This is a genomic window from Dickeya oryzae, from assembly GCF_009372235.1.
GTDB lineage: Bacteria > Pseudomonadota > Gammaproteobacteria > Enterobacterales > Enterobacteriaceae > Dickeya > Dickeya oryzae.
The window spans coordinates 57,672-115,342 of sequence record NZ_SULL01000017.1; the positions used below are offsets into that span (position 1 = coordinate 57,672).

The 57,671-nt window shown below is 53.1% G+C and carries 45 protein-coding genes, 1 other RNA gene and 1 other annotated feature; of the genes, 23 read left to right on the forward strand and 23 right to left on the reverse strand.

Annotated elements, in window-relative coordinates; translation table 11 throughout:
- The first annotated feature begins 126 nt into the window (after positions 1–126).
- The gene (locus FAZ14_RS18135) at positions 127–687 is read left to right on the forward strand and encodes a YbaY family lipoprotein (RefSeq protein WP_016942063.1); all 561 of its coding nucleotides are present in this window, start codon (positions 127–129) and stop codon (positions 685–687) included.
- A gap of 39 nt (positions 688–726) precedes the next feature.
- Here the strand turns inward: FAZ14_RS18135 and FAZ14_RS18140 are convergent, their stop codons facing one another.
- A complete protein-coding gene (locus FAZ14_RS18140) occupies positions 727–1,053 on the reverse strand; it encodes an MGMT family protein (protein ID WP_016942062.1) in 327 nt (108 codons plus the stop codon).
- 167 nt (positions 1,054–1,220) lie between these two features.
- On the opposite strand from FAZ14_RS18140, the gene ffs reads away from it, so the two are divergent.
- Positions 1,221–1,317: signal recognition particle sRNA small type (gene ffs / locus FAZ14_RS18145), an RNA gene on the forward strand.
- A gap of 306 nt (positions 1,318–1,623) precedes the next feature.
- Here the strand turns inward: ffs and FAZ14_RS18150 are convergent.
- The 6 genes from FAZ14_RS18150 to FAZ14_RS18175 form a co-directional block, all read right to left on the reverse strand.
- A complete protein-coding gene (locus FAZ14_RS18150; protein WP_009114000.1) occupies positions 1,624–1,827 on the reverse strand; it encodes an HHA domain-containing protein in 204 nt (67 codons plus the stop codon).
- A gap of 53 nt (positions 1,828–1,880) precedes the next feature.
- Positions 1,881–2,249: an Hha toxicity modulator TomB gene (gene tomB / locus FAZ14_RS18155; protein ID WP_016942061.1), complete on the reverse strand. Its 369-nt coding sequence runs from the start codon at positions 2,247–2,249 to the stop codon at positions 1,881–1,883.
- 509 nt (positions 2,250–2,758) lie between these two features.
- The gene (ykgO, locus tag FAZ14_RS18160) at positions 2,759–2,902 is read right to left on the reverse strand and encodes a type B 50S ribosomal protein L36 (protein ID WP_012770724.1); all 144 of its coding nucleotides are present in this window, start codon (positions 2,900–2,902) and stop codon (positions 2,759–2,761) included.
- Between the two features lie 15 nt (positions 2,903–2,917).
- Complete coding sequence (locus FAZ14_RS18165; RefSeq protein ID WP_029456417.1) at positions 2,918–3,169, reverse strand: type B 50S ribosomal protein L31; 252 nt, start codon at positions 3,167–3,169, stop codon at positions 2,918–2,920.
- Between the two features lie 172 nt (positions 3,170–3,341).
- Positions 3,342–6,488: an efflux RND transporter permease subunit gene (locus tag FAZ14_RS18170; protein WP_016942059.1), complete on the reverse strand. Its 3,147-nt coding sequence runs from the start codon at positions 6,486–6,488 to the stop codon at positions 3,342–3,344.
- Between the two features lie 16 nt (positions 6,489–6,504).
- Entirely contained in the window at positions 6,505–7,695 is a 1,191-nt protein-coding gene (locus FAZ14_RS18175; protein ID WP_153508977.1) for an efflux RND transporter periplasmic adaptor subunit, read from the reverse strand.
- A 142-nt stretch (positions 7,696–7,837) separates the two neighbouring features.
- Between FAZ14_RS18175 and acrR the strand changes: the two genes are divergently transcribed.
- On the forward strand, positions 7,838–8,488 hold the full coding sequence (gene acrR, locus FAZ14_RS18180) for a multidrug efflux transporter transcriptional repressor AcrR (RefSeq protein ID WP_016942057.1): 651 nt from the start codon (positions 7,838–7,840) through the stop codon (positions 8,486–8,488).
- Positions 8,489–8,613: 125 nt separating this feature from the next.
- The gene (gene mscK / locus FAZ14_RS18185; protein WP_016942056.1) at positions 8,614–12,027 is read left to right on the forward strand and encodes a mechanosensitive channel MscK; all 3,414 of its coding nucleotides are present in this window, start codon (positions 8,614–8,616) and stop codon (positions 12,025–12,027) included.
- 65 nt (positions 12,028–12,092) lie between these two features.
- Here the strand turns inward: mscK and rsmS are convergent, their stop codons facing one another.
- The 3 genes from rsmS to miaE form a co-directional block, all read right to left on the reverse strand.
- A complete protein-coding gene (rsmS, locus tag FAZ14_RS18190) occupies positions 12,093–12,254 on the reverse strand; it encodes a pleiotropic regulatory protein RsmS (RefSeq protein ID WP_016942055.1) in 162 nt (53 codons plus the stop codon).
- A 68-nt stretch (positions 12,255–12,322) separates the two neighbouring features.
- Positions 12,323–12,874 carry a primosomal replication protein PriC gene (priC, locus tag FAZ14_RS18195; protein ID WP_016942054.1) on the reverse strand — a complete coding sequence of 184 codons (552 nt, stop codon included), beginning with the start codon at positions 12,872–12,874 and terminating at the stop codon, positions 12,323–12,325.
- Positions 12,875–12,937: 63 nt separating this feature from the next.
- Positions 12,938–13,708, reverse strand: coding sequence for a tRNA isopentenyl-2-thiomethyl-A-37 hydroxylase MiaE (gene miaE, locus FAZ14_RS18200; RefSeq protein ID WP_016942053.1), 771 nt, complete (start codon positions 13,706–13,708; stop codon positions 12,938–12,940).
- A gap of 119 nt (positions 13,709–13,827) precedes the next feature.
- On the opposite strand from miaE, the gene FAZ14_RS18205 reads away from it, so the two are divergent.
- The 8 genes from FAZ14_RS18205 (at position 13,828) to hemH (ending at position 22,232) form a co-directional block, all read left to right on the forward strand.
- Complete coding sequence (locus FAZ14_RS18205; RefSeq protein ID WP_016942052.1) at positions 13,828–14,196, forward strand: DUF454 family protein; 369 nt, start codon at positions 13,828–13,830, stop codon at positions 14,194–14,196.
- Between the two features lie 180 nt (positions 14,197–14,376).
- Complete coding sequence (apt, locus tag FAZ14_RS18210; RefSeq protein ID WP_012883784.1) at positions 14,377–14,925, forward strand: adenine phosphoribosyltransferase; 549 nt, start codon at positions 14,377–14,379, stop codon at positions 14,923–14,925.
- Between the two features lie 74 nt (positions 14,926–14,999).
- Complete coding sequence (dnaX, locus tag FAZ14_RS18215) at positions 15,000–17,021, forward strand: DNA polymerase III subunit gamma/tau (RefSeq protein WP_153508978.1); 2,022 nt, start codon at positions 15,000–15,002, stop codon at positions 17,019–17,021.
- Positions 16,348–16,412: a sequence feature (DnaX frameshifting element), on the forward strand. (Overlaps the previous gene by 65 nt.)
- Positions 17,022–17,064: 43 nt before the next feature.
- On the forward strand, positions 17,065–17,394 hold the full coding sequence (locus tag FAZ14_RS18220) for a YbaB/EbfC family nucleoid-associated protein (RefSeq protein WP_016942050.1): 330 nt from the start codon (positions 17,065–17,067) through the stop codon (positions 17,392–17,394).
- Positions 17,394–17,999 (forward strand): recombination mediator RecR, encoded by a 606-nt coding sequence (recR, locus tag FAZ14_RS18225; RefSeq protein ID WP_016942049.1) that lies wholly within the window; start codon positions 17,394–17,396, stop codon positions 17,997–17,999. The genes FAZ14_RS18220 and recR overlap by 1 nt, the downstream gene beginning before the upstream one ends.
- Before the next feature lie 176 nt (positions 18,000–18,175).
- Positions 18,176–20,059 (forward strand): molecular chaperone HtpG, encoded by a 1,884-nt coding sequence (gene htpG / locus FAZ14_RS18230; protein ID WP_167334797.1) that lies wholly within the window; start codon positions 18,176–18,178, stop codon positions 20,057–20,059.
- Between the two features lie 285 nt (positions 20,060–20,344).
- A complete protein-coding gene (adk, locus tag FAZ14_RS18235) occupies positions 20,345–20,989 on the forward strand; it encodes an adenylate kinase (protein ID WP_016942047.1) in 645 nt (214 codons plus the stop codon).
- A 280-nt stretch (positions 20,990–21,269) separates the two neighbouring features.
- Positions 21,270–22,232, forward strand: coding sequence for a ferrochelatase (hemH, locus tag FAZ14_RS18240; RefSeq protein WP_153508979.1), 963 nt, complete (start codon positions 21,270–21,272; stop codon positions 22,230–22,232).
- A 21-nt stretch (positions 22,233–22,253) separates the two neighbouring features.
- Here the strand turns inward: hemH and ybaL are convergent, their stop codons facing one another.
- Positions 22,254–23,972 carry a YbaL family putative K(+) efflux transporter gene (ybaL, locus tag FAZ14_RS18245; RefSeq protein ID WP_016942045.1) on the reverse strand — a complete coding sequence of 573 codons (1,719 nt, stop codon included), beginning with the start codon at positions 23,970–23,972 and terminating at the stop codon, positions 22,254–22,256.
- A gap of 600 nt (positions 23,973–24,572) precedes the next feature.
- On the opposite strand from ybaL, the gene ushA reads away from it, so the two are divergent.
- Positions 24,573–26,240: a bifunctional UDP-sugar hydrolase/5'-nucleotidase UshA gene (ushA, locus tag FAZ14_RS18250; RefSeq protein WP_016942044.1), complete on the forward strand. Its 1,668-nt coding sequence runs from the start codon at positions 24,573–24,575 to the stop codon at positions 26,238–26,240.
- A gap of 706 nt (positions 26,241–26,946) precedes the next feature.
- Entirely contained in the window at positions 26,947–28,539 is a 1,593-nt protein-coding gene (locus tag FAZ14_RS18255) for a methyl-accepting chemotaxis protein (protein WP_153508980.1), read from the forward strand.
- 349 nt (positions 28,540–28,888) lie between these two features.
- Here FAZ14_RS18255 and ybaK read toward each other — a convergent pair whose 3' ends face one another.
- From ybaK to copA, 3 genes are all read right to left on the reverse strand, one after another.
- Positions 28,889–29,368 carry a Cys-tRNA(Pro)/Cys-tRNA(Cys) deacylase YbaK gene (gene ybaK / locus FAZ14_RS18260; RefSeq protein WP_016942042.1) on the reverse strand — a complete coding sequence of 160 codons (480 nt, stop codon included), beginning with the start codon at positions 29,366–29,368 and terminating at the stop codon, positions 28,889–28,891.
- A gap of 17 nt (positions 29,369–29,385) precedes the next feature.
- Complete coding sequence (locus tag FAZ14_RS18265; RefSeq protein ID WP_153508981.1) at positions 29,386–30,198, reverse strand: TraB/GumN family protein; 813 nt, start codon at positions 30,196–30,198, stop codon at positions 29,386–29,388.
- Between the two features lie 238 nt (positions 30,199–30,436).
- The gene (copA, locus tag FAZ14_RS18270; RefSeq protein ID WP_153508982.1) at positions 30,437–33,265 is read right to left on the reverse strand and encodes a copper-exporting P-type ATPase CopA; all 2,829 of its coding nucleotides are present in this window, start codon (positions 33,263–33,265) and stop codon (positions 30,437–30,439) included.
- A 123-nt stretch (positions 33,266–33,388) separates the two neighbouring features.
- Between copA and cueR the strand changes: the two genes are divergently transcribed.
- Positions 33,389–33,814, forward strand: coding sequence for a Cu(I)-responsive transcriptional regulator (gene cueR / locus FAZ14_RS18275; RefSeq protein ID WP_016942039.1), 426 nt, complete (start codon positions 33,389–33,391; stop codon positions 33,812–33,814).
- Between the two features lie 16 nt (positions 33,815–33,830).
- On the opposite strand, the gene FAZ14_RS18280 is transcribed toward cueR, so the two are convergent.
- The 6 genes from FAZ14_RS18280 to ubiG all read right to left on the reverse strand — a co-directional run bounded on the left by FAZ14_RS18280 (position 33,831) and on the right by ubiG (position 40,478).
- Complete coding sequence (locus FAZ14_RS18280; RefSeq protein WP_016942038.1) at positions 33,831–34,280, reverse strand: NfeD family protein; 450 nt, start codon at positions 34,278–34,280, stop codon at positions 33,831–33,833.
- Positions 34,281–34,282: 2 nt separating this feature from the next.
- Positions 34,283–35,197: an SPFH domain-containing protein gene (locus FAZ14_RS18285; protein WP_016942037.1), complete on the reverse strand. Its 915-nt coding sequence runs from the start codon at positions 35,195–35,197 to the stop codon at positions 34,283–34,285.
- Positions 35,198–35,330: 133 nt separating this feature from the next.
- The gene (gene yfaE / locus FAZ14_RS18290) at positions 35,331–35,591 is read right to left on the reverse strand and encodes a class I ribonucleotide reductase maintenance protein YfaE (RefSeq protein WP_016942036.1); all 261 of its coding nucleotides are present in this window, start codon (positions 35,589–35,591) and stop codon (positions 35,331–35,333) included.
- 5 nt (positions 35,592–35,596) lie between these two features.
- Positions 35,597–36,727 carry a class Ia ribonucleoside-diphosphate reductase subunit beta gene (gene nrdB / locus FAZ14_RS18295; RefSeq protein WP_016942035.1) on the reverse strand — a complete coding sequence of 377 codons (1,131 nt, stop codon included), beginning with the start codon at positions 36,725–36,727 and terminating at the stop codon, positions 35,597–35,599.
- Positions 36,728–36,886: 159 nt separating this feature from the next.
- Positions 36,887–39,175 (reverse strand): class 1a ribonucleoside-diphosphate reductase subunit alpha, encoded by a 2,289-nt coding sequence (gene nrdA / locus FAZ14_RS18300; protein ID WP_016942034.1) that lies wholly within the window; start codon positions 39,173–39,175, stop codon positions 36,887–36,889.
- 544 nt (positions 39,176–39,719) lie between these two features.
- The gene (ubiG, locus tag FAZ14_RS18305; RefSeq protein ID WP_016942032.1) at positions 39,720–40,478 is read right to left on the reverse strand and encodes a bifunctional 2-polyprenyl-6-hydroxyphenol methylase/3-demethylubiquinol 3-O-methyltransferase UbiG; all 759 of its coding nucleotides are present in this window, start codon (positions 40,476–40,478) and stop codon (positions 39,720–39,722) included.
- A 254-nt stretch (positions 40,479–40,732) separates the two neighbouring features.
- Between ubiG and gyrA the strand changes: the two genes are divergently transcribed.
- Both gyrA and rcsC read left to right on the forward strand, forming a co-directional pair.
- Positions 40,733–43,366, forward strand: coding sequence for a DNA topoisomerase (ATP-hydrolyzing) subunit A (gyrA, locus tag FAZ14_RS18310; protein ID WP_153508983.1), 2,634 nt, complete (start codon positions 40,733–40,735; stop codon positions 43,364–43,366).
- A gap of 139 nt (positions 43,367–43,505) precedes the next feature.
- Positions 43,506–46,397: a two-component system sensor histidine kinase RcsC gene (rcsC, locus tag FAZ14_RS18315; protein ID WP_153508984.1), complete on the forward strand. Its 2,892-nt coding sequence runs from the start codon at positions 43,506–43,508 to the stop codon at positions 46,395–46,397.
- 84 nt (positions 46,398–46,481) lie between these two features.
- Here rcsC and rcsB read toward each other — a convergent pair whose 3' ends face one another.
- The 3 genes from rcsB to FAZ14_RS18330 are packed head-to-tail and all read right to left on the reverse strand — an operon-like array spanning position 46,482 to position 50,031.
- Complete coding sequence (rcsB, locus tag FAZ14_RS18320) at positions 46,482–47,132, reverse strand: response regulator transcription factor RcsB (protein ID WP_016942029.1); 651 nt, start codon at positions 47,130–47,132, stop codon at positions 46,482–46,484.
- Between the two features lie 6 nt (positions 47,133–47,138).
- Positions 47,139–49,808, reverse strand: a complete 2,670-nt coding sequence (gene rcsD, locus FAZ14_RS18325) for a phosphotransferase RcsD (RefSeq protein ID WP_038925164.1) — start codon at positions 49,806–49,808, stop codon at positions 47,139–47,141.
- 4 nt (positions 49,809–49,812) lie between these two features.
- On the reverse strand, positions 49,813–50,031 hold the full coding sequence (locus FAZ14_RS18330; protein WP_153508985.1) for a hypothetical protein: 219 nt from the start codon (positions 50,029–50,031) through the stop codon (positions 49,813–49,815).
- 553 nt (positions 50,032–50,584) lie between these two features.
- Here FAZ14_RS18330 and menF point away from each other — a divergent pair.
- The 6 genes from menF (at position 50,585) to menE (ending at position 57,664) form a co-directional block, all read left to right on the forward strand.
- On the forward strand, positions 50,585–51,910 hold the full coding sequence (gene menF / locus FAZ14_RS18335; RefSeq protein ID WP_153508986.1) for an isochorismate synthase MenF: 1,326 nt from the start codon (positions 50,585–50,587) through the stop codon (positions 51,908–51,910).
- A 98-nt stretch (positions 51,911–52,008) separates the two neighbouring features.
- The gene (gene menD / locus FAZ14_RS18340; protein ID WP_153508987.1) at positions 52,009–53,685 is read left to right on the forward strand and encodes a 2-succinyl-5-enolpyruvyl-6-hydroxy-3-cyclohexene-1-carboxylic-acid synthase; all 1,677 of its coding nucleotides are present in this window, start codon (positions 52,009–52,011) and stop codon (positions 53,683–53,685) included.
- Entirely contained in the window at positions 53,685–54,476 is a 792-nt protein-coding gene (menH, locus tag FAZ14_RS18345) for a 2-succinyl-6-hydroxy-2,4-cyclohexadiene-1-carboxylate synthase (RefSeq protein ID WP_153508998.1), read from the forward strand. The genes menD and menH overlap by 1 nt, the downstream gene beginning before the upstream one ends.
- Positions 54,460–55,317: a 1,4-dihydroxy-2-naphthoyl-CoA synthase gene (menB, locus tag FAZ14_RS18350; RefSeq protein WP_012883812.1), complete on the forward strand. Its 858-nt coding sequence runs from the start codon at positions 54,460–54,462 to the stop codon at positions 55,315–55,317. The genes menH and menB overlap by 17 nt, the downstream gene beginning before the upstream one ends.
- Positions 55,317–56,285, forward strand: coding sequence for an o-succinylbenzoate synthase (gene menC / locus FAZ14_RS18355; RefSeq protein WP_016942024.1), 969 nt, complete (start codon positions 55,317–55,319; stop codon positions 56,283–56,285). Before menB ends, menC begins: the two co-directional genes overlap by 1 nt.
- Positions 56,273–57,664 carry an o-succinylbenzoate--CoA ligase gene (gene menE, locus FAZ14_RS18360; RefSeq protein WP_038925171.1) on the forward strand — a complete coding sequence of 464 codons (1,392 nt, stop codon included), beginning with the start codon at positions 56,273–56,275 and terminating at the stop codon, positions 57,662–57,664. Before menC ends, menE begins: the two co-directional genes overlap by 13 nt.
- Positions 57,665–57,671: the final 7 nt, after the last annotated feature.

The following is a 57,671-nucleotide window of genomic DNA, read 5'->3' on the forward strand; positions in this document are numbered from 1 at the left end:
GCGATAGGCTTTGCCATAACTATCGGAATTTTCCACCATAATTGTCATGCAGGTTGGTTCATACTTCTTAACGGATGCAGTCAACAGACGGCCATCCTGAATAGAATAATTAAGGAGGCTTAGCCTATGAGATTATGGCATATCTTTAGCGGTATTACGGTATCGATCGCGCTCAGTGGGTGTGTTAACAACCATGGTGTTGCTCCTGAAACAACTGCACCGGCAATGCGGCAGACCCAGATGCTTTCTCAACCTGTTAGCGGCATGCCTGCTGTTACCGGCACAGTGAACATTCGCCAAAAAATCGCGTTGCCGCCTGATTCGGTACTGACGGTGACAGTCTCTGATGCAACGGTCCCGGATGCGCCTTCAAAAGTGATTTCCCAGCGCGTAATCCGTACAGAAGGTCAGCAGGCACCGTTCCGATTTGTATTACCCTATAACCCATCAGAAATTCGGCCGGATGCGCGTATCCTGCTTAGCGCTGCTGTCGCAATAAATAACCGGGTCACACTGATTACTGAGCATGTCATGCCTGTGGTCACGAATGGTGCGAATAATGCCGATCTGAACCTGATACCGGTTCAGGCGGTGCCTGTTCCAGCGAAACCCGCCGGGTTTCTGACACCGAACACAGAAACGACAACACCAGATGACGCTTCAGGCTCGTCACCGCAGTTGTATTAATCTCATTACCGTTATTTTTCGCTGGCGGTGCATTGTCTGCTAAATGCCTTGCAGGTACCGCCAGCGAAATCTATCCAGGTCTATTTTCCCCTCTGAATTCAGCATAACGCCTTCAGCCTGAAGAGCAGATTTTTGGCGCTGAAAATCTGGTCCAGTCAGTGAGATCTCACCTTTTCTGTTAATCACTCGATACCAGGGTAATTGGCTGCCTGTGGGCAGCCCGCGTAATATGCTGCCAACCTGGCGGGCTGCGCGGGCTGAACCGGCAAGATGCGCGACATCACCATAAGTAGCGACACACCCGTAAGGAATCGCGGCGATAACGTGGATGACACGCTGGCGGAAATTATCCAATTCAATAGTCATGGACTGGCTCAGAAGGTGTTAGAACGGGTAAGGGGGCACATAATATTGAGTATAAAAGCTGGTGATGCGTAAGAAAACAGCGGTTAAGCGCTGTTTTCTTGCAATTGCTTAGTCCATCACCGATAATGCCCTCCGCTTCGCAACTGCGGAGCTGTCAATGGAGGCCCCGTTGGTTCTCCCGCAACACTAACCTGTGGACCCGGTCAGGTCCGGAAGGAAGCAGCCGCAGCAGGCGACGTGTGTGCCGGGATGTAGCTGGCGGGGCCTCCACCATTTTATACCTTCCCCGATATCATCACCGTTCTCTTCTCTACGCCGGTTTAACTATTAGTAAAGAAAATTGATAGTAAAAAAATTGAATGTTTAACCTGCATGGTAAAACAATAAAAACTGATAAGGCGATAGTTCAATTAATTTCGAGGGTGGAGGCGAATAATGAATAATAAAGAAAGTTTTAAGTAAAAATGCACACTTTTTGTTACAAAAGCGGTGGTTTTCTGGCGCTAAAAAACAAAGGCCGATAACATATCGGCACAGTGTATTTATGTATTAAGCTGCTGTTTTTAGTGCTTATCGAACGTATTTCCATACGGCAGTTGGCACTTTGTCGTAAAGTTTATTCATCGTTAGCTCAGCCAGACGATGGTCGGCAGCTGAATAGAACATTTCAAGTTCGTCGTTAGAAAGTTCGTACTTGTTTTTTTCTATAACACGCTCAAGCGTGTCGATGGTTGTACATTTACGCAAACGCATTAAATAGTCGATTTTTTTCATAGTGACCTTGTTAATTTTCCTGGATTTAAATTAAGTATGAAACAAATTATTGCTTAAGTTTTTACTACCGTACAGACGCTCTTTTCTGAGAACATTCTGAATAATTGCGACTTGGATTTTTTCCATTTCTGCAACTCTGAATCATTTATACCGTAGTTGCTGAAAAGAATATAAGTATCGTCCAGGTATTTTTCAACCCGCTCACACAGCGCCGCTTCATGCGGATATTTTATTTTGTAGGTAACAACAAATGCCGCAATGTGTTCGATAAGTTCGTTTAGTTGAAGATTGACCGCAGAGGTCGGATCATTCACCCAGCCACGACGGCTGTCACCTAATGTTGCGATACTTTCGTCGTGCAGATTTTCACACAAGAATCTGAGTTGGGCAATATCATAATGTTGAGGTGTGTACTCATCCATTTCTATCCCTCCGTAAGCTACGATTCAATGTCACTTAGGGCTACCACTTGGCCAGACAGGTGGTGTGATGAAGTGCAGAAGATAGAATGCCCCTCAGTATGCCTCAATGTCCCTTAATCTTAAGACGAACAGGGGTAACACGGTGAATGCCGGAGAATGATGCAACGTCACTGTCAACAATCATTCTGAATTCATTATAGCAAAAAAGCTAACAGTTATGATGTGGTCGAACCATCTTTATGACGATGGCTGTCATCGGTGTAGGCAGCTTCCGGTGTGCCGTGATATATTTATCGGCCACTACAGCAAGTATATTTAATTTTTTTCGGCGTTAGCAAGAATCACTGTGTTAATTATTCTTTCTGGCTTGTCTTTATTTGTAAAGATTTTGAAGGTGTGAAAGCGCTCTTATTTTATCCTTTTGTTTTTAAACGAAATTGGAAAATTGGTCTGATGTGATGGTCGGTGCGACGATGCGCACCTTCCGATAAGTTTTTAGCTAATAATAATTAGCGTTTTTTCTTTTTCCTACCCTGTACTGCGTTGAAGCGTGGGTTTGTTTTACAGATGACATAGACGCGCCCGCGCCGTTTGACCACGATACAGTCTTTGTGGCGAGTTTTGGCACTGCGAAGAGAACTTAATACCTGCATGGATAATTCCCCCTATTACGATTTGAGAAAGCGGCCGAAGCGCTGTTGAAAGCGCGCTGCGCTGCCTTCTTTGGCGTATTCTTTCTGTTTGCCGGTGTAATACGGGTGAGACGCGGAGGAGACGTCGATAGTAACGTATGGGTAGGTTTCCCCATCGTATTCGTAAGTCCGGTCGGTTTTGATGGTGGAGCCGATTTTATAGAACACATTCTCACTGGTGTCGTGGAACAGCACAGTACGGTAGTTAGGGTGGATACCCGCTTTCATAATGACCTCAAATGATATGTTATAACATATCATTATTTTTGCGCCTTTCAGGAACAATGATCAACGCTATGGTTTGTAGGGATTGGTGAGGTGGGCAGTGTAGGGTGATGTTCGCTGTGATCGCGCATTAAAAAAGGCCGCATAGCGGCCTTTTGAGAAGAGATATCACGGTTTAGTGACTGGCTTGTGAGTGCTCATGGTGAGGCTCGTTGTCGTCTTTCTTCTTGCCGAAGCGTCGACGAACGACCACAAAGAATACGGGTACGAAGTAGATAGCCAATACGGTGGCGGTGATCATCCCACCCATTACGCCGGTACCGACCGCGTTCTGTGCGCCGGAACCCGCACCGGTACTGATTACCAGCGGGACCACACCCAAAATGAAGGCCAGCGATGTCATCAGAATGGGGCGAAGACGCATACGCACCGCCTCCAGCGTAGCTTCTACCAGGCCTTTTCCTTCTTTATCCATCAGGTCTTTGGCAAACTCGACGATCAGGATGGCGTTCTTGGCGGACAAACCGATAGTGGTCAACAGACCCACCTTGAAGTAGACGTCGTTTTCCATTCCACGCAAGCCCGCTGCCATGACAGCACCGAACACGCCTAATGGAACCACCAGCATAACCGAGAAAGGTATTGACCAGCTTTCATACAATGCCGCCAGGCACAGGAAGACCACGATGGCGGAGATGATGATCAGTGCCGGTGCCTGGTTACCTGCCAGTCGTTCCTGATAGGACATACCTGTCCAGTCGAAACCAATACCTGGCGGTAATTGCGAAGCCAGCTCTTCCATCAGTGCCATCGCTTCCCCTGTACTCTTACCTGGCGCCGCTTCGCCCACCAGTTCTACAGATGGCAGACCGTTATAACGCTCCAGACGTGGTGAACCGTATTCCCAGTGTGCGGAAGCAAATGCCGAGAACGGTACCATTTGATTGGACGTACCACGGACATACCATTTCTGGATATCGCTGGGAAGCATACGGTATTTAGCATCAGCCTGAACGTACACTTTTTTCACCCTGCCACGGTCAATAAAGTCGTTGACGTATGTACCCCCGAGTGCGGTGGACAGTGTGGCGTTGATGGTGGCAATCGATACGCCGAGCGATTGTGCTTTTTCCTGATCAATTTCCAGGCGGTATTGCGGTGTGTCTTCCATCCCGTTAGGACGAACTCGCACCAGCGTATCCGGATGTTGGGCAATCATACCCAGCAACTGGTTACGGGCTGCCATGAGCTTATCGTGACCGAGGTTATTTTGATCAATCAGCTCAAAGTCAAAACCGCTGGCGGTACCCAACTCGACGATAGCCGGTATGTTGAACGGGATAACAATCGCTTCTTTGATTTGCGAGAAAGTGCCAAAAGCACGACCGATAATGGCATCGACTTTGTTGGCTGCCCCTTTACGTTCATCCCAGTCTTTCAGGCTGGCGAAGGAGATCCCCATGTTCTGCCCACGACCAGCGAAGCCGAAGCCGTTAACGGTAAAGACCGATTTCACGTTGTCTTTTTCGTTGTGCAGGTAGTAGTCACTCACCTGGTCGAGCACCTTCTGGGTACTTTCCTGAGTGGCGCCTACCGGCAACTGAACCATCGTCAGCAATACGCCCTGATCTTCCTGCGGCAGGAAGGAGCTGGGGATACGGGTAAAGGCAAAGCCCAGGCTCGCGACCACGAGCAGATATACCACCACATAACGGCCCGTGCTGCGCAGAATATTCGCGACACTGCTGGTGTAGTGATGGGTACTCTTATCGAAAAGACGGTTAAACCAACCGAAGAAACCTTTTTTCTCACCGTGATTGGGCACGGGCTTCAGGATAGTCGCACACAACGCCGGTGTCAGAATCAATGCCACCAGTACTGACAGCACCATAGCGGACACGATGGTGATGGAGAACTGACGGTAGATAGCACCAGTCGAACCGCCCGAGAATGCCATTGGGATAAATACAGCGGACAGCACTAGCGCAATACCTACCAGTGCACCCTGAATTTGCCCCATGGATTTGCGGGTCGCTTCTTTGGGCGATAGCCCCTCTTCCGACATCACACGTTCTACGTTCTCGACCACGACGATAGCGTCATCCACCAACAGACCGATGGCGAGCACCATAGCGAACATGGTTAGCGTGTTAATCGAGTAGCCGAAAGCTGACAGGATGGCGAACGTCCCCAGCAATACCACCGGTACGGCAATGGTAGGAATCAGTGTGGCGCGGAAGTTCTGTAAGAACAGATACATCACCACGAACACCAATACGATGGCTTCAACCAGCGTTTTCACCACTTCATAAATAGAGATTTTTACGAACGGAGTGGTGTCATACGGGTAAACCACTTTCAGGCCGGCAGGGAAAGTCGGCTGCAATTTGGCGATTTCCGCTTTTACCGCTGAGGCAGTATCCAGCGCGTTAGCGCCAGTGGCGAGTTTAATCCCCAAACCTGAAGCAGGACGGCCATTGAAGCGTGCGACAACGCTATAGCTTTCACCGCCAAGTTCGATGCGGGCAACGTTATTCAGACGAACCTGTGAACCGTCCTTATTGACTTTAAGCAGAATGTCGCCGAACTGCTCCGGTGAATTAAGCCGGGTTTGTGCAATGATCGAGGCATTCAGCTTTTGGCCAGGCACAGGTGGGGTACCACCTAACTGACCTGCGGCTATCTGGTTATTTTGTACCTTAATCGCCGTAACGACATCATTGGTGGTGAGCTGGTAATTGTTCAGCTTGTCCGGATCCAGCCAGATACGCATGGCGTACTGTGCACCGAACAGCTGTGTATCACCCACACCGCGCACACGGCTAATCGGGTCTTTGATGCTGGCACCGACAAAGTCGGCGATATCCTGCTGGGTGACGCTATTGTCATCGCTGACAAAGCCTAACACCATCAGGAAGCTGCTGCTGGATTTCTGCACGCTCACGCCTTGCTGCTGTACTTCCTGTGGCAGCAAGGGCATGGCCAGTTGCAGTTTGTTCTGCACCTGAACCTGTGCAATATCTGGGTTGGCATCGGCATCAAATGTTAGTGTGATCTGAACAGTACCAGACGAATCACTGTTGGAAGACATATACAGTAATTTGTCGATGCCGTTCATGTTCTGCTCGATCACCTGCGTGACAGTATCCTGCAGAGTCTTCGCATCAGCCCCCGGATAGGTCGCTGTAATCTGAACCGCCGGTGGTGCGATGGTCGGGTACTGCGCGATAGGCAACTTCAGGATTGCCAGTGTCCCGGTCAACATCACCATGATGGCGATGACCCAGGCAAAAATCGGGCGATCTATGAAAAACTTGGCCATGGATTACCGGCTCCTGTTAAGACTTAGCGGGTTGAGACTGCGGTTGCTGCTGCGCATTGCCTGCGGTCACTTCCTGCGCTTTCACCTGCATACCCGGTCTGATTTTTTGCAGGCCTGTCACGATGATGCGATCACCCGGTTTGACGCCTGAGGTGATGAGCCATTTATCGCCAAACGCCTGACCGGTAGTCACAGGATGGACTTCCACTTTATCGCCTTCGCCGACTACCATCACCGTAGCTTCGCCACGAGGTGTACGGCTAACACCCTGCTGCGGCACCAGAATGGCACTCGGATTCACGCCAGCATCCATTTGTGCGCGAACGAACATACCAGGCAACAGGTTGTGATCCGGATTAGGGAACACCGCGCGTAGCGTGATAGAGCCAGTCGTCTCGTCGACAGTGACGTCAGAGAATTCCAGCGTACCAGTCTGGCTATAACGCATTCCGTTATCCAGGGTCAGATGAACGTTAGCTTTGCCGTTGGTCTGCTGTAACGCACCGCTTTCCAGCTCTTTTTTCAGATGCAGGAAATCGTTAGTGGATTGGGTGACATCCACATAAATCGGATCCAACTGTTGAATGGTTGTCAGCGCTGTCGTCTGGGCATTGGAAACCAGCGCACCTTCCGTGACGGTGGATTTTCCTACGCGGCCACTAATTGGGGCTGTTACGCGCGTATAGTTCAGGTTGATCTGGACGTTGTCGAGCGTCGCTTTGGCGGCAGCGACGGCGGCTTCATTCTGGCGCGCCGTTGCGACAGCCTGATCGTAAGCCTGTTTACTGACGTAATTGGTGCCGAGCAGCGGTTTGTAGCGCTTAACCGTCAACTCTGCAATTTCAGCATTCGCCTGAGCCTGAGACAGAGCAGCCTTGGCGTTGTTGTACTGGGCCTGGTAGGTCGCCGGATCAATCTGGTACAACGATGTACCTGCTTTGACATCGCTGCCTTCAACAAAGTTACGCTTGAGAATAATACCATTTACCTGAGGGCGTACTTCGGCAATACGATAGGCGCTGGTGCGTCCCGGCAGTTCCGTGGTGATATTCAGAGTTTGTGATTTTATCGTAACGATGCCGACTTCCGGTGCGCCCCCCTGATGAGCACCCCCTTTAGAGGCCTGATTGTCACATCCTGTGAGTACGAGGCCGCCAGAAAGCATCAGCATTGTTGCCAGAGGCGTAAGCCTTCTGTTTTTATTCATAGGTAAACCCCAAGTATCCGATTTTTAATTGACCAATGGATCACACGCTATTAAACCCATTGCTGCGATAAATTCAGGTTCGTGCTATGTTACATACATCCGTGAATGTATGTAAATCTCACTTCTCTTTAAAGTCAGCGCTATGGCACGAAAAACCAAACAACAGGCACATGAGACCAAACTCCAGATTATGGACGCGGCGATGCGTCTGTTTTCCGAGTATGGTGTTTCCTCAACATCATTGTCTGATATTGCGACCGCTGCTGGCGTGACACGTGGTGCTATTTACTGGCACTTCAAAAACAAAGCTGAACTGTTTGATGAGATATGGGCGCGGTCCGAATCGAAGATTTCTGACTTCGAAGCTGAGTATCAGGCAAAATTTCCCGACGATCCACTGCATGTGCTCAGAGAGTTGCTAATTTATATCTTGAGACTGACTGATTCCGATAGCGAGTGGCGTTCGATGATGGAAATTATCTTTCATAAGTGTGAGTTCGCCGACGAGTTACTGCCGACATCCAATGCCCGTAAAGATCTCTACTTCGATTGCTATAACAAAATAGAAGTCTCGCTAATAAAGTGCATTTTGCAAGGTATGTTGCCAGCGGATCTCAATTCCCGGCGTACAGCGGTGATCATACGGGCTTATCTGTCGGGCATTATGGAAAACTGGTTGTTCCTGCCGGAAAGTTTCGATTTGAAAAATGAAGCGCCTTATCTGGTGGATGGGCTGATTGATATGCTGCGTAGCAGTCCTGCACTGCGCCAGATAGGCAAGACTGCCATATAAGTGGCGTGATAAACGCAATCAGTATAAATAGAGACAGAATAGAACCTCATAAACACCACCTGACATACCTTGTCTTTCGGCAGACGTGATAAACTGCGTTATCTCTGTAAAACTGATGATGCATCATGAAGCGCTGTGCCGCCATTTCTGGTTTATTTCCTATTTTGCTCCGCTCTTTTTCCGATATCTGCTCCTTTATTCGTGCTATGAGTGCACGATGTGGTCGCCGCTGTTTGCCGGGTATCTGGGTCGGCTTATTTGGCATCCTCCTGCTGCAACCCGCATTAGCTGCGGGTAACGATTTGCCCAGTCGGGCTGAGATCCAAAACCGTCTTGATATGCTGAATAAGCAAAAAAGCCTGACCTCGGTAGACAAACTGAGCCAACAGGATCTGACCCAGACACTGGACGTGCTGGACTCTATCGATCGCGTCCGGCAGGAAACCAACCAACTGAAACAACAGGCGGCACAGGCACCGGCCAAACTTAAGCAGGTGAATGAGGATCTGGTGTCGCTGGGCAGCGCGGCACCGGTGCCCCAGCAATCGTTGGAGTCGCTGGCGTTAAAGCAACTGGAAGCACGCCTGAATGAAACGCTGGACGATTTGCAGTCAGCGCAGGAAAACCTCTCTACTTACAACAGTCAGTTGATCTCGCTGCAAACCCAACCTGAGCGGGTTCAAAGCGCATTGTATGCCGCTTCACAACGCAGTCAGCAGTTACGCACCCAACTCAGTGGACTGGACCCGTCACAGGAACCACTTCGGCCGAGTCAACAGGTTTTGCTACAGGCAGAGCAGGTGCTGGTCAGTCTGCAAATGGAGCAGCAGCGTAAAAGTTTGGAAGTGAATACCACGTTGCAAGACCTGCTGCAAAAGCAGCGGGATTATACCGCCGCACAGATAGGCCAACTGGAGCACATGGTGCAGACGTTGCAGGGCGTGATTAACAATAAGCGCCTGACGCTGTCGGAGAAAACCGCTAAAGAGGCACAGAATTCCGATGAGCTGCAACGTATTCAGGAAAATCCGCTGGTGAAAGCGGAAATGGAAACGAACCGTCAACTCAGTCAGCGTCTGATTAAAGCAACGGAAGCCGGAAATACGCTGGTTCAGGAGAGTATTCAGGTTAAAAACTGGCTGGATAGGGCCACGCAATCGGAGCGTAACCTGAAAGAGCAGATTACCGTGTTAAAAGGCAGCCTGTTGCTGTCGCGTATTCTTTACCAGCAACAGCAAAACCTGCCGTCGGCCGATGCAATGAGCGATATCAGCGCTCAGATAGCTGACCTGCGTCTGGAGCAGTTTGATATTAACCAGCAACGCGATGTGTTGTTTCGGGGGGATGAATATATCCAGCAACTGGTCGCGCACAGTAACACGGCGGTAGACGGCGAAGTGACGGATGCGCTGGAGCAGATTCTGGACATGCGCCGCGAGCTGCTCGATCAGCTCAATAAACAACTTGGTAATCAATTAATGCTGGCGATTAACCTACAAATCAGCCGCCAGCAGTTGATGAGTGTGAATAGTTCGCTGCAACGCACCCTGACCCAGCAAATTTTTTGGGTGAGCAGTAATAAGCCGATGGACTGGAGCTGGCTGAAGGATTTGCCGTCGGCACTGAAACAACAGGTCAAAAATCTGCATTTCACCCTCAAGAATGGGCAACTGCGTCAGGGATTCATGGATTCGCTGCTGCTGATTATCCCGGCAATAGTGATAGTGGGTTTGCTGTGGTGGCGGCGTAAAAGTATCGATGCCTATCTGGTGAAACTGGCAGACGACGTGGGGCAACTCAAGCGCGACAGCCAGTTGCATACACCGAAAGCCATTTTGCTGTTGATCTTGCGGACTTTGCCGGGTGTGCTGGTGATACTGTCGCTGGGGCTATGGCTGAAACGAAGCGATAACCAAATCAGTAGTTTTGCCTGGTTGCTAAGTGAACACCTGGCATTGTTTTGGGTGGTGTTTGCCACGGCTTGCCTCAGCCTGAAACCGGGGAATCTGAGCGAACGTCATTTTAATATCCCGGCGTCTCGCTGTGCGCATTACCGACGTCAGACGGTGCGGCTCGGCGGCGCACTACTGCCGTTGATGTTCTGGTCGGTGGTGGGTGAGAAAGCGCCACTGTATCTGGTGGATGATGTTATTGGGCAGAGCGTGATCGTCTGCAACCTGTTGTTGCTGACTATTCTGGTGTTCCCGGTATGCCGTGACTGCTGGCGTGAGAAAGAACGTCATACCGTGCAATTAATTGTCGTCACCATGATGGCCGCTATGCCGCTGTTCCTGATCGGATTAATGCTGAATGGGTTTTTCTATACCACATTGCGGCTGGCCAGCCGCTGGATTGACAGTCTGTATTTGTTGATCGTCTGGAATATTGTGTATTTCGCGACGATTCGTGGGTTAAGTGTGGCGGCTCGTCGTCTGGCTTATCGCCGCGCGGTGGCACGACGCCAGAACCTGGTCAAGGAAGGCGCGGAAGGCAGTGAACCGGTACCAGAAGCGCCGCTGGCGCTGGAGCAAATCAGCCAACAGTCTTTGCGTCTGACGACCATGGTGCTGTTTCTGGCATTCTCCGGCGCGTTTTACTGGATTTGGGCTGATCTGGTTACCGTTTTCTCTTATCTGGATAGCATTACGCTATGGCATTACAGCACGGCGAATGCCAGCGGTACGGTCTTGCAACCGGTCACCTTGGGTAACTTGCTGGTGGCACTGGTGATTGGTGGTGTGGCTTATGTGATGACGCGTAACCTGCCTGGTTTACTCGAAGTGCTGGTGCTCTCACGCATGCAGTTGCGGCAGGGTACGTCTTATGCCATCACAACGATATTGACCTATTTTATTACGGCGGTCGGTGCCATCACATCACTCAGCTCCCTCGGGGTCTCCTGGGACAAATTGCAATGGCTGGTGGCGGCGTTATCGGTGGGGTTAGGGTTTGGCTTGCAGGAAATTTTCGCCAACTTTGTCTCGGGTCTGATTATTCTGTTCGAACGACCAGTGCGTATTGGTGACACCATTACTATTGGCTCGTTCTCCGGCTCGGTCAGTAAGATTCGCATCCGAGCCACCACGATCACCGATTTTGACCGCAAGGAGGTGATCATTCCTAACAAAGCGTTTGTTACCGAGCGGCTGATCAACTGGTCATTGTCCGACACCATTACGCGTGTGTTGATCCGTATTGGCGTTGCCTATGGGTCTGATCTGGATAAGGTTAAAGAAATACTACTACAAGCCGCGCGTGAGAATCCACGCGTGATGGCGGATCCGGAACCGCAGGTGTTCTTCCTGTCGTTTGGCGCGAGTGCGTTGGATCATGAGCTGCGTTTATATGTGCGTGAACTGCGTGATCGCAGCTATACCGTTGATGAATTGAACCGCACTATCGACAGGCTGTGCCGCGAAAATAATATCAACATTGCTTTCAACCAGCTTGAAGTGTATCTGCACAATGCGCAGGGCAAAGAAGTACAGGAAATATCCCGCGTGCTGACGCCACCACAGGATGAGAGTGAAACCCGATAGCCGCCGATTGTGGCAACGGGGAGAGATATCGGATGCCGGGGCAGGTAACCAGGCCTGCTCCGGTCTCAGGCCGGTGTTTGCTGGGGAGCGTCGACTTTTAACTGATAATCCCGGCGGACGATTTCCAGCGCGGCCAGTACCACCTCTGGCTCAATGTGATTGTCTTCCAGCAGCATGATGAGATCAACCGCCAGTTTGACGTCTGGCGTTTCGTTTTCCAGCGACATGATTTTTCTACCTCACTCCGATCCTGTTTTGTTTTTTCTAAAACATAGCAGAAAATAGTGAACTACGGTCAATATCCCTGTTCCTGACGTTCAATCTGCCGTTCCAGTTTTGAGAGCGCCTGGCGGCAACGAGTCAGTCGGCCTTCCAGGGCCGCCAGTTCGCGTTGCAGGCGCTGTTGTTCATTGAGCGTATATTGTTCATTGAGCGTACTTTGGGTTGCCAGCAGGCTCTCCCTGTCCTGAATCATCGCCAGTAGTCGACGCTCATAACCCTGATATTCAGCCAGTTTTTGATAACGGTCCTGCGGTGCTGGCATTGTGGGTTCGTGTTCCCGTAATGGCTGCGTCGCCAGCTCTCGCTGCAGCGCCGTCATTTGCGTCAGCAATTTCTCGGCCATGAACGCGACCCTGTCCTGACGCTGTTCCTGCACATACTGTTGCAGATGCTGGTAATTAAGACGAATTTCGTCGAGATAATCACCGAGCCTGGTACCGTAACAGCTGAAGAGCTGACGGTCAAAACGTGACCGGGGAGCTTGTCGTGCGGCAATCGGTTCGACAGCTTGTGCCAGCGTATCAATCTGGCGTGTCAGCACGGCCAGCAATGCCTGTGTGTCCATGTCGTCTCCTCCGTCGCTTTACCGCTGTATCCGTACGTTGCGGCAGGGGAATAACGGGCCGGTTCAGTGTGTGCTGAAAGCCGGTTTGCCGCTGTGGAATTTGAAGTCGTCGTCCGGGCTGGTAATCAACTGTGCTTCTGTCTGCGCGAAAAAGGCAATACGCGCGCTAATATCCTGTCCGGCAATCTGTTGTGCCAAAGCAAGATAATCCTGATAGTGCCGGGCCTCGGAGCGCAGTAGTGAAATATAGAACTTGCGCAGACTCTCTTCCAGATGGGGCGCCAGTCTGGCGAAGCGTTCGCAGGAGCGAGCTTCGATAAAGGCACCGATAATTAACTTATCCACCAGCGCATCCGGCTCATGTGTTTTCATGTGCTGCGTCATGCCACGCGCGTAACGACTGGCGGGGATATTCTGGTAAGAAATACCGTGTTGCTCCATGACTTCCAGCACCTGATAAAAATGGTGTAATTCTTCGCGGATCAACAACACCATTTTATCGATCATGTCCTGGCTGTAGTGGCAGTTGGCGCGTGCGGTAATCTGCCGTGAAATCAGCGCATTGGCTTTCAGCGTCTGCATGTCGCCCATTCCCCGGAAGGCAAACTTCTCATACGGGGCAATCCACTCCTGCAACTGATGCCTGATATCCTGCTCGACAGCATAACGCCGGAGCAGAAACAGCGCGCTCTGGGCGGCCTTCAACTCACACAGCACGTGGTCGCGCAACAGCGTGGGCAGGTTTTCCGGTTTGCGGGCTTCGTCAATCCACTCATCGGGGGTAGTGGCGTGAAGAAAGGCGTGAATCGGGTCGAGGATGGAATGTTCAAACATGTACGACGATGGGTTGAGTTAACGTGGCGGTATGATACAACGTTTCCTGTGGATTGCGATCGGGTCAACCGGGCTGGGTTGCCGGGGGCCGAGAAAGGCGGTGAGGACAAGGAGACGATATGTATCGGATAGTGTTGATAACCGTAGGGTGGCTGGCGGTGGTGCTGGCAGCGTTGGGCGTGGTGTTGCCGTTGCTGCCGACTACGCCGTTTTTACTGCTGGCGGCCTGGTGCTTCGCCCGCTCCTCACCACGGTTTCACTACTGGTTGTTGTATCGCTCCTGGTTTGGTAGTTACCTGCGTCACTGGCAGCAGCACCGTGCCCTGCCACCGGGTGTGAAAGTCAAAGCGGTTATCGTGGTTATCGCGACCTTCGCCTTGTCATTATGGTTGGTGGACGTCGGTTGGGTCAGAGGGTTGCTGCTGGTGATTCTGGCGGTGCTGTTGACGTTTATGCTGCGTTTGCCGGTTATTGATCCGAAGCAATAGCCTGCGATAAAAATGTGCAGATCCGAGCGGGCCGGTTGCATTTGCCCGTCAGTTTGACTAGATTTGAGCGTTTTCGTGCGCGAGCCGCCACCGTATTTTTTATCGTCAGCACCTGTAGGCAGCATGGCGAAGCACCGTGGCGGTGTTCAGTGAATATCAGGTTTTATCAGGCACAACATTATGACCGCAACTCAGCAGCCAGAATTAATTAAAAACAGTATCAAGAGTATTCCGGATTATCCCAAGCCGGGCATACTGTTTCGTGATGTGACCAGCTTGCTGGAAAATCCGCAGGCGTATTCGGCGAGCATCGACATGCTGGTTAAACGTTATCAGAACACCGGCATTACCAAGGTTGTGGGTACCGAAGCGCGTGGTTTCCTTTTCGGTGCTCCGGTAGCGCTGGCGTTGGGCGTCGGGTTTGTTCCGGTGCGTAAGCCGGGTAAACTGCCGCGAGCGACGCTGAGCGAAAGCTACGAGCTGGAATACGGCAGCGATACGCTGGAAATTCACACCGACTCTATTACCGCTGGCGATAACGTGCTGGTGGTAGACGACCTGCTGGCGACGGGCGGCACGATTGAAGCGACGGTCAAACTGATTCGTCGTCTTGGTGGTCAGGTTTCCGATGCGGCATTTATTATCAATCTCTTCGACCTGGGTGGACAGCAGCGCCTTGAAAACATGGGCATCACTTGCTACAGCCTGGTCGATTTCCCCGGCCATTGATGACAGCAGTCTCGCCGATGGCGGCGAGACTGTGTTAGCATCACCTCCTCAATAACTCAACTTCTGCGGTATTGATGAGCTATCAGGTTCTTGCCCGTAAGTGGCGTCCCCAAACCTTTGCCGACGTGGTAGGCCAGGAACATGTCCTGACCGCGTTGGCTAATGGTCTTTCGTTAGGCCGCATCCATCATGCTTACCTGTTTTCCGGTACCCGGGGCGTAGGCAAGACCACAATCGCCCGTCTGCTGGCGAAGGGGCTGAATTGCGAAACCGGGGTGACGGCGACACCTTGCGGTCAGTGCGATACGTGCCGGGAAATAGAGCAAGGCCGATTTGTCGATCTGATTGAAATCGATGCGGCATCCCGTACTAAAGTTGAAGACACGCGAGACTTACTGGATAACGTGCAATACGCGCCAGCTCGCGGTCGCTTCAAAGTTTACCTGATTGACGAAGTGCACATGCTCTCCCGCCACAGTTTCAACGCGTTGTTGAAAACACTGGAAGAGCCGCCTTCGCATGTGAAATTCCTGCTGGCGACCACGGACCCGCAAAAACTGCCGGTGACGATTTTGTCGCGCTGTTTGCAGTTTCATCTCAAAGCATTGGATGCCGAGCAAATTCGCCAACATCTGCAACAGGTTCTGGAGCAGGAACAACTGGCGGCGGAGCCACGTGCATTACAATTGCTGGCCCGTGCGGCCGATGGCAGTCTGCGTGACGCATTGAGCCTGACCGATCAGGCTATCGCCATGGGGAAAGGGCAGGTGACGGCCGCTGCTGTCAGCGAAATGCTGGGTACTCTGGATGATGAGCAACCGCTGGGGCTGATTGAAGCGCTGGTAAAAGGCGATGGGGCCGGGGTGATGGCGCTGATGGAGCAAGCGGCAGCACGCGGCATTGACTGGGAAGCCTTGCTGGTAGAAACCCTGACGCTGCTGCATCGGATTGCCATGCTGCAGTTGCTGCCATCCGCTCTGGGCGATGAATATCACCAGGTCGCCCCTCGCTTGCGCGAGCTGGCGCGGGTTGTCCCGCCTTCGGATGTGCAACTCTATTATCAGACGTTGTTGGTCGGCCGCAAAGAGCTGCCGTTTGCACCCGATCGTCGTATGGGCGTGGAAATGGCGCTGTTGCGGGCACTGGCGTTTCACCCCAGTCAGGTGATTGCTGAACCGGTTCCTGTCAGTACTTCACCGCTCGCGCCTGCGGTTCCGTCAGCGACTGAACCGGCCCGTATGACAGCATCAGCACCGGTGGTTGGCGTTGCACCCGTTGCTCCTGGCGCAGAACCGATGGTGAATAATGCGCCGCAGGAGGGGAGCATCGCGTCGTTGCCGCCAACCTTGCCGTCGACGGCAGAGAACAATTTGCCGGATGCGACAGCACAACTGTTACAGGCGCGTAGCCAGTTACTGAACCGGCAGGGAAATAACCCCGCAAAAAAGGCTGAACCGGCGGCGTCAGGAAAAACGCGGCCGGTAAACTCGGCACTGGAGCGTCTGGCGTCAGTGACCGAGCGTGGTCAGCAGCAAATGGCAGCCAAAGCGGTGGCACAGGACGAGCAGAAAAAGCAGGAGGCGTATCGCTGGCGGGCGCAGAAGAAAGCCGCGGCGACGGAAACCGAGCCGGTGACGACGCCTAAAGCGCTGCGTTCAGCATTGGAATACGAAAAAACGCCGGAGCTGGCTGCAAGGCTGGCAGTAGAAGCAATGGCGCGGGATGCCTGGGCGGCGGAAATCGATCGTCTGACGCTGCCGAAACTGGTACAACAGCTGGCGCTTAATGCATTTAAAGAGATGCCGGAAGACGGGGTGATTCATTTGCACCTGCGTTCTTCACAGCGTCATCTGAATTCGGTGGCGGCGCAGAAAGCGCTGTCGGAGGCACTGGCGGCGCATTATGGACGCGATATCAGCCTGACGGTTACCGAAGACGATACGCCGACGGTGCTGACACCATTGGAGTGGCGACAGGCCATTTATGAAGAGAAGCTGGCGCAGGCGCGTCAGTCCATCCTGTCTGATACTAATATTCAAACGCTACGGCGTTTCTTTGATGCGGAACTGGACGAAGAAAGTATCCGCCCCGTTTAACCCCGCTGCCCATCGGCAGCCCGAAAGTGGTAGAGAGAGCGATATGTTTGGTAAAGGCGGTTTAGGCAATCTGATGAAGCAAGCTCAGCAGATGCAGGAAAAAATGCAGAAAGCGCAGGAAGAGATTGCCAATCTGGAAGTGACCGGGGAATCGGGCGCAGGGCTGGTGAAAGTGACGATTAATGGCGCTCACAATTGCCGTCGTGTTGAAATCGATCCGAGCTTGATGGAAGACGACAAAGAAATGCTGGAAGACCTGATTGCGGCGGCATTCAATGATGCGGCGCGCCGTATCGCTGAAGTTCAGCAGGAAAAAATGGCCTCGGTTTCCAGCGGTATTCCGTTGCCGCCTGGCTTCAAGATGCCGTTCTGATGCAAACCAGCCCGCTTCTTGAAGCATTGATGGAGGCGCTGCGCTGCTTACCCGGCGTGGGGCCAAAATCAGCACAACGCATGGCGTTCCACCTGTTGCAGCGTGATCGCAGCGGGGGGATGCGTCTGGCGCAGGCACTGACCCGCGCCATGTCGGAGATAGGCCATTGTGCCGATTGTCGGACTTTTACCGAGCAGGACGTTTGCAGCATTTGTGCGAACCCGCGCCGTCAGCAGAACGGTCAGATTTGTGTGGTGGAAAGTCCGGCGGATATCCACGCCATTGAACAGACCGGGCAGTTCGCGGGTCGTTATTTTGTGCTAATGGGCCATTTGTCGCCGCTTGATGGCATTGGCCCTGGCGATATCGGGCTGGATCGGCTGGAAGAGCGTCTGGCGACGGAAACCATCAGTGAAGTGATTCTGGCGACCAACCCGACGGTGGAAGGCGATGCAACGGCGAATTACATCGCCGAACTGTGCGCTGAACATGGGGTCATGGCCAGCCGTATCGCCCATGGCGTTCCCGTCGGCGGTGAGCTGGAAATGGTGGACGGCACCACGCTGTCTCACTCGCTGGCCGGGCGTCATCCTATCCGGTTCTGATTTTTACCACCGTTAATCTCTATGGCCGTCACCCCGACGGCCTGTCTGCCTCAGCTGTCTTCTGTATCGCCAATTGCACATTCCCCCTTGAAACCCTGACGGTTAATCCCCATCTGTTGCTCATGCTTCGTTGAATCAGCCTGAATAAATACGTATTGAGGGAAGTAATAATGAGTATGAAAGGCCAAGAGACCCGCGGCTTCCAGTCAGAAGTCAAGCAACTGCTGCACTTGATGATCCATTCGCTGTACTCCAACAAAGAAGTGTTTCTGCGCGAATTGATCTCCAACGCGTCCGATGCCGCGGATAAACTGCGTTTTCGTGCACTGTCCACTCCAGACTTGTATGAAGGTGATGGAGAACTGCGCGTTCGGGTCTCTATCGATAAAGAAAAGCGCACTCTGACCATCAGTGATAACGGTATCGGTATGAGCCGCGATGACGTTATCGACAATCTGGGGACGATTGCCAAATCCGGCACCAAGGCGTTTCTGGAGTCTCTCGGTTCTGATCAGGCAAAAGACAGCCAGTTGATCGGCCAGTTTGGTGTCGGCTTCTACTCCGCGTTTATCGTCGCCGATAAGGTCACGGTAAAAACCCGTGTGGCGGGTGCCGATGCCGAACAGGGTGTGTTCTGGGAGTCAGCTGGTGAAGGCGAATACACCATCGCTGATATCGCTAAAGCGCAACGTGGTACCGACATTACCCTGCATCTGCGCGAAGGCGAAGATGAGTTTCTCGATAACTGGCGGGTGCGTTCAGTCATCAGCAAATATTCAGACCACATCGCACTGCCGGTAGAAATTGAATCCCGCACGGAAAGTGAGGAAGAGGGCGGTGAAGAGACCGTCACCTGGGAGAAAATCAACAAGGCTCAGGCCCTGTGGACCCGCAACAAGTCCGACATCAGCGATGATGAGTACAACGAGTTTTACAAACATATCGCCCATGACTTTACCAACCCACTGAGCTGGAGCCACAACCGGGTAGAAGGGAAGCAGGAATACACCAGCCTGTTATATATCCCTTCCCAGGCTCCCTGGGATATGTGGAATCGCGATCACAAGCATGGTCTGAAACTGTATGTGCAGCGCGTATTCATTATGGACGATGCAGAACAGTTCATGCCGAACTACCTGCGCTTTGTCCGCGGTTTGATAGACTCTAATGACCTGCCGCTCAACGTATCCCGTGAAATTCTGCAGGATAACCGTGTCACGCAGAGTTTGCGTACCGCGTTGACTAAGCGTGTGCTGCAAATGCTGGAAAAACTGGCTAAAGACGACAGCGAAAAATACCAGACATTCTGGAGTCAGTTCGGCCTGGTATTGAAAGAAGGCCCGGCGGAAGACGGCGGTAACCGTGAAGCCATTGCCAAACTGCTGCGTTTTGCGACCACCCACAATGATAGTGATGCACAGACCGTATCGCTGGATGACTATATCAGCCGCATGGTGGAAGGTCAGGATAAGATCTATTACATCACTGCTGACAGCTATGCTGCGGCCAAGAGCAGCCCGCATCTGGAACTGTTCCGCAGGAAAGGCATTGAGGTACTGCTGCTCTCTGATCGTATCGACGAATGGATGATGAGCTACCTGACCGAGTTTGACGGTAAATCGTTCCAGTCGGTTAGCAAAGCTGACGAATCGTTGGATAAGCTGGCAGATGAAGCCAACGAATCGCAAAAAGAAGCAGAAAAAGCGCTGGAGCCATTTGTCGAGCGTGTTAAGACGTTGCTGGGAGAGCGTGTAAAAGAGGTTCGTCTGACGCATCGCCTGACGGATACCCCGGCTATCGTAACGACGGATGCCAATGACATGAGCACCCAGATGGCGAAGCTGTTTGCCGCCGCCGGGCAGCAGGCACCGGAGGTGAAGTACATTTTTGAATTGAATCCGGAACATGCACTGGTGAAACGTGCCGCTGACACCCAGGATGACGCACAGTTCGGTGAGTGGGTCGAACTGTTGCTGGATCAGGCGCTGTTTGCTGAGCGTGGTACGCTGGAAGACCCTAACCAGTTTATCCGCCGTATGAACCAACTGCTGACCGCCTGATTGGTTCCGTTGGTATGATAAACGCCCCGGTCAACCGGGGCGTTTTTTGTCTGCCTAAACCCTGTCTTCAGGGGGATGCAGACTTGTTACCATATCGGTTTCCCGTCTGACTCCTTGTCGTCTACACTCTCAGAGTCGGCTGAAAAGCCAGGCGCCATCACAAATTTCAGCTTTGCCGCGCCCGCTGAAGCGAGCCCGTTCCTTGAGGAAGCGCCTCCGGAATGGTATGGTTTAGCGTTTTTCAAATTTTTTTTAAAAAAACTACATAGCAAGGGGAATTACGCAATGCGTATTATTCTGCTGGGCGCTCCGGGCGCAGGCAAAGGTACTCAGGCTCAGTTCATCATGGAGAAGTATGGCATTCCGCAAATCTCCACCGGCGATATGCTGCGTGCGGCGGTAAAAGCCGGTAGCGAACTGGGCAAGCAGGCAAAAGAGATCATGGATGCGGGTAAACTGGTGACAGACGAACTGGTGATTGCCCTGGTTAAAGAGCGTATCGCACAAGATGACTGCCGCAATGGTTTCCTGCTGGATGGTTTCCCGCGTACCATTCCTCAGGCTGACGCGATGAAAGAGGCTGGCATCGCCGTCGATCACGTGATTGAGTTTGATGTGCCGGATGAGCTGATCGTTGAGCGTATTATCGGCCGTCGCGTACATGCGGCTTCCGGTCGTGTGTATCACGTGAAATTCAATCCGCCCAAAGTGGAAGGCAAAGATGACGTGACCGGTGACGAGCTGACTATCCGTAAAGATGATCAGGAAGACACCGTGCGTAAACGTCTGGTGGAATATCACCAGCAGACCGCACCGCTGGTGAACTACTATCAGCAGGAAGCGGCGGCTAACCACACCCATTACCACAAGATTGATGGTACCCGTCCGGTTAACGATGTCAGTGCAGAACTGGCTCGTATTCTGGGCTGATCCCGTTTTTCGCAGGCGCTGCCATCACTGGTGGCGCTTCTTCTTTTCGTATCCCCTGACGATTTTCTCTCCCTGTTATTATTCCACCTCTACGATGACAACGGGATAACGACGGCGTTTTCAGCCAACGATTTGTCCCGATGAGGGAATATCGTTTCCGACAATCGCTGGTATCGGCTTTAACCTCGCAGCCTGCGGTTCCTCATCGTCCTGTTTCCGCTACAATGTTGTTTCACTCTCGTCTACACATGATGCCGAAGCGACAGTAAAGGAAACGTTGATGAAAAAAGAGAAACGCGGCGTGTTGATGGTGAATCTGGGGACGCCGGATGCACCGACGCCGCAAGCAGTAAAACGTTATCTGGCCGAATTCCTGCATGACCGGCGCGTGGTTGACCTGAACCGGCTGCTATGGTGTCCGTTGCTGCACGGTATTATTCTGCCGACGCGTTCGCCACGCGTGGCAAAACTGTATCAGTCGGTGTGGATGGATGAAGGCTCGCCGCTACTGGTTTACAGCCGCCGACAGCAGCAGGCGCTGGCAGCAAGTCTGCCGGATACCCCGGTAGCGTTGGGGATGAGCTATGGCTCACCGAGTCTGCAATCTGCACTGGACGCGTTGCTAGCGCAGGGCGTTACCGAGGTGACAGTATTGCCGATGTACCCACAGTATTCTTGTTCCACCACGGCGGCGGTGTGGGATGGCGTGTCCGCGCTGTTGCGTAACCGGCGACAAATTCCGGGTATTCGCTTTATTCGTGATTATGCTGATCACCCGGCTTATATCGCAGCGTTAAAGCATAGCGTTGAACAGTCATTTTTACAGCATGGTATACCGGATAAGCTGGTGATTTCATTTCACGGCATTCCACAGCGCTACGCCGATGAAGGTGATGATTATCCTAAACGTTGTGCTGCTACAGCACAGGCGTTAGCGGCGGCGCTGGGATTATCGTCAGAGCAAGTGATGATGACCTTCCAGTCTCGTTTCGGTCGTGAGGCCTGGTTGACGCCTTATACCGATGAAACAATGCAGGCGTTGCCGAAGCAGGGTGTGAAACGAATCCAGGTGATTTGTCCCGGCTTCGCGGCTGACTGTCTTGAAACGCTCGAAGAGATCAAAGAGCAGAATCGGGAGATCTTCCTGCACGCAGGCGGCGAGTCTTTTGAGTATATTCCTGCTCTAAATGACGCGCCATTGCATATTGCATTGCTGGCGCAACTGGTCAGCGAGCAGGGATAAACCGACCTCGGTGAGGAAACGTCAGGCACCGTGGGGTGCCTGACAAGAGACTTCCTGGATTGGACAGGCTCTGGCGGCGACGATCTCATCCACGTCCAGCATCGTTATCATGGTTTCAGCGATTTCCCGCTCGCCCATCACAACATGGTCAGCCCCGTGCTCGGTGATATAGGTGACTTCATCGTCATAGTGCGCCCGGACGATGATTTTCAGGTCTGGGCGTCGGGCTCTCGCTGCCGCTACGATCTCCCCGGCTTCGTACCCGTTAGGGATCGTCAGCAGCAGCCAACTGGCGCAATCGAGGCGGGCAATATCCATGATGTCCGAGCGGGTCGCGTTGCCCAGTACGGTTTTAACACCCTGTTCCCGCAAGGTATCGACGCGCGCTCGCGATGTTTCAACCACCACCATCGGGATATCGGCCTGATGTAGCCGGGCACCGATCAAACTGCCTACACGCCCGTAGCCGACCAGCAGCGCATGGTTACACAGCTCAACCGGGATCTGCTTTTCTTCTTCGATCGCTTCCTCAACGATTTGCTCTTCGATAGTTTCGTGCCGGGCCAGATAACGCTCCAGCAAGGCGAAGAGCAGCGGATTGAGCATAATCGACAAAATTGCGCCTGCCAGCACCAAATTGCGGCCATTCTCCGAGAGCATCCCGAGAGAAATGCCAAGGCCTGCCAGAATAAAGGCGAACTCGCCAATTTGTGCCAGACTGGCGGAAATGGTCAATGCTGTGCGTCTTGAATGACCAAACATATGCACCAGCAGGAACGCGGCCATCGACTTACCTATCACGATAATCAGCAACGTGGCCAATACTGCCAGTGGTTCACGTATCAGGATCATTGGGTCGAACAACATGCCGACGGACACAAAGAACAGAACGGCAAAGGCGTCACGCAAGGGGAGTGTGTCGTGGGCGGCACGCTGACTGAGTTCTGACTCGTTTAACACCACACCCGCGAAAAAAGCCCCCAACGCGAACGAGACATCGAACAGTTTGACGGCACCGAATGCGATGCCCAACGCCATTGCCAGTACAGCCAGCGTAAATAATTCCCGTGAGCCGGTACTGGCGCTTTTTGCCAGCACCCACGGCACCACACGTCTGCCTACCACCACCATCAGCGTAATAAACGCCACCACTTTACCCAGCGTAATCGCCAGATCTTGTAAGAGCTTGCTGGTATTAGCGGTATCGGTTTTTAACATGTCGGCAAACGCGGGCAGCAGTACCAGTGTCAGTACCATCGCCAGATCTTCAACAATCAGCCAGCCAATGGCGATTTGCCCGCGTTGGCTGTCAATCAACTGGCGCTCTTCGAGCGCGCGTAGCAATACCACGGTACTGGCGGTGGACAGACATAAACCAAACACCAACCCCTCAGGCAGACTCCAGCCCAGTATTGATGACAGTCCCGCCCCTAGCAGGGTCGCCATCACTATCTGAGCGACTGCACCGGGGATGGCGATCGACTTTACCGCCATTAAGTCCCGTAGCGAAAAATGCAGCCCAACACCAAACATCAGCAAAATTACGCCCAGTTCGGCAATTTCCGGTGCCAGTTGAGTATCAGCGACAAAACCGGGTGTAAACGGGCCGACCATCACACCGGCCACCAGATACCCGACCAGGGGCGAAATACGCAGTCGGTTAGCCAGAATGCCCAGCAAGAAAGCCAGCACCAGACCGACGGCCATCGTGGAGATTAAGGGGGTGGTATTATCATGCATTCCGACTCCTTTACCATGCGTAACGAGAATGGGCGGATATTCCTGAGCCGGCAGCAGGCTGTGGCTCCTGAATGCTTATGTGCTCTGCCGCTCCAACCCGTTCCCCGTCCGTATAACGCCGGTGCTATGCAACGCCAGAGGGGATAAAACCGTCGGAAAGGCGACAGAGTGAGAAGTAAATGATGTTTTTCATCTGTTTAAACAGTGTAACACATATTTGTAGTTAAATTATTGCTTTTATCGTTGATATATAGGGCTAATTTAATTTCTGTTTGTGGATAAAGCCGGCGGAGCACTATCAGTGATATCACGGGCATGATTCAATGTATGAATTATCAGTTGGATAGTGCCATGTCATTATGATGTGGCGACCGTATCGCTATCACCACGCCATCGTGAAAAAATACCCGGGTTCATCATAACGTCAACTATCCCATCCTGACTTGTGCTAGCTTGTGCATGTATTTATCAGTTTAATGTAACAATCCTATACCAAACGTTATTCGGGTTGCAGGGTGCCATACTTGCGTTTTGCTCGTGCCGCCTGGTCGTAACCTGGATATGACGAGTCGATAAGGGATTTTTATCACGGGAGTTGTCATGCATTTTTCTGTCAAACATTTTTCTGTCAAAAGTCTGGGGTGCCTGATTGCGGTAACATTGGCGGTGTCGTCACCTGCTGCACAGGCATGGGAAAAAGATAAAACTTACAACATCACTATCCTGCATACGAATGACCATCATGGTCATTTCTGGCATAACGATTACGGTGAATATGGTCTGGCGGCGCAAAAAACACTGGTCGATCAGATTCGTCAGGACGTCACAGCTAAAGGCGGCAGCGTATTACTGTTGTCGGGCGGGGATATTAACACGGGTGTGCCGGAGTCTGACTTGCAGGATGCTGAGCCGGATTTTCGTGGCATGAATCTGGTCGGTTATGACGCGATGGCAGTCGGTAATCATGAGTTTGATAACCCACTCCCGGTGTTGCGTCAGCAGGAAAAATGGGCACATTTCCCGCTACTTTCCGCCAATATCTACCAGAAAAGCACCGATAAGCGATTATTCAAACCCTATGCGCTCTTCGATCGTCAGGGGGTTAAGATCGCGGTTATTGGCCTGACCACGGACGACACGGCCAAAATTGGTAATCCAGAGTATTTCCACGATATTGAGTTTCGCAAACCCGCCGATGAGGCAAAAAAAGTCGTGGAACAGCTGCGTAAAAAAGAAAAACCGGATGTGATTATCGCTGCGACCCACATGGGGCATTACGATAATGGCGAGCACGGTTCTAACGCACCGGGTGACGTGGAAATGGCGCGCAGCTTGCCCGCGGGGTATCTCGATATGATTGTCGGTGGTCATTCGCAAGACCCGGTATGTATGGCCAGTGAGAATAAAAAGCAGGTCAGTTATGTGCCCGGTACACCTTGCGCACCGGATCGTCAAAACGGCACCTGGATTGTACAGGCGCATGAGTGGGGTAAATATGTCGGTCGTGCTGATTTTACTTTCCGTAATGGTGAGCTGACGCTGACGCATTACCAACTGATTCCTGTCAATCTCAAGAAGAAGGTTGAGAAGGCCGACGGTACCAGTGAACGCGTGTATTACACCCAGGAAATCAGCCAGAACCCGGACATGGTAAAACTGCTGACGCCCTTTCAGGAAAAAGGCAAAGCACAGCTGGATGTCAAGGTGGGGAGTGTGAATGGCCGACTGGAGGGCGATCGCAATAAGGTGCGTTTTGTGCAAACCAACCTGGCGCGCGTATTGCTGTCTGCACAACTGGAACGCGCCAAAGCGGATTTCGCCGTCATGAGTGGTGGTGGTGTGCGCGACTCCATTGAATCCGGCGACATGACTTACAAGACCTTGCTCAAAGTCCAACCGTTCGGTAACACGCTGGTATACGCTGATCTGAAAGGCAGCGAGGTGGAAAAATATCTGGCAGTTGTCGCCAATAAAAAAGTCGATTCCGGTGGTTATGCTCAGTTCCTGAATGTTAGCCTGCAAGCTGATGGCACTGGCGTTAAGAACGTGAAAATTAAGGGCGAGCCGCTGCAGGCCGACAAAGTCTACCGTATTGCCACCTTGAGCTTTAACGCCACTGGCGGGGACGGTTATCCGAAGCTGAGTGAGCTGCCGGGTTACGTCAATACCGGTTTCGTGGATGCAGAAGTACTGCGTCAATATGTTGAGGGTCATTCTCCTCTACAGGCGGCAGATTATGAGCCGAAAGGTGAGATTGTTTATGAGTAATGATGGCTTATTGGTCATTATTATTTAGTAAATAATGCGTGTGGCAGTTGCTATCTCAATTTCTTGAGATAGCAACTGTGGTTTTATCTGTTGATATGGTGGGTTTTTAATGAATTAATGTGGGCTTAGAATAATTACCCTGCTGGGTAAACGTTTTATGACGTGTCTTTTTTGAGTTTGTGAGAATATTTCTCAAGGCTATTTTTATTTATCACGCTCTCATTTATAGCACTACCTTTCTCCGAGCGTTCCTTCTGTTCTGCTCTACCCTTGTATCGTTTCAGGTGATCATGATCGCATTTCATTATGAAAGAGAATGAAAATGTTAGCCTGAGAATTTTTTAGTTTGTGGAAAATACATTTTGTTTTCTTTTTCAAATCAGTGATGTCAGCATCAAATTTGCCATGTCCTGGGGGAAGGGCTGCTTAACGTTATGATACTGTTGCATCATCGTATTAGGGCGTGGTGTTTTTCTTTTTGTTGTAAGACTATTTAGTGAGCAATGTGAGGGGGGTTATGCCATGCAGGGAGTAAACCTGATTTACTGATGAAAACTCTTTTTTATGCTTAAAAAGCATATAAGTAATCTTTATGTTTTCTGCTATTTAAAAAGGGGGGAGGCTGGTTTTATTAGATATAGAGTAGTAATGGGTGGGTATGGCATAAAAAATTGATAATACAACCTCATAAAAAGGTGTTAAACAAATGAAAATATCTCTTGCCAGGAAAATTTGGCTTCCACTTATCATTAGTTTGTTATGTCTGGCAGGGACGCTGCTTTATGGATCGATGAAAATTAAGCAAGATCAATTATCGCTGAGAGAAATGGAGTTAATGCATGTGACTCAGCTGGCATTGGGGATTGTAAAAACCAATGCCGAGTTAGCCAGCAGCGGAACGATTTCGTTGGAAGAAGCACAGCGGCGTGCAATGAAGTCCATAAAAGATTTGCGTTATGGTGATTCAGGTTATTTCACCATTCTCAACTCCGAACCTCGCGTTTTGATGCACCCGATTAATGAAAAGCTAATTGGTCAGGGGCCGGATGTGAAAGACGCTAACGGTACCTTTATTTATCGGGATATGGTGGCCGCGACAAAAAGCAGCGAAGCGGGTTATACGGCTTACGCTTTCCCCCGTCCCGGTTCCACCGTTGCACAACCGAAAGCAGCCTATAATTTACGCTATGCCCCCTGGGATTGGATCATCACGACCGGGCTGTATATTGATGATATCAATGAGGCGTTTATCCATTCTTTATATAACAACGGCATGATTTTTATCTTAGTCAGCGTGTTACTTTCGCTGCTGGTTTACTGGATAAACCGCAGTATCTTGCGTGTACTGGGAGGTGAACCCTCTTATGCCGCTGAAGTCGTAGAGCGTATTGCCGCTGGCGATTTATCGCATTCGGTGACGACATTGCCAGGCGATAATATCAGCCTGCTGCATGAAATGGAGATGATGCGCAAACAGCTGATTACTGTCATCGAAGATATTCGTGCCGGTGCAGAGGTGATTGATGCCAGTAGTGGTGAGGTGATCGCCGGTAATAGCGACTTGTCCTCTTATACGGAACGGCAGGCTACCGCACTGGAGAAAACCTCGGCGAGCATGGAGGAAATTACCTCTACCGTTAAACAGAACGCTGATAATACGGAACAGGCCCGTCACCTGGCGCATTCGGCACTGGGCATTGCCTCCCGCGGTGGTGAAGTGATGCGGGAAGTGAACGACACCATGGACGGCATTTCTGAAAGCTCAGATAAAATCGCTAATATTACCGAAGTGGTGAATAACATCGCATTCCAGACCAATATTCTTGCGCTGAATGCGGCGGTAGAGGCGGCGCGAGCCGGTGAACAAGGGCGCGGTTTTGCTGTTGTGGCTGGTGAAGTGCGAAGCCTGGCGTTACGCAGTGCGCAAGCGGCTGGAGAGATAAAAAGCCTGATAGAAGAGTCGGTTTCCCGTGTGAATAGTGGCTCGGCGAAGATAAAACTAGCCGACAGCAGCATCAAGGATGTCATCAGCGCGGTGCAGCATGTGGCGGACATTGTGTCAGAAATCGCGACGGCGACCAGCGAGCAGGGCAAAGGGATCAGCTATATCAATGAATCGATCGTCCAGATTGATTCTATCACTCAGCAGAATACCGCTCTGGCTCAACGGGCCGTCGCAGCGGCGAATGAACTGGAAATACAGGCTCAGGGGCTAAAAACCTCGGTTGCCTATTTTAATACCGACGGCGTGGATCATAGCCGGGGGGCGCTGGCGATTGGCCGGGTGCCATCACGGTAACGTCAATCTACTCATAACACTGGCGGCCGGTAGACGGCCGCTTTTTTATCTGCGTGTTCGCACTCACCGGGTTTGTTTGACTGGCACTCATTCTTGTCTTCCTGCGGTCTTTTCGGCCCTCTTTTGCCGTGTCATAGCGCATCTCAATCACTTGTTTTACAAACCAAATCGTGATCACTACCCTCGTTTTTAAACGAAACGGATGTTATATTGCCATTAAATGAAACGCTGTTTTAATTGTGGGTTATCACTCATCCCATCATAACCGTTATGAAGCGGTGGCAGAGGGCGACACTGGCCGTGGAGCCCTCTGCCGCCGTCTTCTTCCTGAACATCAATATCGCTATGGTCAGTCGTGTTTGGCTATGTCGGCAAACTGCGCTTTCAGTACACTTGCCAGATCAGCCGCCGCCAGTTCGAGGTCTAATCCTCGTTTTCCACCTGAGACAAAAATGGTGCCGAATTGCTGAGCACCCTCGTCGATTACTGTCGGCAACAATTTTTTCTGCCCCAGCGGGCTGATACCCCCGACCAGATAACCTGTCACCCGCTGGGCTATCTGTGGGTCTGCCATGTCGGCCTTTTTAGCCGCCAGCGCTTTGGCCACTTTTTTCAGATCCAACTGACTGGCGACTGGGGTCACCGCGACAGCCAGCTGTTTGGCATCGCCGTTGAGCGACACCAGCAGGGTTTTGTAAACCTGCTGTTTATCCAGCCCGAGTTTGCGGGCGGCTTCTTCACCAAAATTGGTTTCATCAGCATCGTGATGGTAGCTATGAAGCGTAAAGGTGATTTTTTGCTTCTCAAGCAGTTTGACTGCGGGTGTCATAATGTACTGTCCTTGCTTCAATAGGTGGCCGCATGGGCCTGTAACAAGTCGGGCAGGTTATTTTCACCGTACAAATGCAGGGCGCCGACAGACACAACATAATTTCCCTGCGGCAGCGCGGCCAGTTGCTGTTGCCAGCGCTGATTGCGGTGATTCATCAGCATTTCCGTTATTTCGTTGCTGAATGTGGACGGCACATTGTCCGTCCAGGTTGGTTTGTGATTGAGCCACCAACTGACCATCGTTTGCAACAGGCGCGCGTTGGTATGCCAGTGGATAAGGGTGTCTTCCAAAAGAGGCAATCCACCCTGTGGTAATTGCAGCAACAAGTCGACCTGCTGCTGTTGGCCTTCCAGCTCGATGATGTTCACCCCTCTGTCGCGGGCGGCGTTAATCAACTGGTAATCGATGCCATAATCCGGTCGCAGGCCTAACATCATCGCCTGGCGAGCCTGTAGCATCAGTGCGGCCTGCCAGGCGGGCATCCTATCAATACTGTCGTAGCTGAACGACAGTTCCCGGCATATCTGTTGCAAGCGCTCAAGCGTGGCGGCGTCCAGACGTTCTGCCAACGGGGGCTCTGCGCCAATCGGGTCAAACGGTGAGTCACTGCCAGAGATATCCGCTTCCACGATGAGCGCGGTGGCCTGTTCAAGGCGGCCCAATAATTCGGCAGGTAAGGGGAACATATCCACCGTACCCATGTGAATACTGCCCACCAGATGGAACTGGCGTTGGTTAATGATCTCGACATCCAGCGCCGGGTAACGGTAACCTGCGGGCGCGAGAAGGCCGAGAAACGTCGCAATCTGGCGTATCAGCCGTTTCATATCGACATCTCCGGTAGTGGCGGTTTCGGGCGTAACCTTGCGAACAGATATCATGCCGTCGCAATGCAGAGCTTTGGTACCGTCAGGTTCCCTATGCTAAACGGTTCGCCCGGCAAGTTGTATCGCTAATTCGGCATGTCAGCGACGGTCGTGGTAAGAAAAAGCGGTATGAAAGCGGTGCGATGCAGCATATCGAGCTCGGTTCGATAGCACATCGCACCCAGAAAGGTACCCCGATTCAGCTATGTCCGGTGGGCGCGTCGGGTGGGGTAAAGCGCAGCAGCCGGTTGGCGTTACTCACCACGGTAATCGACGAGAGCGCCATCGCTGCACCAGCGACGACCGGGTTTAGCAAGGTGCCTGTTAAGGGGTAGAGCACACCGGCGGCAATGGGAATGCCAAGCGTGTTGTAGATAAACGCACCCAGCAGGTTCTGCTTCATGTTGCCCAGTGTCGCCCGGGAAAGCGCCAGCGCATCGGCAACACCGTGCAGACTATGGCGCATCAGCGTCATGGCAGCGGTTTCTACGGCGATATCGCTGCCACTGCCCATGGCGATGCCGACGTTGGCCTGTGCCAGTGCTGGCGCATCGTTGATACCATCACCAATCATCGCGACCCGTTTCCCCTGCGATTGCAACTGACGAATGGCGTCGGCTTTACCGTCCGGTAATACCCCGGCGATGACCTGATCAATACCCGCTTCACGGGCAATGGTCTGGGCTGTCGCCGCATTATCACCCGTGAGCATCACCAACTGATAGCCCTGCCGATGTAACCGTTGCAGCGCACTCACGCTATCCTGACGCAGGGTGTCCTGCACGGAAAATAGCGCCACTATCTGGCCGTTAGCCGCCAGCAACACCGGGGTCATGCCGGTTGCAGACTGTTTCTCCAGCCAGTAACGCGGCGAGTTTTCACCGTCAGCCAGTGTGACCTGATGCTGCTCCAGCAACGCCGGGTTGCCGAGCAGCAGTGACGTGTCGCCTGCCTGACCGCTAACGCCTAACCCCTGTAGGGTGCGAAATTGCGTCACGGTACTGAGCGGGATGCCATCAGCACGCTGAACTATTGCCTGTGCCAGTGGGTGATGAGAGCCTTGCTCCAGCGATGCAGCCCAGCTCAGTGCCTGAGATTCGCTGATATCACCGAATGTATGCAGGGCCACCACACGTGGTTTACCTTCTGTCAGGGTGCCGGTTTTATCGAACACCAGTACATCAAGCTGGCTGGCCTGCTGTAGTGCCTGCGCGTTTCGCACCAGTATGCCCAACTCGGCGGCTCGCCCGACGCCGGAGATTATCGACATCGGTGTTGCCAACCCCAATGCGCAAGGGCAGGCGATGATAAGCACGGTTGTCACGATCACCAGCGTGTACACGAGGTGGGGTGCCGGGCCGACAACATACCAGATAGCGCCGCTCAGCAAGGCTATCGCCACCACAACTGGTACAAAGACGGCGGCAATCCGGTCAGCCAACTGGCCTATAGCGGGTTTACTGCTCTGTGCCTGACGCACCAGATGAATAATACGGGCCAGCGTGGTTTGGTTGCCGATAGCACCAGCGCGCAACGTGGCACTCCCATCCTGTACTTGTGTTCCCGCGTGTACGTTATCACCCGCCGATTTCTGTTGCGGCAGCGGTTCGCCGGTGAGCATGGCTTCGTCAACCCACAACTCGCCTTGCTCCAGTTCACCATCTACCGGAATACGGTCGCCGGTGGTCAGGCGCAGCGTCATACCGGTTTGCACCTGCGAAAGCGGAATAATGCTGTCACCTTGTGCAGTGACCAAACGGGCGGTTGGCGGCGTCAAATCCAGCAATCGCTCCAGTGCCTGCGATGAGCGTTGACGGGCCCGTTGTTCCAGCGCGTGACCCAGATTGATCAAACCGATGATCATGGCGCTGGCTTCGTAGTAAAGATGACGCGCTTCCATTGGGAAGGCGGTCGGCCACAGGTTGACCGTAATGGAGTAAAGCCACGCTGCGCCGGTACCGAGTGCGACCAGGGTATCCATGGTAACGCCGCCGTTCATCAGGCTACGCCAGGCATTGCGATAGAAATGACCGCCAGCGGCGATCATGACCGCCAGCGTCAACACGCCAACCAGTAACCACCCGGTACGATTGTGGTCGGTGAGCATCATGTTATCGCCGATCATGCCCCAAACCATCAGTGGAATACCGAGTGCCAGGCTGAGAGCAGCCTGCCAGCGAAAACGCCGCACCGCCTGACGCGATGTGTGCTCTTGCCGGGCGCGTCGTTCGGCTTCATCAAGGATGATTTCTGCACCGTAGCCGGCGTTCTGTACCGCATCGATAAGCGCCTGATGCGCTACGCTGCCGCTGACCAGCGCACTACGTTCGGCCAGATTGACGTGTGCCTGTGTTACGCCGGGAACACGTTGCAGCGCTGACTGCACCCGGCTAACGCAACTGGCACAGCTCATGCCGCTTAATAACAACTGGACCGTATCGTCATCACTCGCGGCGAGATTGTCGGATGGCGTGACGCCAGCCGGTAGCGAGTGGGCCGTGCTCATGTCGACAACGATGCCTGTATCGACAGCGTTGGTGTTTGCCGGAACAGAGGTAAGCGCCGCTGACAGCCTGTCCGGCGTGAAGGCGTGGGGTGTTGTCAGCGGCTCAGATTTTGGGTGTTGGGCCTCCGCTGCCAGCGTGGCATGAAAACCGGCTTGCTCAACGGCAGCAACCAGCGTTTGCGGGTCGGCATCCCCATAAACTGCCGCCTGTTGCAGGGTAATATCCGCTGCGTTGACACCTGGTACGGCTTCCAGCGCTTTACGGGTTGATGCCACGCAATGCTGGCAATTGAGGCCGGAGAGCTGCAGGGTGACATTCGGGATGGCAGGGCTTGCCTCATAACCGGCTTCTTCAATGGCGGTTATCAGTGTTTGGGGATCCGCATCACCGGTAACGTTGGCGTGTTTCAGTGAGACATCAACCCGTTCCACATCCGGTCGGGACTCAAGGGCTTTTTTTACCCTGCCAACGCAGTGTTCACAGGATAATCCCTGCAATGAAAGGTGTATGGTTTGCGACATAATAATATTCCTCGGTGATCACAGCAGACTGTCAAAGGCATTGACCGTCGTCGTGATTTTGATTAGTTCTAAGCACTACCTGAAGCGTAAACCTTCCAGCAAGGGAAGGGTCAAGGGGGAATCATGAATATCAGTGATGTGGCGAAAAAAACCGGACTGACCAGCAAGACTATCCGTTTCTATGAAGAAAAGGGGCTGATGACGGCACCGCTGCGATGCGAAAATGGTTACCGTAGTTATGATCTTCACCATATCGAAGAGCTAACGCTGTTGCGTCAGGCGCGTCAGGTGGGGTTCACGCTGGAGGAGTGTCGTGAACTGGTCACCTTGTTCAATGATCCGATGCGGCACAGTGCCGATGTGAAAGCCCGCACATTACAGAAAGTGCAGGATATCGAGCAGCAGATAGAAGAGCTTAAGTCGATGCGTCAGCGTTTACTGACGTTGGCAGAGTCCTGTCCCGGCGACAGTAGCGCAGAATGCCCGATCATTACCCAACTGGCAGGGTGCTGCCATACTGGTGCAGGTGGGCAGCACCCACAGCCTTAGAACCTATCCCATGATATTACGCACACGGCTTGACCTGTAGCGTAATGCCTTCCACGGCGGTGATTTCCACTACGGTGCCAGCAGGCAGGTCTTGCTCTGCCTGAATGCGCCAACTGCTGTCGCCAATGCTAACGCGACCAAAGCCGTTAACCAGTGGTTCGCTCAACGTGGTATGCAGGCCAATTAACTGCTGCCCACGTTGATTGAGTACCGGAGACGGCTGTTTCTCAAGGCGACGACGTAACCACTGCCACCACAATAACGCGGCAATGACTGTCAGTACGGCAAAGGCGATGCATTGCCAGGCCCAATCCAGCGGCAATAGCCAGGCAAGAATGCCGGTGAGCAGGGCGGCAACACCGCTCCACAGCAGATAACCGGCAGCCCCCAGCATTTCAGCCGCCAGCAGCAACCCGCCGAGTGATAACCAGAACCAGTGGGCGTTTTCCAACACCTGCGCCATCATGACTATTTTCTCCGGTCTGCCTGACTCTCTTTGATAAGTTCACTGATGCCGCCAATCGTGCCCATCAGGTTGCTGGCGTCTAGTGGCATCATAATGACTTTGCTGTTGTTGGCCGACCCGATGGTTTGCAGTGCAGTGGTATATTTCTGCGCCACAAAGTAATTGATTGCCTGGATATTGCCTGCTGCAATGGCTTCGGACACCATTTGGGTGGCGCGGGCTTCCGCTTCTGCTGCACGTTCGCGCGCTTCGGCTTCGAGGAAGGCGGATTGACGCTCCCCCTCGGCTTTGAGAATTTGCGCCTGTTTTTCCCCTTCGGCTTTCAGTATCGCTGCCTGTCGCACCCCTTCCGCTTCCAGAATCTCGGCACGTTTGGTTCGCTCCGCCTTCATCTGGGCATTCATCGAGGCAATCAACTCGGCTGGCGGGCGCACGTCACGAATTTCGATGCGGGTGACTTTGATACCCCAGGGATTGGTGGCTTCATCAACGATATGCAACAACCGGGTGTTGATGCTGTCGCGCTGCGACAGCATTTCATCAAGCTCCATCGAACCGAGCACGGTACGAATGTTGGTCATGGTCAGGTTGATGATGGCCAGCTCCAGATTGCTGACTTCATACGCGGCACGGGCAGCATCCACCACCTGAATAAAGCAGACAGCGTCGATGGTAACGTTGGCGTTATCCTTGGAGATAATTTCCTGCGATGGAATGTCCAGCACCTGCTCCATCATATTAATTTTGCGGCCGATTCTGTCCATAAACGGCACCATCAGGTTCAGGCCGGGCATCAGCGTGCGGGTATAGCGGCCAAAGCGCTCCACTGTCCACTGATAGCCTTGAGGTACGATTTTGATACCAGACCAGACAATCACCAGCGCAACGACGATCAGAACCGGGATAAATGTCAGCATGTACTCTGTTCTCCGTGGGTTTCTCCTGTGGAAAGTGTAACGCAGGATAGCCTAACTGACGTAGTAAAGTTACGGGTGAACAAGGGATTATGCGAGCCTGCCTGTAAAGCAGGCTGCAAGAGCACAGCACCGATTACATATCCAGTTCGATGTCATCTACTGGCATACAACAGCAGGGCAGAATTTCGTCTCGTTGCAGGCAGGCAAGCGGTGTTTCCCGGTAGGCGACCTTACCTTTGATGAGGCGTAATCGGCAGGAGCCACAATAACCGGAACGACACTGATACTCGACTGGCACCCGTTGGGATTCAAGCGCTTCCAACAGGGTGGTGTGTTCGTCAGAGCAAAGCAACTGCGCCCCTGACAGGCGCAGTGTAATGGTGGGAGTGGTCATCGGGATTACAGCTGGAAGTCGCTAAGGTCGTCAGTGTTGATTTCCGAATCAATCTGGCCGACCAAATAGGAGCTGACTTCCACTTCCTGCGGTGCCACCTGCACGTTATCCGACACCAGCCAGGCATTGATCCATGGAATGGGGTTGGTACGGGTTTCAAACGGCAACGGTAACCCTACTGCCTGCATGCGGATGTTGGTGATGTATTCAACATACTGGCACAGGATGTCCTTGTTCAGGCCAATCATCGAGCCATCACGGAACAGGTATTCCGCCCACTCTTTTTCCTGTTGTGCCGCCAGCACGAACAGATCGTAGCATTGCTGCTGGCACTCTTCCGCAACCTTGGCCATTTCCGGGTCGTCCTGGCCTGCTCGCATCAGGTTGAGCATGTGCTGGGTGCCAGTGAGGTGCAATGCTTCATCACGGGCGATCAGTTTGATGATTTTGGCGTTGCCTTCCATCAGTTCGCGCTCAGCGAAAGCGAAAGAGCAGGCGAAACTGACGTAGAAGCGAATGGCTTCCAGCGCGTTAACGCTCATCAGGCACAGGTAGAGTTTTTTCTTCAACTCGTAGAGGTTGACGGTCACCGTCTTGCCGTTGACCTGATGGGTACCTTCCCCCAGCAGATGGTAGTAGCTGGTCAGTTCAATCAGCTCATCATAAAAACCGGAGATGTCTTTGGCCCGTTTGAGGATTTCCTCATTGGTGACGATGTCATCGAACACTATCGACGGATCGTTGACGATATTACGAATAATATGGGTATAGGAACGGGAGTGAATCGTTTCCGAGAAAGCCCAGGTTTCCACCCAGGTTTCCAGTTCCGGGATGGAAATGAGCGGCAGCAGGGCGACGTTAGGGCTGCGGCCCTGAATGGAATCCAGCAAGGTCTGGTATTTCAGGTTGCTGATGAAAATGTGTTTCTCGTGTTCCGGCAAGCCCTGATAGTCGATACGGTCGCGGGAAACGTCCACTTCTTCCGGACGCCAGAAGAAGGACAGCTGTTTTTCGATCAGCTTTTCGAAAATGTCATATTTCTGCTGATCGTAGCGCGCCACATTAACTGGCTGGCCGAAAAACATCGGCTCCAGCAACTGATCGTTTTTATTCTGTGAAAAAGTGGTATAAGCCATGGTCTCTCCAAACAAGCCAACAGCGCGGCCCGAGGGCGGCGCTGTTAAACCTCTGTAACCCGAGCGGGTATGTCGCCGCTACCTTGTCAGACTAACCGCAACGAGATGAGGGCATCGTCATTTAGGGGAGCCGCCTGCGCAGCTCCCCCTGCGCCGTGCTTAGATTTTACACGCGCCGCTTTCGCAGCCATCATCCTGCGGTGCAGAGTCCAGCAGGTCGTCCTGCGCATCTTCGGCACCGTCGCGGGTGTTTTGATAGTAGAGGGTTTTCAACCCGAATTTATACGCCGTGAGCAGATCTTTGAGTAACTGCGTCATCGGCACTTTGCCTGACGGGAAACGCGCCGGGTCATAGTTGGTGTTGGAGGAAATCGCCTGATCGACGAATTTCTGCATCAGACCAACCAGTTGCAGATAACCGTCGTTAGACGGCATGTCCCACAGCAGCTCGTAGGCATCTTTGAGCGTTTCGTACTCCGGTACTACCTGACGCAGGATACCGTCTTTGGATGCCTTGACGCTGATGTGGCCGCGTGGCGGCTCGATGCCGTTGGTGGCATTGGAGATCTGCGACGACGTTTCCGATGGCATCAGCGCTGACAGCGTAGAGTTACGCAGGCCATAGGTCTGGATATCTTTACGCAGTGTTTCCCAGTCATAATGCAGCGGTTCACTGCAAATACTGTCCAGATCACGCTTGTAGCTGTCGATTGGCAAAATGCCCTGCGAATAGGTGGTTTCGTTGAACCACGGGCAGGCACCCTGCTCGCGGGCCAACTGATTCGAGGCTTTCAGCAGATAGTACTGGATGGCTTCGAAGGTCCGGTGCGTCAGGTTATTGGCGCTACCGTCGGAGTAACGCACACCGTGCTTCGCCAGATAATAGGCGAAGTTGATAACACCAATGCCCAGCGTGCGGCGACCCATCGCGCCGCGTTTCGCAGCCGGAATCGGGTAGTCCTGATAGTCGAGCAGGGCATCCAGCGCGCGTACTGCTAATATCGCCAGCTCTTCCAGTTCCTGCAGCGAACTGATGGCGCCCAGGTTAAAGGCTGACAGGGTGCACAGGGCGATTTCGCCGTTTTCATCGTTGACGTCTTCCAGCGGTTTGGTCGGCAGCGCGATTTCCAGACACAGGTTGGACTGGCGTACCGGCGCAACCTGTGGATCAAACGGGCTGTGCGTGTTGCAGTGGTCGACGTTCTGAATATAAATACGGCCTGTGGAGGCGCGTTCCTGCATCATCAGCGAGAACAGTTCGGCGGCTTTGATCTGCTGCTTGCGGATGCTGTCGTCCTGCTCATATTTCACGTACAGGCGTTCAAATTCATCCTGATTGTTGAAGAAGGCATCGTACAGTCCCGGGACATCGGACGGGCTAAACAGCGTGATGTCACCGCCTTTCACCAGACGCTGGTACATTAGTTTGTTGAGCTGTACACCGTAGTCAAGGTGACGCACGCGGTTGCCTTCCACGCCACGGTTGTTTTTCAACACCAGCAGGCTTTCCACTTCCAGATGCCACAGCGGGTAGAACAGTGTGGCCGCGCCGCCACGCACCCCGCCCTGAGAGCAGGATTTCACCGCGGTCTGGAAGTGCTTATAGAATGGGATACAGCCAGTGTGGAAGGCTTCGCCACCACGGATCGGGCTGCCCAGTGCACGAATACGGCCTGCGTTGATGCCGATACCGGCGCGCTGGGACACGTATTTCACGATAGCGCTGGATGTCGCATTGATGGAATCCAGGCTGTCACCGCATTCGATCAGCACGCAAGAGCTGAACTGGCGGGTTGGCGTACGCACGCCAGACATAATCGGCGTTGGCAGCGAGATTTTGAACGTCGATACGGCGTCATAAAAACGCTTGACGTAGTCCAGTCGCGTTTCACGCGGGTAGCCGGAAAACAGGCAAGCGGCGACCAGAATGTACAGGAACTGGGCGCTTTCGTAGATGTCACCGGTCACGCGGTTCTGGACCAGATATTTCCCTTCCAGCTGTTTTACAGCTGCATAGGAGAAATTCATGTCACGCCAGTGATCGATGAAAGCGTCCATGTGAGCGAATTCTTCTTCCGTGTAATCTTCCAGCAAATGGCGATCGTACTTACCCATCTCGACCATTTTCACCACGTGATCATACAACTTCGGTGGCTCGAACTGACCGTAGGCTTTTTTGCGAAGATGAAAGATAGCCAGACGAGCAGCCAGATACTGATAGTCGGGGCTTTCGCGAGAGATCAGGTCAGCCGCAGCCTTGATGATCGTCTCGTGGATATCGGCAGTTTTGATGCCGTCATAGAATTGGATGTGGGAACGCAGTTCTACCTGAGAAACAGAGACATTGTGTAACCCTTCTGCTGCCCAGGTGATTACCCGGTGGATTTTGTCCAGATTGATGCGTTCTTTACTGCCATCGCGTTTGGTAACAAGCAGACTCTGGTTCATGTGGCGTAGCACCTGTTTTTTGACACGAGTTTTGTTTTTATCGGCCTCCCCGTTGCTTCATTTACAAAAAACGCAAACAAAAAAATAGTGTTTTCTGTCAGAAGTAAACACTATATATAGGGGGTGGGCCAGCTTTTGATAACAAGATAATGTGAAAAGTGGCGTATTGCAAGTGAGCAAAATGGGGCTCTCTTGTGGATAACATAGGGAATAAATGTTACAAGTGCGCTAAATCCCAGCCACTGTGCGGCTTCCTTATTTTGTCAACCGTAGGGGATAAAAAATAAAAAAATTGATCAACCGCTGGTTTCTTGTCCTGTTGCCTCGCTCGCGTTATAGCTAAAACCGTGTTTCAGACAAGTTGTTAGGAATAATCTGAGTTTGATCTGTTGCTCAATTGTTGATAAGGCGCAGTTTATGCCGGGAATCTTATTTTTTATTGATAAAAAAGCCGGTGGAGTGACCACCGGCCTGCGTCATTTAAAACATGTAATGTTAACAAAGATATATACCGCCAACGGTGACGCCTGACAGCGCTGTGTGATCAGCCTGCGTGTGCGGTATGAATCATATAATTGACGTCGACATTCGCGCCAAGCCGGAAACGGTCTAGTAACGGGTTATAGTGCAACCCGGTCATGTGACGTTCCTGTAGCGGCGTCTGGTCTACCCAGGTCAGCAGTTCTGCCGGACGGATGAATTTTTTGATGTCATGTGTGCCGCGCGGCACCATGTTGGTCAGGTATTCGGCACCGACAATCAGCATCAGCCAGGCTTTGGCATTGCGATTGATAGTAGAGAAAAAGACGTGACCGCCGGGTTTTACCAGTCTGGCGCAAGCCAGCACCACGGATCGTGGGTCCGGCACATGTTCTAGCATCTCCATACAGGTGACGACGTCATAAACACCGGTATGGGCGTCGGCGTGCGCTTCCACCGTTTCTTGCACGTAACTGACCTCAATGCCACTTTCCAGCGCGTGCAGCCGGGCGACCTGCAAGGGTTCAGCCCCCATATCCAGGCCGGTCACACGGGCACCTTCTCGTGCCATGCTTTCGGCCAGAATACCGCCGCCACAGCCCACATCCAGTACCTGTTTGCCGAAAATGCCGTCGGCACGTTCGATGATGTAGTTCAGGCGCAGCGGGTTAATACGGTGCAGCGGTTTAAATTCTCCTTCCAGATCCCACCAGCGCGAGGCGACAGCCTCAAATTTGGCGATTTCATCAAGGTCGACATTCGGTGTTGCGGCCGAGGATTTCAGAACATCGGCTTCTGCGGGGGTCGTGGTGTCTGTATTCATGGTGCGTGATCACCTTTCATCAATATTGACTGGGGCCGAGTATAACGAGCGAAAGGCGCGGGGTGTAGTCGCTCGCACAGGTTTGATAACTCGCGGCGTCTTGTGATGGGGGTAACACCGCCGCAATGAAATGCGTTGCATCTGGTAAAGAAGCGCCAGCAAACCGGCGCGAAGTTTCCCCTGAAACCCCGGTTTATGATATCATTTTCCACCTTTTAAAATCGGGTAGATGTGAATAGAGGGATAGCGGCTCCATGAGCGACCTAGCCAGAGAAATTACACCGGTCAACATCGAGGAAGAGCTGAAAAGTTCATATCTGGATTACGCCATGTCCGTCATCGTCGGGCGTGCGTTACCGGACGTTCGCGATGGTCTTAAGCCGGTACACCGCCGCGTGCTGTACGCGATGAGTGTGCTGGGTAACGACTGGAACAAGCCTTATAAAAAATCGGCCCGTGTGGTCGGGGACGTTATCGGTAAATATCACCCACATGGTGATAGCGCGGTTTACGACACCATTGTGCGTATGGCCCAGCCGTTCTCGTTACGCTACATGCTGGTAGACGGGCAGGGTAACTTCGGTTCCATCGACGGCGACTCCGCCGCGGCGATGCGTTATACCGAAGTGCGCATGTCGAAGATTGCCCACGAACTGCTTTCCGATCTGGACAAAGAAACCGTGGATTTTGTGCCCAACTATGACGGCACAGAACAGATCCCGGACGTGATGCCCACCCGTATCCCCAACCTGCTGGTTAACGGCTCTTCCGGGATTGCGGTGGGGATGGCGACCAACATTCCGCCCCATAACCTGTCTGAAGTGATTAACGGCTGCCTGGCCTATATCGATGATGAGAACATTAGCGTTGAAGGGCTGATGGTTCATATTCCAGGGCCGGACTTCCCGACTGCCGCTATCATCAACGGCAAACGCGGCATTGAAGAAGCCTACCGTACTGGCCGTGGCAAGGTGTATATCCGTGCGCGCGCCGAAGTCGAAGCGGATGCCAAGACCGGTCGCGAAACCATCATCGTGCATGAAATCCCTTATCAGGTGAACAAAGCACGTTTGATTGAAAAGATAGCCGAACTGGTAAAAGACAAGCGCATCGACGGTATCAGCGCGTTGCGTGATGAGTCCGACAAGGACGGCATGCGTATCGTCATTGAGATCAAACGTGATGCCGTGGGCGAGGTGGTGCTCAACCACCTGTATTCCCAGACCCAGATGCAGGTGTCGTTCGGCATCAACATGGTGGCGTTGCATCAGGGACAGCCGAAGCTGATGACCCTGAAGGAAATTCTGGCGGCGTTTGTTCGTCACCGTCGTGAAGTGGTGACGCGCCGTACCATTTTTGAGCTGCGCAAAGCGCGTGAACGCGCCCACATCCTGGAAGGTCTGGCGATTGCGCTGGTTAATATCGACCCTATTATCGAACTGATTCGTCATGCCTCGACCCCGGCTGATGCAAAAACTGCGTTGGTGGCTCAGGCGTGGGAACTGGGCAGCGTGGCCGCGATGCTGGAACGTGCCGGTGATGACGCCGCGCGTCCGGAATGGCTGGAGCCGGAATTCGGTATCCATGACGGCAAATATCACCTGACCGAGCAGCAGGCTCAGGCGATTCTGGATCTGCGTTTGCAGAAACTGACCGGTCTGGAACATGAAAAACTGCTGGATGAATACAAAGAACTGCTGACGCAGATAGCCGAGTTGTTGTTTATCCTGCGTAGCCCTGAGCGCCTGATGGAGGTTATCCGTGAGGAGTTGGTGGCGATTCGCGAGCAGTATAACGATGCGCGCCGTACCGAGATCACCCACAATAGCGCCGACATCAACATTGAAGACCTGATCTCCCAAGAGAACGTGGTGGTGACCCTGTCGCATCAGGGATATGTGAAGTATCAGCCGTTGACCGATTATGAAGCCCAGCGTCGTGGTGGTAAGGGTAAATCTGCCGCTCGCATCAAAGAAGAGGACTTTATTGACCGTCTGCTGGTGGCGAATACTCACGATACTATCCTGTGTTTCTCCAGCCGTGGTCGCCTCTATTGGCTGAAGGTCTATCAGTTGCCGGAAGCCAGCCGCGGTGCGCGTGGTCGTCCGATTATTAACCTGTTGCCGTTGGAACAGGATGAACGTATTACCGCCATTCTGCCGGTACGCGAGTACGAAGAAGGGATGAATGTGTTCATGGCGACGGCCAGCGGTACGGTCAAGAAGACCGCACTGACTGAGTTCAGCCGTCCGCGTAGCGCAGGTATTATCGCGGTCAATCTGAATGACGGTGATGAGCTGATTGGCGTCGATCTGACCGACGGCAGCAACGAAGTGATGTTGTTCTCCGCCGAAGGCAAGGTGGTACGTTTCTCTGAGTCCGCAGTGCGCACGATGGGACGTACCGCGACCGGGGTGCGAGGCATCAATCTGCAGGATGACGATCGCGTCGTGTCGCTGATTGTTCCACGCGGTGAAGGCGATATTCTGACCGTGACGCAGAACGGCTTCGGTAAGCGTACCGCCGTGACCGAGTACCCGGTGAAATCGCGTGCCACCAAGGGCGTTATTTCCATCAAGGTCAGCGAGCGTAACGGTAAAGTGGTCGGTGCGGTGCAGGTTGATACCGCCGATCAGATCATGATGATCACCGATGCGGGTACGCTGGTGCGCACCCGCGTATCCGAGGTCAGCATTGTTGGCCGTAATACTCAGGGGGTCACCTTGATCCGTACCGCTGAGGAAGAACGCGTGGTCGGTCTGCAGCGTGTGGCTGAGCCGGTGGAAGACGATGAACTCGATAGCGTAGTGCCGGTTGACGGTGAACTACCGCAAGAGGATATCGACGAGCCGGACAGCGATGATGATATCCTCGCAGACGATGAGTAATGCTTTGTCCTGCAGGTAATAGTCCTGTAGGTAAATAGACCCGCAGGTAAATTTTCCTGCCGGTAAGCCCGCAAGAGCCAGCGCCTGATGCGCTGGCTTTTTTTATGCAGGATCGGTACTGTATCGGCTGGTTCTGACCGTGTTTTCCCGTGCTGACAACCTCTACGGTATCCCTTTGAAAGTTATCGCTTCTTTTCAGACTACCCTCAAAGTCTCCCGGTATATGTTCCGGGTGCTGGCGACCACGCTGTGGATTCTTGGCGCACTGATTTCAGTTTTTTACGTGAACAAAGAACTGAATCAACGGGAATCGCACCTGCGCCAGATTTTCTCACTCAATTTTGAACAGTCGCTGGGGTATATCCGCCATACCACGGACGTGGCACGCGAATTACGGTATATCGCCGCCAACCGCTTTAGTACCCCGACGTTATCTCGTGAGCGTCTGCCAGCGGCCAAAAAAACGCCATTTTCTCTTTACCCGCTATCACCCACGTTTAACTGCGCCGAGCAGTATGCAAAGAATCCCGCTCAGTTGCAGTCACTGAGCGGTTTCTTTGAACAATGGCATGATGACTTTTCGTCGGTTTATGACCTTAACCGTATCTTTTTTGTTGATGGCAGCCAGCAATGTCTCGTTGATTTTAGTATCCGCAATCAATCGCTGGATAGCGATAGCCTGTTGAAAAGCGTGCAGGAGCGGTTACAGAACCAGAAGTCCAACCTGACCGGCAATCGCCGCGAAGAGAGCCTGTTTTGGGTGACGCCAGGGCCGACGCCGGAAGTGGGGTATCTGTACGCGCTGACGCCGGTTTATGTCGATAATCATCTGGTCACCATGATGGGGATCGAGCAGACCATCAGGCTGGATGATTTCATGCTCAATGGTGACCTGCCGTTTAGCGTCAGATTGTTAGACCAGAATGACCGCGTCTTATTGCAACTGACCAATAACCAGTCTGGCGGTAATATTCCTGGCCACTATCCCGACTCGAACAATTACTTCGGCTATAGCGAAGGGTATAGCGCACTGTTGATGAAAAAGGCGTTACCGCCGACATCAATGGCGGTGGTGTATTCACTGCCGTTGGAAGTGCTGCTGATGTCGCTCAATACGCTGATGATCAATATTGCGTTGTTGAACCTGATCTCGGCTATTTGCTTGTTTTTATTGACGCGCCTTTTTGAGCGAAAGATCTTTTTGCCAGCGGAGCGTAACGCGTTCCAACTGGAAGAGAATGAGCAATTTAACCGTAAAATCGTGGCCTCGGCACCCGTCGGGATTTGTATTTTAAGGATTAGCGACGGCACCAATATCCTCAGTAATGAGCTGGCGCACAATTATCTCAGTCTCCTGACGTATGAGGACCGGGTACGCATTATTCGTATCATTTGCGAGCAGCAGTCCAAATCGCTGGATGTGGTGACCGGGCGCAATCACCATTTGCAAATCAGTTTCGTACACTCACGCTATCGCAACGAGAATGTGGCCATTTGTGTCTTGCTTGACGTCAGCGCCCGGGTGCGCATGGAAGAGTCATTGCAGGAGATGGCGAATGCCGCCGAGCAGGCCAGCCAGTCCAAATCGATGTTTTTGGCGACAGTCAGCCATGAACTACGCACGCCTCTGTATGGGATTATCGGTAATCTGGACTTGCTGCAGACTAAATCGCTGCCCTCGGATGCCAACCGGCTGGTGGAGGCAATGCAAAACTCTTCATCGCTACTGCTGAAGATCATCAGCGATATCCTTGATTTCTCGAAGATTGAATCGGAACAGTTGAAGATTGAGCCCAGCGAGTTTGCACCGCGTGAGATGATCAATCACATCGTGAGTAACTATCTGCCGCTGGTGGTGAAAAAGCGCCTCGAATTGTATTGCTATATCGCCCCTGACGTCCCGTTGCAATTAATGGGGGATGCGGTGCGGCTACAACAGGTGTTGAGTAATCTGCTCAGCAATGCCATCAAGTTCACCGATACCGGTTGTATCGTGTTTCAGGTGGTGTGCAGCGATGAAGGGTATCTGGTGTTTAAAGTACGGGATACCGGGGTGGGAATCGATACCCGTGCGGTGATGAAGTTGTTTGACCCGTTCTTCCAGGCTGGAACCGGTGTGCAGCGCCATTTTCAGGGGACCGGGTTGGGGCTGGCGATTTGTGAAAAACTGGTTAGCCTGATGGATGGCGACATTACGATTGAATCCGAACCGGGGCTGGGCAGCGAATTCGGCATTCGTATTCCGCTTTACCGTGCGAGCTATCCGCAGACCGTCGAATTACCGGATGTGCAGGGAAAAACCTGCTGGCTACAGATTCGTAATGCATTGATGGAGCGCTATCTGCTGGAGTTACTCCAGTTCTGCGCTCTGGACGTTCAGCGCTACGAAGAAGGGCTCACGGTAAACCACGATGACATCATGATAGTAGACAATCCACCAGCGGTTGAATCGAATGCGCACGCCTGTGTGGAAATCAGTGGAACGCATGCCGGTTCTGCTCAGGAGATTCGGTCTGGGTACTGGCTCTACAGTACCGCCGTATTACATGAACTGCCGACGCTGTTGCAGCGTATTTATCGGGGGGAAGAAGCGCTGTCGACGGCAACGACTTCCCTGTCAACGGTCAGTTACAGTCGTACTGAAAATGGCGATATTCGCCTGCTGGTGGTGGATGATCATCCGATTAACCGTCGTTTGCTGGCTGACCAGCTCGGTTCGCTCGGGTATCAGGTGATTACGGCCAATGACGGGTTGGATGCGTTGGATGTGCTGGCGAAAAAACCGGTAGACATCGTTCTCACTGACGTCAACATGCCGAATATGGATGGCTACCGTTTCACCCAGCGGTTGCGTGAAATGGGGCAGACACTGCCGGTGATTGGTGTAACGGCTAACGCATTAGCCGAAGAGCGGCAACGCTGCCTGCAGGCCGGGATGGATAATTGCCTGTCTAAACCGGTGACGCTGGATACATTGCAACAGTCACTGTCGTATTACAGTAATCTGGTCAGGCAGGGGAATACGGTATAACTGTCACGCGGTCTTTGACGATCCCGTCACAAAGTCACAAGGAAAGAAGGGGTCGGCAAACAAGCCTGTTTGCCGACAAGATGATTACTCTTTGTCAGACGGCGATACGCCGACAGAGGAGAGGTAGTTTAACAACGCAATATCGTTGTCCACGCCCAGTTTGGTCATGGCCGATTTCTTCTGGCTGCTGATAGTCTTAATGCTGCGGTTGAGCTTTCTGGCGATTTCAGTCACCAGGAAGCCTTCGGCAAACAGACGCAACACTTCACTTTCTTTCGGCGACAGGCGTTTATCGCCATAGCCGCTGGCGCTGATCTTTTCCAGTACCTTGCTGACGCTTTCCGGCGTGAATTTTTTGCCTTTCTGTAACGCGGCCAGCGCCTTGGGCAGGTCAGTCGGTGCTCCTTGCTTCAACACTATCCCTTCAATGTCTAATTCCAACACGGCACTGAGAATAGCCGGGTTGTTGTTCATGGTCAGCACGATGATGGACAGATGAGGGAAGTGGCGCTTGATATATTTAATTAAGGTAATGCCATCACCGTACTTATCGCCAGGCATGGATAAATCGGTGATCAGGACGCTTGCGTCCAGTTTGGGAAGATTATTAATCAGGGCTGTCGAGTCTTCGAATTCACCCACGACGTTAATCCAGTCGATTTGCTCCAGCGATTTTTTAATGCCGAACAAAACAATAGGATGGTCGTCTGCGATAATTACGTTTAGATTGCTCATTGTTTTTTACTCGTATTGTTGGCCACCAGGCTGCAACAGTGCTGTGACAAAACTGTTTATCTGCTGAAGATGGTCTTCTATCTGCGCACGATCCTGGGTGGTAATAAGCTTTTCCAGCGCTTCACATAACTGCTTGCCGGGATGAAGATTCAACATGGCAAAGACACCCTTCAGGCGGTGTGCGGTTTGCGCGAGTGACAAAAAATCGCCATTTTGGGCTTCAGTATATAGTCTCTTTATGTCCTCCGGTACTGTATCAACAAACAAGGAATAGTAGTCACTGTTGTGTAACTGACGGACATAGAAGCCGATATCATCCTGTTCTTCAGACAGGCTGTCATCGTTGCTTGTCTCCAGTTGCTGTTCGATCAGTTTCAGCAGACCATCCTGCAGCAGTTGGCTGACGTTGTAGTTGGTACGCAGACGGCGGTGTCCCAGCGGTATCAACTGCGTATCGTCACTGGTGACCAGTAACGTATCGCTGTTCACCCGGTTGGGGTCATCGGTAATCGTGATATCTGCATCCTGATTCACCAGCCGCTCGTCATAAACCACGACATCCGCGCCCCAGTTGCCTGCCATACGGCTCACAATGGTACGCACTTCGTCCGAGGTGATATTCAGAAGCAGTGTGATATCGTCCAATAATTTCTCATCTTCCTGCGCAGGCAATGGTTCCGGTTGCATTTTCAATGTCAGTACATACTGGGTGCCAAGCCCTGGCCGACTATTGATTTGCAGTTGACCGCCCAGTTTGTTGCACAGTTGATTGCATAAAAATAGGGTTAATCCGGAATTGTGGCGGAAACGATCAGAAAGTGGGGTTGTGGCGAACGGATGCACCAGATTATCTCGCTCCATGCCGGAGATATCCGTGCCGGTGTCGCTGATTCGGATCAGCAACTGATCAGCCGCATGGGTTGACGGCTCGCACGATAGGGTAATTTTGCCGTAATCGGTGTTGGTGATGGAGTAATCCAACAGTAACGACAGGGTTTTCTTCAGCAATTCGCTGTCACCCAGATAGGTCTGGTGTGGCTCCAGTTTGTAGTGATTGAACAGCTTCAGACCTTTTTGCTGGATACGCGGCAGCAGTTCCAGAATCAAATCGTCGAATAACGTCAGCGGTGAAAACGAACCATGCACCATGTGCCATTCTGCGGTTTCCAGCCGTGCCTGCAGGGCGATGTTTTCCATCAGGCGGATAGCGCTGCTGGTTTCGGCTATCAGTGTCTGGAGCGCTTTGTGCTGTTCCGATGGCGTGTCGATGTGACGTAATGCCAGCGCCAATTGGTGCACGGCGGACAACGGTTGCCGGAACTCCTGACTCAGGTTGCGGAACAGGCGTTTTCGAACCGACACATTCTTGTCGAACTCCCGCTGTGCCAACTGCAGCTTTTTGGTGATCAGTATTTCCTGATCCTGTTCGCGTAACAGGAACAGGCACAGTGAAGGCGTGTGCTGGCTGTGAAAAACGCGGACTTCGTACATTTCATTATCCACGGTAGCCTGGATGACCCCCTGATGTTCTTCTGCCAGTGTGGAGATTTTCTTCAGGCTAAGGTGCGGGTACAGCCTTTCGGCCAGCGCGTTTGCCACCATCACTTTATTGTTGCTGAAATCGTAAACCAGTACGCCTATCGGGATACGGCTGACAATTTCGCTGTACATCCGCTGCTGTTCTTGCAGGTGATGTGACTGGTCATCTTTGGGGCGGGCATAGTAGCGTCGTAACGCATAAAACCACGCCAGTGAGATAAACAGTAACGCCAGATTGATCACAATCAGCCAGATATTATTGCGTAGCATATCCGCCATCAGTCGGCCCAACGGAATGGCATACACCAGCTTAATCGGCGCGTTCATTAACTGGGCGGAGATTTCCAGCAGGGAGCCCTGGCGACGAATGTCGGTAGGAATGTCGGTATCAGCGCTGGCGTCGGCGTTGACCGGTGGTGTCTGCTGGCGAAGGATGAAACCGTCTTGAGATAGCGAGTGCGGAATTAAATCATTGATTGATAGATCAAATGCAATGACAGTCGCCAGATGTCCAGGCTGATTGAAGGTGGTGCGCAGCGTAAAATAGTAATCGTTGTAAAAACGCAGCTTACGCAAAGGGGAAAAACTTTCACGTTCATCCAGCGTATTCGCCTGCTGTAGCATCTCGGCTTTGCGTGACTCCACCATTGATGACAAATAACTACCACGGAATTGTGACGAGATATCTTTCAGCGGCTGGGTGGATATCATCGTCAGGCTATTGTCCTGCCCGTTGAGGTAGTACATCGAGTAGATATCCGTCTTCGCGCCCCATAATACATCCAGATATTGCGACATCCGTTGCATGGTGCCGAGGGTACTCTTGTCATAGGGGCCGAATACCAATGCATCGGTTTTATGACCACTTTTCTCGACGTAAAACACGTTCGGCATCAGCGTAATCAGATTGACGTTAGGAGGAGTCGGCGCGCTGGCATCATTGATGAGGTTTTTGTAAATCTGGTCGGTAAAAAAGCGATAGGCGTCAATACGCTTTTGCATCCCTTGTGCAATGTCTGTCAGGGTAGATTTTTTCTCCGTCATCCAGCTATTAACATAGTTATAGCTATAGGTGCCGGTCATCAGCAGCAACAACAGAATAAACAGCAGGAAAAAACGCACGATAACCGCAGGCATGACATCAGGCTCCTGATGAACAGACAAAAAGAGAAGGGCTGACGCTATCTGTCAGTCGTGGCAGGGCGAGGCCTGGTGCTGGCAGCTTCTGGGCTGCGAATGCTTTTCTGGCGATAAAGTGACCGGCAATAAAACTGGCGGCCGGTATGGCGATGCGCGCCGCGTTATCACCCAATCGCGGCAACTGAGTACGCGCGAAAGCACCTAAAAGGGAACCTAACATTGTATCCATTGCTAAATAACTATCGTCGGTGAACCTGACAGAAGGGTATTTTTACCACAATTGTGGCGTTTTATCGAAAGGGGAAGTGTTACGACAACAGAGAGGGTATGGCGACGGACGTGTCGCTCAGCAGAAAATACGCCACGAATCCCACACTGCATGTACAGATAAAAAATGCCGGGAAAAACCCGGCAAGGAGAAGGTAATTTATGATAAAACGGAGTGGAATTTGATGATAGCAACGAGATTCTAGAGCCGTCTGTAATAAGAAATTTGTCACTTAATGCTAACTGCACCAGATTGTTTTTCATTCTGTGCGGTAGTGATTTATACCATATGTTTTTAAGCGATAAGGCGCTTAGGGCGCCTTGCGGTATTCACGCGAGCCGCTACAGGTAAAATAAATACTCCCCATTTTTATATGTCAGACTGCGAACTCAATACAGAAATAATGGGTAAATAGGCGGGTTATTACGGGGTAGATATCAAGCTAATGACTTTTTTTTTATGGGGATAGGCCCGTATAATTCCCTACTTTCAGTTAGGCTATGGGGTGAATGTGCTGCAATTCTCCGACCTGCTGCGCCAGATGCATCAGGCACTCAACCAACCCTTGCAGGAGCAGGCAGGTTTTCATGCGATTACGCTGACCATGTCATTGCAGGACAGTTCGCAATTGCTGGCGTGGCTGGCCTCGCAACCTGTTTATCCGCAGTTTTACTGGCAGCACCGTCAGGATGATGAAGAAGCGGTGGTGTGTGGTCAGGCGCGTGTGTTTGAGGATATCGCCCACGCCGAGGCATTTCTGCAACGTGATGATGTGGATGACAGCGTGCGTTTGTGGGGGTTGAATGCCTTTGAACAGCGCCCATCAGGAGCCAACACGTCTTCATTTCTGTTTCTGCCGCGTATTGCCTTATTACGGCAAGGGCGGCGTCTTCGTTTGCGGGTGAATTTATTCAGCGATATATCGCTGCGCGCCGAGGCTCGCGACACACAAGACTTTCTGCGTCAGCTACAAGTTCATCACCCCTTGCCACAACTGCATTCCCGTATTGAGTCCACCCAGCACTGCCCTGATCTCCAGCAGTGGATTGCGTTGTTGCATCAGGCACTGGCGGATATCGCTGCTGGCAAAATGGAAAAAGTCGTGCCTGCACGAGCGACGGTCTTATCGCTGGATAAGCCTTTGCGGGCAACAACATTAATGGCGGCCAGTCGTGCCGTTAATCACCACTGCTACCATTTTATGCTGGCATTTGCACCGCATCAGGCCTTTCTTGGATCCAGCCCTGAGCGCCTCTATCGCCGACGGCATACCCGTCTGGAAACCGAGGCGCTGGCTGGAACGGTAGCCAGCCACCAGAACGATGAAAAAGCCGCTGAATTGGCAGACTGGCTGATGAACGATGTCAAAAACCAGTGTGAAAATATGTTGGTGGTGGACGATATCTGCCAGCGGTTGCATCAGGTCGCATTGACACTGGATGTGATGCCACCGGAGATTGTGCGTTTACGCAAGGTACAACATTTACGGCGGACAATTCAGGCGACGCTGCGCAGTAGCAGGGATAGCGAGTGTTTGTATTTACTGCAACCGACCGCCGCTGTGGCTGGGTTACCGCGTGCTGAGGCACGGACGTTTCTGGCTCAGCATGAGCCGTTTCAGCGTGGCTGGTATGCCGGTTCGGCAGGGTATGTGTCGCGCCAGCAGTCTGAATTTTGCGTAGCGTTGCGTTCTGCCAGTGTGGCTGAGAGTCAATTAACGCTGTACGCTGGCGCGGGAATCGTGGCGGGATCTGATCCTGAGCAAGAATGGCAGGAGCTGGAGAATAAAGCTGCCGGGTTAAAATCGTTGCTGGACGAGGCTATTTCATAGCGCGATTTATTGCCTGTTACTGGCTTATATCAAAGTTGGCCGGATGAAAAAAAATATAATCATTGCCACAACCCGCAACCGGAGTTGTTGAGTCGATCATGTCCACACATATTTTTAACCGTCGCTGGGCAACGGTGGTTTTCGAGGCGCTGAGCCATCAAGGCGTGCGCCATGTCTGTATTGCGCCCGGATCACGTTCGACCCCTTTAACGCTGGCGGCGGCCTCGCATCCGGCGCTGGTATGCCATACCCATTTTGACGAGCGTGGTCTTGGTCATCTGGCATTGGGGTTGGCTAAGGCTTCAGGTGAAGCGGTAGCGGTGGTGGTGACGTCCGGTACGGCGGCTGCCAATCTTTATCCTGCGATCATTGAAGCGGGATTGACCGGCGAACGACTGGTCATACTGACGGCAGATCGCCCACCGGAGCTTATCGATTGCGGCGCGAATCAGGCGATTCGGCAACCCGGTATGTTTGCATCGCACCCGACGGTGACGCTGGAATTGCCGCGACCTACCCCAGACATTCCCGCTCGCTGGCTGGTGTCCGCGCTCGATAATGCGTTGGGGGAGTTGCGCCACGGTGCATTGCATATTAACTGCCCCTTCGCTGAGCCGTTATACGGTGATGACGATCCGGCCGCGTTTCAGGACTGGTTACAGGCGCTGGGCGACTGGTGGCATCAGCCCCAGCCGTGGTTGCAGCGTGAGCAGGCATTGCCGATGGCATCGATGCAGCCAGACTGGCCGCAATGGCGACAACGGCGTGGCGTCGTGCTGGTTGGGCGAGTGCCGCCACAGGCTGGCGTGCAGATAGCCGATTGGGCGCGTCAGCTCGGCTGGCCGCTTATCGGTGATGTCTTATCGCAGACGGGTCAACCGCTGGCCTGCGCCGATGTATGGCTAAAACACCCGCAAGCGGATGCGCTACGTCAGGCTGAGATTGTGGTGCAGTTTGGTGCCAGCCTGACCGGTAAACGGCTGTTGCAGTGGCAGGCGACGATAGCGCCTGAACAGTACTGGTTGGTCGATGCACTGCCGGGTCGGCTCGACCCTGCCCACCATCGAGGGCGTCGTCTGGTTGCCGATATTTCCGGCTGGCTGGCCGCGCATCCGGTGGCCGTGCAGCCTGCCTGGGCTCCTGAGGTGGAGTCTTGCGCGGCACGGGTCGCTCGTCAGGTTGCCGTCCGTTTATCCAGTGGTTTCGGTGAGGCGCAACTGGCGCATCGCGTAACGGAACTGCTGCCGCCAGAAGGGCAATTCTTTGTCGGCAACAGCCTGACGGTCAGACTGGTGGATGCGTTTGCTCGTTTACCTGCTGGGTATCCGGTGTACGCCAACCGTGGTGCCAGCGGTATTGATGGGCTGCTGTCGACGCTGGCTGGCGTACAGCGTGCTAACGCCCGGCCGATGCTGGCGATTGTCGGTGACTTGTCGGCGCTGTATGACCTTAATGGGCTGGCATTATTGCGCCAGCCACCTGCGCCACTGGTGCTGGTGGTGGTAAACAATAATGGCGGGCAGATTTTCTCGTTATTGCCGACCCCAGACGCTCAACGCGAAACCTTCTATTGCATGCCACAGCAGGTGGATTTCCGCCATGCGGCGGCGCTGTTCGGGCTACGTTATGCCAGAGCGCAGCAATGGTCAGACGTACAGGAAGCTGTCAGCAATGGGTGGCGGTTGGGTGGCACGACACTGCTTGAAGTGGTAGTAGAACCCAAAGCGGGAGCTGAAACACTGCAACAACTGCTGGCCGAGGTGTCGGCGTGGTAATGCATTGCCGTCGTCTGGGGCAGCCACAACCGGGAAAACCCTGGCTGGTGGTGCTGCACGGACTGCTCGGCAGCGGCGAGGACTGGCAACCGGTGCTGCCGTATTTAACCGACTGGCCGTTGCTGCTGGTGGATTTGCCGGGGCATGGTGAGTCCCGGTTGCTAAAGGCGGCTGATTTCGCCGATGTCAGTCGGCAGTTGACCACATTATTGGCGCAACAAGGCATTGCCAGGTATTGGTTGTTAGGGTATTCGCTGGGTGGTCGTATCGCCATGTACCACGCCTGTCAGGGTTCTGCGGATGGGTTGCAGGGGCTGTTGGTGGAAGGCGGGCATCCGGGACTGGCATTGCCAGACGAGCGTGAGGCACGACAGCAGCATGATGCCAACTGGGCGCGGCGTTTTCGCGCTGAACCGCTCGATAGTGTGCTGGCGGACTGGTATCAACAGCCGGTTTTTGCCCGGTTATCACCGGAGCAGCGTGCAACGTTGATAGCACTGCGCAGCAACAACCACGGGCCTGCCGTCGCCGATATGCTGGAGGCGACATCCTTATCTCGTCAGCCTTGTCTGGTTGACGCATTGCATCAGTTACAGGTTCCATTCGGTTACCTCTGTGGTAGCCAGGACACAAAATTTCAGGCGCTGGCCACGCAGTATCACTTACCGCTGCTGAGTGTGGCGGGGGCCGGGCACAACGCTCATCATGCGAACCCGTCAGGTTATGCCGAACGGGTTCGCCAGTTTATTTCGTATCCCGAAAGGAAGATCCACTATGCTTTATCCCAGTGAAGAACTGCTTTACGCACCGGTAACATGGCACGATTGCAGCGGGGATTTTGTCGATATTCTCTATCACAAGTCGACCGACGGCATCGCCAAAATCACCATCAATCGTCCCCAGGTGCGCAATGCGTTTCGCCCGCAAACGGTAAAAGAGATGATTCAGGCGCTGGACAATGCCCGTCATGATGATGGTATTGGTGTCATCGTCCTGACAGGTGCCGGTGAGAAAGCCTTCTGTTCCGGCGGCGATCAGAAAGTTCGTGGCGATTACGGTGGTTACCAGGATGACAGCGGTGTTCACCACCTCAATGTGCTGGATTTTCAGCGCCAGATCCGTACCTGTCCGAAGCCGGTCGTGGCGATGGTGGCCGGGTATTCCATTGGTGGCGGTCATGTGCTGCACATGATGTGTGATCTGACCATTGCGGCGGATAATGCCATTTTTGGTCAGACCGGGCCGCGTGTCGGTTCTTTTGACGGCGGTTGGGGCGCGTCCTACATGGCGCGTATCGTGGGGCAGAAAAAAGCCCGCGAAATCTGGTTTCTGTGCCGTCAGTATGACGCGCAACAGGCGCTGGATATGGGGCTGGTTAACACCGTGGTGCCACTGGCTGAACTGGAGCGCGAAACCGTGCGTTGGTGCCGTGAGATGTTGCAGAACAGCCCGATGGCGCTGCGTTGCCTGAAAGCGGCGCTGAACGCAGACTGCGACGGGCAGGCGGGTTTGCAGGAACTGGCAGGCAACGCCACGATGCTGTTCTACATGACGGATGAAGGGCAGGAAGGCCGTAATGCCTTCAATGAAAAACGTCAGCCTGATTTCAGCAAATTCAAACGGAACCCCTGATGCGTGAGGCTACCCTCTATCGTTACAGCGTGCCGATGGACGCCGGGGTGGTGTTGCGTAACCAGCGTCTGAAAACCCGTGATGGGCTGCTGCTTCGCTTGCGTGATGGCGAGCGGGAAGGGTGGGGCGAGATAGCGCCGCTACCGCAGTTCAGCGAGGAAACGCTTGAAGAGGCATTCAATACGGCACAGGCGCCGTTACAACATTGGCTGGCCGGGCAAACACCGGATGAATGTGGGATGCCGTCGGTGGATTTCGGTGTCAGTTGCGCGCTGGCAGAATTGACCGGGGCGTTACCCAACGCGGCGGATTACCGTAAGGCACCGCTGTGTAGTGGCGATCCGGATGAACTGTTTGCCATGTTGCAGCATCTGCCCGAGCCACTGGCAAAGGTGAAAGTCGGGCTGTATGAGGCGGTACGCGACGGCATGATCGTTAATCTGTTGCTGGAAGCCTTGCCTGATTTGCGGTTGCGTCTGGATGCGAACCGTAGCTGGACACGGCAGAAGGCTGACGGCTTTGCTCGCTATGTCACACCGGCTTATCGTGCCCGCATCGCTTTTCTGGAAGAACCGTGTAAAACGCGTGACGAGTCGCGCGATTTCGCCAGGGACACCGGTATTGCTATCGCCTGGGATGAAAGCGTGCGTGAGCCGGGGTTTCAGGTGGAAGCCGAGCCGGGGGTGGCAGCGATTATCATCAAACCGTCGCTGACCGGCAGTCTGAACCGTTGTCGACAGCTGGCTACTCAAGCGCAGCAAGCGGGGTTGACGGCGGTTATCAGCTCCAGCATTGAGTCCAGTCTGGGGTTGACGCAACTGGCACGGGTGGCGCACTGGCTGACGCCGGGAGTGCTGCCGGGGTTGGATACGTTGGACCTGATGCAGGCGCAGATTGTCCGCGCCTGGCCTGATAGTACGTTACCGCTGATGACGGTAGACCGTCTGGAGCAGGTATGGCAGGCCTGAGCGACTGGCCCTGGCGGAACTGGGCGGTATCGCAGCCGATGGCCCCGGCGCTGATTGACGATAGCGGGATCTGGACCTGGCAGCAGGTAGCAACACATCTGAATCAACTGGCGATCGGCTTTGTACGTCAGGGGGTAAAGCCGGGAATGGGGGTCGCACTGCGCGGTAAAAACAGCACCACAATGCTGTTTTGTTATCTGGCATTGTTGCAGTGCGGCGCACGTCTGTTGCCGTTGAATCCCCAACTGCCGGATACGCTGCTGGATGCGTTGTTGCCGTCACTGAATATCGAGTATGGGTTGTGTACCGGCGAACACGGCTGGCCGCAAGGCATCATGCCGTTACATGTGCCGTCCCCCCTATCATCGCCAGAGATGCCGCCGCCCTTGCCATGGGTGGCGCAACGACTGGCAACCATGACACTGACCTCTGGCTCCAGCGGCATGCCGAAAGCCGCGGTGCATACCTGTGAAGCCCATCTGGCCAGCGCAGAAGGTGTGCTGGCGTTGATGGCGTTCAGTGCGGGTGATCGCTGGCTGCTGTCGCTGCCGCTGTTTCATGTGTCTGGACAGGGGATCGTCTGGCGCTGGCTGGCCGCCGGTGCGTCACTGGTCGTGAAACCAGACCAGCCGCTGGATGTCGCGTTGCGCGTGTGCACCCATGCCTCGCTGGTGCCTACTCAGCTCTGGCGTTTGTTATCGCAGAATCGTTCACCAATAAGCCTGCGGGCGGTATTGCTGGGCGGTTCGATGATCCCGGCAGCGCTGATGCAACAGGCCGAAGCGCGGGGGATCCGTTGCTGGTGTGGCTACGGCCTGACCGAACTGGCATCGACAGTCTGTGCCAAGCGGGCCGACGGCCATGACGGCGTTGGGTTGCCACTGGCAGGGCGTGAGATCATGCTGGAGGGGGAGGAGATCTTGCTGCGTGGCCGTTGTCTGGCGCTGGGATACTGGCGCGAAGGGCGGGTTAACCCTCTTACTGACGCGAAAGGTTGGTTTCATACCCGTGATCGCGGGCAGTGGGATGGCCGCGAGTGGCGAATTCTGGGGCGGCTGGATAACCAGTTTTTCAGCGGTGGTGAAGGCATTCAACCTGAAGATGTGGAAGCCGTGCTGATGCAACACCCGGATGTGACCTACGCCTGCGTGGTGCCCGTGGATGACCCCGAGTTCGGTCAGCGTCCGGTGGCGGTGGTGGAGGTAGCGAACCATCTGCCGTTGTCGCAATTAGTCGCGTGGTGGCAATCCCGGCTGGCGGGGTTCCAGCGTCCGATAGCCTGTTATCTTTTACCGGACGAATTGAAGAGCGGCGGGATCAAAATCTCCCGTCAACAGGTGAAAGCCTGGGTGGAACAGCAACCGCGTAGCCCGGCATAACCACCTG

Bases quoted from the DNA above. Each gene is read 5' to 3' on its own strand.
- menB (WP_012883812.1), top strand. From the start codon at position 54,460: ATGCTTTATCCCAGTGAAGAACTGCTTTACGCACCGGTAACATGGCAC.
- priC (WP_016942054.1), bottom strand. From the start codon at position 12,874: ATGGACACACAGGCATTGCTGGCCGTGCTGACACGCCAGATTGATACG.
- acrR (WP_016942057.1), top strand. From the start codon at position 7,838: ATGGCACGAAAAACCAAACAACAGGCACATGAGACCAAACTCCAGATT.
- mscK (WP_016942056.1), top strand. From the start codon at position 8,614: ATGAAGCGCTGTGCCGCCATTTCTGGTTTATTTCCTATTTTGCTCCGC.
- ushA (WP_016942044.1), top strand. From the start codon at position 24,573: ATGCATTTTTCTGTCAAACATTTTTCTGTCAAAAGTCTGGGGTGCCTG.
- htpG (WP_167334797.1), top strand. From the start codon at position 18,176: ATGAAAGGCCAAGAGACCCGCGGCTTCCAGTCAGAAGTCAAGCAACTG.
- FAZ14_RS18265 (WP_153508981.1), bottom strand. From the start codon at position 30,198: ATGAAACGGCTGATACGCCAGATTGCGACGTTTCTCGGCCTTCTCGCG.
- menD (WP_153508987.1), top strand. From the start codon at position 52,009: ATGTCCACACATATTTTTAACCGTCGCTGGGCAACGGTGGTTTTCGAG.
- FAZ14_RS18330 (WP_153508985.1), bottom strand. From the start codon at position 50,031: ATGTTAGGTTCCCTTTTAGGTGCTTTCGCGCGTACTCAGTTGCCGCGA.
- menH (WP_153508998.1), top strand. From the start codon at position 53,685: ATGCATTGCCGTCGTCTGGGGCAGCCACAACCGGGAAAACCCTGGCTG.
- FAZ14_RS18205 (WP_016942052.1), top strand. From the start codon at position 13,828: ATGTATCGGATAGTGTTGATAACCGTAGGGTGGCTGGCGGTGGTGCTG.
- FAZ14_RS18280 (WP_016942038.1), bottom strand. From the start codon at position 34,280: ATGATGGCGCAGGTGTTGGAAAACGCCCACTGGTTCTGGTTATCACTC.
- ybaL (WP_016942045.1), bottom strand. From the start codon at position 23,972: ATGCATGATAATACCACCCCCTTAATCTCCACGATGGCCGTCGGTCTG.
- FAZ14_RS18255 (WP_153508980.1), top strand. From the start codon at position 26,947: ATGAAAATATCTCTTGCCAGGAAAATTTGGCTTCCACTTATCATTAGT.
- menC (WP_016942024.1), top strand. From the start codon at position 55,317: ATGCGTGAGGCTACCCTCTATCGTTACAGCGTGCCGATGGACGCCGGG.
- menE (WP_038925171.1), top strand. From the start codon at position 56,273: ATGGCAGGCCTGAGCGACTGGCCCTGGCGGAACTGGGCGGTATCGCAG.
- FAZ14_RS18135 (WP_016942063.1), top strand. From the start codon at position 127: ATGAGATTATGGCATATCTTTAGCGGTATTACGGTATCGATCGCGCTC.
- FAZ14_RS18165 (WP_029456417.1), bottom strand. From the start codon at position 3,169: ATGAAAGCGGGTATCCACCCTAACTACCGTACTGTGCTGTTCCACGAC.
- FAZ14_RS18175 (WP_153508977.1), bottom strand. From the start codon at position 7,695: ATGAATAAAAACAGAAGGCTTACGCCTCTGGCAACAATGCTGATGCTT.
- rcsD (WP_038925164.1), bottom strand. From the start codon at position 49,808: ATGCCTGCGGTTATCGTGCGTTTTTTCCTGCTGTTTATTCTGTTGTTG.
- ubiG (WP_016942032.1), bottom strand. From the start codon at position 40,478: ATGAATACAGACACCACGACCCCCGCAGAAGCCGATGTTCTGAAATCC.
- gyrA (WP_153508983.1), top strand. From the start codon at position 40,733: ATGAGCGACCTAGCCAGAGAAATTACACCGGTCAACATCGAGGAAGAG.
- hemH (WP_153508979.1), top strand. From the start codon at position 21,270: ATGAAAAAAGAGAAACGCGGCGTGTTGATGGTGAATCTGGGGACGCCG.
- miaE (WP_016942053.1), bottom strand. From the start codon at position 13,708: ATGTTTGAACATTCCATCCTCGACCCGATTCACGCCTTTCTTCACGCC.
- FAZ14_RS18220 (WP_016942050.1), top strand. From the start codon at position 17,065: ATGTTTGGTAAAGGCGGTTTAGGCAATCTGATGAAGCAAGCTCAGCAG.
- nrdA (WP_016942034.1), bottom strand. From the start codon at position 39,175: ATGAACCAGAGTCTGCTTGTTACCAAACGCGATGGCAGTAAAGAACGC.
- tomB (WP_016942061.1), bottom strand. From the start codon at position 2,249: ATGGATGAGTACACACCTCAACATTATGATATTGCCCAACTCAGATTC.
- FAZ14_RS18140 (WP_016942062.1), bottom strand. From the start codon at position 1,053: ATGACTATTGAATTGGATAATTTCCGCCAGCGTGTCATCCACGTTATC.
- apt (WP_012883784.1), top strand. From the start codon at position 14,377: ATGACCGCAACTCAGCAGCCAGAATTAATTAAAAACAGTATCAAGAGT.
- ykgO (WP_012770724.1), bottom strand. From the start codon at position 2,902: ATGCAGGTATTAAGTTCTCTTCGCAGTGCCAAAACTCGCCACAAAGAC.
- rcsB (WP_016942029.1), bottom strand. From the start codon at position 47,132: ATGAGCAATCTAAACGTAATTATCGCAGACGACCATCCTATTGTTTTG.
- recR (WP_016942049.1), top strand. From the start codon at position 17,394: ATGCAAACCAGCCCGCTTCTTGAAGCATTGATGGAGGCGCTGCGCTGC.
- copA (WP_153508982.1), bottom strand. From the start codon at position 33,265: ATGTCGCAAACCATACACCTTTCATTGCAGGGATTATCCTGTGAACAC.
- FAZ14_RS18170 (WP_016942059.1), bottom strand. From the start codon at position 6,488: ATGGCCAAGTTTTTCATAGATCGCCCGATTTTTGCCTGGGTCATCGCC.
- ybaK (WP_016942042.1), bottom strand. From the start codon at position 29,368: ATGACACCCGCAGTCAAACTGCTTGAGAAGCAAAAAATCACCTTTACG.
- nrdB (WP_016942035.1), bottom strand. From the start codon at position 36,727: ATGGCTTATACCACTTTTTCACAGAATAAAAACGATCAGTTGCTGGAG.
- yfaE (WP_016942036.1), bottom strand. From the start codon at position 35,591: ATGACCACTCCCACCATTACACTGCGCCTGTCAGGGGCGCAGTTGCTT.
- dnaX (WP_153508978.1), top strand. From the start codon at position 15,000: ATGAGCTATCAGGTTCTTGCCCGTAAGTGGCGTCCCCAAACCTTTGCC.
- FAZ14_RS18285 (WP_016942037.1), bottom strand. From the start codon at position 35,197: ATGCTGACATTTATCCCGGTTCTGATCGTCGTTGCGCTGGTGATTGTC.
- FAZ14_RS18150 (WP_009114000.1), bottom strand. From the start codon at position 1,827: ATGAAAAAAATCGACTATTTAATGCGTTTGCGTAAATGTACAACCATC.
- rsmS (WP_016942055.1), bottom strand. From the start codon at position 12,254: ATGTCGCTGGAAAACGAAACGCCAGACGTCAAACTGGCGGTTGATCTC.
- cueR (WP_016942039.1), top strand. From the start codon at position 33,389: ATGAATATCAGTGATGTGGCGAAAAAAACCGGACTGACCAGCAAGACT.
- adk (WP_016942047.1), top strand. From the start codon at position 20,345: ATGCGTATTATTCTGCTGGGCGCTCCGGGCGCAGGCAAAGGTACTCAG.